This window comes from Achromobacter sp. SLBN-14, assembly GCF_006715415.1.
GTDB classification, from domain to species: domain Bacteria; phylum Pseudomonadota; class Gammaproteobacteria; order Burkholderiales; family Burkholderiaceae_B; genus Achromobacter; species Achromobacter mucicolens.
Map to the genome: position 1 here is coordinate 3,990,638 of NZ_VFNE01000001.1, position 56,794 is coordinate 4,047,431.

The 56,794-nt window shown below is 66.8% G+C and carries 50 protein-coding genes, 1 tRNA gene and 1 other RNA gene (2 of these 52 cut by a window edge); 28 read left to right on the forward strand and 24 right to left on the reverse strand.

Annotated features, from left to right (window positions below):
• A protein-coding gene (locus tag FBY20_RS18150) for a tripartite tricarboxylate transporter substrate binding protein (RefSeq protein WP_142053825.1) crosses the window boundary here: on the reverse strand, positions 1-188 show its 5' end (the start). Its footprint begins 787 nt before the window's first position; 188 of the gene's 975 nt are visible here — the first part of the coding sequence; it begins with the start codon at positions 186-188; the stop codon falls past the left edge of the window.
• 58 nt (positions 189-246) lie between these two features.
• Entirely contained in the window at positions 247-2,082 is a 1,836-nt protein-coding gene (locus FBY20_RS18155) for a gamma-glutamyltransferase family protein (protein ID WP_142053827.1), read from the reverse strand.
• Between the two features lie 111 nt (positions 2,083-2,193).
• Between FBY20_RS18155 and FBY20_RS18160 the strand changes: the two genes are divergently transcribed.
• Both FBY20_RS18160 and FBY20_RS18165 read left to right on the forward strand, forming a co-directional pair.
• On the forward strand, positions 2,194-3,153 hold the full coding sequence (locus FBY20_RS18160; RefSeq protein ID WP_142053829.1) for a LysR family transcriptional regulator: 960 nt from the start codon (positions 2,194-2,196) through the stop codon (positions 3,151-3,153).
• Between the two features lie 175 nt (positions 3,154-3,328).
• Positions 3,329-3,763: a hypothetical protein gene (locus FBY20_RS18165; protein ID WP_056326704.1), complete on the forward strand. Its 435-nt coding sequence runs from the start codon at positions 3,329-3,331 to the stop codon at positions 3,761-3,763.
• A 37-nt stretch (positions 3,764-3,800) separates the two neighbouring features.
• On the opposite strand, the gene FBY20_RS18170 is transcribed toward FBY20_RS18165, so the two are convergent.
• Both FBY20_RS18170 and FBY20_RS18175 read right to left on the reverse strand, forming a co-directional pair.
• Positions 3,801-4,184, reverse strand: coding sequence for a hypothetical protein (locus tag FBY20_RS18170; protein ID WP_056326706.1), 384 nt, complete (start codon positions 4,182-4,184; stop codon positions 3,801-3,803).
• A 133-nt stretch (positions 4,185-4,317) separates the two neighbouring features.
• Positions 4,318-5,646 (reverse strand): dicarboxylate/amino acid:cation symporter, encoded by a 1,329-nt coding sequence (locus tag FBY20_RS18175; protein WP_056326709.1) that lies wholly within the window; start codon positions 5,644-5,646, stop codon positions 4,318-4,320.
• A 273-nt stretch (positions 5,647-5,919) separates the two neighbouring features.
• On the opposite strand from FBY20_RS18175, the gene FBY20_RS18180 reads away from it, so the two are divergent.
• Together FBY20_RS18180 and fba are read left to right on the forward strand one after the other, a co-directional pair.
• The gene (locus FBY20_RS18180) at positions 5,920-6,819 is read left to right on the forward strand and encodes an SMP-30/gluconolactonase/LRE family protein (protein ID WP_142053831.1); all 900 of its coding nucleotides are present in this window, start codon (positions 5,920-5,922) and stop codon (positions 6,817-6,819) included.
• A gap of 230 nt (positions 6,820-7,049) precedes the next feature.
• Entirely contained in the window at positions 7,050-8,114 is a 1,065-nt protein-coding gene (fba, locus tag FBY20_RS18185) for a class II fructose-bisphosphate aldolase (RefSeq protein WP_056326713.1), read from the forward strand.
• Between the two features lie 101 nt (positions 8,115-8,215).
• Here fba and FBY20_RS18190 read toward each other — a convergent pair whose 3' ends face one another.
• The gene (locus FBY20_RS18190) at positions 8,216-8,668 is read right to left on the reverse strand and encodes a GFA family protein (RefSeq protein ID WP_056326715.1); all 453 of its coding nucleotides are present in this window, start codon (positions 8,666-8,668) and stop codon (positions 8,216-8,218) included.
• 243 nt (positions 8,669-8,911) lie between these two features.
• Here FBY20_RS18190 and FBY20_RS18195 point away from each other — a divergent pair, with 243 nt between their 5' ends.
• From FBY20_RS18195 to FBY20_RS18215, 6 genes are all read left to right on the forward strand, one after another.
• On the forward strand, positions 8,912-9,793 hold the full coding sequence (locus FBY20_RS18195; protein WP_056326717.1) for a phosphoribosylaminoimidazolesuccinocarboxamide synthase: 882 nt from the start codon (positions 8,912-8,914) through the stop codon (positions 9,791-9,793).
• 188 nt (positions 9,794-9,981) lie between these two features.
• Entirely contained in the window at positions 9,982-10,140 is a 159-nt protein-coding gene (locus FBY20_RS27775; RefSeq protein WP_174245425.1) for a DUF5993 family protein, read from the forward strand.
• A gap of 10 nt (positions 10,141-10,150) precedes the next feature.
• Positions 10,151-10,723: a disulfide bond formation protein B gene (locus tag FBY20_RS18200; protein ID WP_056326719.1), complete on the forward strand. Its 573-nt coding sequence runs from the start codon at positions 10,151-10,153 to the stop codon at positions 10,721-10,723.
• Between the two features lie 104 nt (positions 10,724-10,827).
• The gene (gene purE, locus FBY20_RS18205; protein WP_062841698.1) at positions 10,828-11,349 is read left to right on the forward strand and encodes a 5-(carboxyamino)imidazole ribonucleotide mutase; all 522 of its coding nucleotides are present in this window, start codon (positions 10,828-10,830) and stop codon (positions 11,347-11,349) included.
• A 5-nt stretch (positions 11,350-11,354) separates the two neighbouring features.
• Positions 11,355-12,545 carry a 5-(carboxyamino)imidazole ribonucleotide synthase gene (locus tag FBY20_RS18210; protein WP_142053833.1) on the forward strand — a complete coding sequence of 397 codons (1,191 nt, stop codon included), beginning with the start codon at positions 11,355-11,357 and terminating at the stop codon, positions 12,543-12,545.
• A 12-nt stretch (positions 12,546-12,557) separates the two neighbouring features.
• Positions 12,558-13,607: an L-threonylcarbamoyladenylate synthase gene (locus tag FBY20_RS18215; protein WP_142053835.1), complete on the forward strand. Its 1,050-nt coding sequence runs from the start codon at positions 12,558-12,560 to the stop codon at positions 13,605-13,607.
• A 9-nt stretch (positions 13,608-13,616) separates the two neighbouring features.
• On the opposite strand, the gene FBY20_RS18220 is transcribed toward FBY20_RS18215, so the two are convergent.
• From FBY20_RS18220 to FBY20_RS18235, 4 genes are read right to left on the reverse strand one after another with little or no spacing between them, the layout of a single operon-like run.
• On the reverse strand, positions 13,617-14,444 hold the full coding sequence (locus FBY20_RS18220) for an IclR family transcriptional regulator C-terminal domain-containing protein (protein ID WP_056326726.1): 828 nt from the start codon (positions 14,442-14,444) through the stop codon (positions 13,617-13,619).
• Positions 14,444-15,085, reverse strand: a complete 642-nt coding sequence (locus tag FBY20_RS18225) for a 3-oxoacid CoA-transferase subunit B (protein ID WP_056326728.1) — start codon at positions 15,083-15,085, stop codon at positions 14,444-14,446. The genes FBY20_RS18220 and FBY20_RS18225 overlap by 1 nt, the downstream gene beginning before the upstream one ends.
• 25 nt (positions 15,086-15,110) lie before the next feature.
• On the reverse strand, positions 15,111-15,791 hold the full coding sequence (locus FBY20_RS18230) for a 3-oxoacid CoA-transferase subunit A (RefSeq protein ID WP_062841702.1): 681 nt from the start codon (positions 15,789-15,791) through the stop codon (positions 15,111-15,113).
• A 41-nt stretch (positions 15,792-15,832) separates the two neighbouring features.
• On the reverse strand, positions 15,833-16,852 hold the full coding sequence (locus FBY20_RS18235; protein WP_056326732.1) for a tripartite tricarboxylate transporter substrate binding protein: 1,020 nt from the start codon (positions 16,850-16,852) through the stop codon (positions 15,833-15,835).
• 355 nt (positions 16,853-17,207) lie between these two features.
• Here FBY20_RS18235 and FBY20_RS18240 point away from each other — a divergent pair, with 355 nt between their 5' ends.
• Together FBY20_RS18240 and FBY20_RS18245 are read left to right on the forward strand one after the other, a co-directional pair.
• Positions 17,208-18,230 (forward strand): amino acid ABC transporter substrate-binding protein, encoded by a 1,023-nt coding sequence (locus tag FBY20_RS18240; RefSeq protein WP_056326734.1) that lies wholly within the window; start codon positions 17,208-17,210, stop codon positions 18,228-18,230.
• 277 nt (positions 18,231-18,507) lie between these two features.
• Complete coding sequence (locus FBY20_RS18245) at positions 18,508-20,067, forward strand: acetolactate synthase large subunit (protein WP_062841703.1); 1,560 nt, start codon at positions 18,508-18,510, stop codon at positions 20,065-20,067.
• 55 nt (positions 20,068-20,122) lie between these two features.
• Here FBY20_RS18245 and FBY20_RS18250 read toward each other — a convergent pair whose 3' ends face one another.
• The 8 genes from FBY20_RS18250 to FBY20_RS18285 form a co-directional block, all read right to left on the reverse strand.
• Complete coding sequence (locus FBY20_RS18250; RefSeq protein ID WP_056326739.1) at positions 20,123-20,833, reverse strand: ABC transporter ATP-binding protein; 711 nt, start codon at positions 20,831-20,833, stop codon at positions 20,123-20,125.
• Positions 20,833-21,594, reverse strand: coding sequence for an ABC transporter ATP-binding protein (locus tag FBY20_RS18255; RefSeq protein WP_142053836.1), 762 nt, complete (start codon positions 21,592-21,594; stop codon positions 20,833-20,835). The genes FBY20_RS18250 and FBY20_RS18255 overlap by 1 nt, the downstream gene beginning before the upstream one ends.
• Positions 21,587-22,657, reverse strand: a complete 1,071-nt coding sequence (locus FBY20_RS18260) for a branched-chain amino acid ABC transporter permease (RefSeq protein ID WP_142053838.1) — start codon at positions 22,655-22,657, stop codon at positions 21,587-21,589. Before FBY20_RS18260 ends, FBY20_RS18255 begins: the two co-directional genes overlap by 8 nt.
• Positions 22,658-22,685: 28 nt before the next feature.
• Entirely contained in the window at positions 22,686-23,567 is an 882-nt protein-coding gene (locus tag FBY20_RS18265; protein ID WP_142053840.1) for a branched-chain amino acid ABC transporter permease, read from the reverse strand.
• A 31-nt stretch (positions 23,568-23,598) separates the two neighbouring features.
• A complete protein-coding gene (locus tag FBY20_RS18270; RefSeq protein WP_128827333.1) occupies positions 23,599-24,759 on the reverse strand; it encodes an ABC transporter substrate-binding protein in 1,161 nt (386 codons plus the stop codon).
• 55 nt (positions 24,760-24,814) lie between these two features.
• On the reverse strand, positions 24,815-25,639 hold the full coding sequence (locus tag FBY20_RS18275) for an alpha/beta fold hydrolase (protein WP_142053842.1): 825 nt from the start codon (positions 25,637-25,639) through the stop codon (positions 24,815-24,817).
• On the reverse strand, positions 25,636-27,195 hold the full coding sequence (locus FBY20_RS18280) for a benzoate-CoA ligase family protein (protein WP_142053844.1): 1,560 nt from the start codon (positions 27,193-27,195) through the stop codon (positions 25,636-25,638). The genes FBY20_RS18275 and FBY20_RS18280 overlap by 4 nt, the downstream gene beginning before the upstream one ends.
• Positions 27,196-27,277: 82 nt before the next feature.
• Complete coding sequence (locus FBY20_RS18285; protein ID WP_142053846.1) at positions 27,278-27,751, reverse strand: DUF4863 family protein; 474 nt, start codon at positions 27,749-27,751, stop codon at positions 27,278-27,280.
• Positions 27,752-27,927: 176 nt separating this feature from the next.
• Between FBY20_RS18285 and FBY20_RS18290 the strand changes: the two genes are divergently transcribed.
• The 5 genes from FBY20_RS18290 (at position 27,928) to FBY20_RS18310 (ending at position 34,134) form a co-directional block, all read left to right on the forward strand.
• Positions 27,928-28,836 (forward strand): helix-turn-helix transcriptional regulator, encoded by a 909-nt coding sequence (locus FBY20_RS18290; protein WP_062841711.1) that lies wholly within the window; start codon positions 27,928-27,930, stop codon positions 28,834-28,836.
• 339 nt (positions 28,837-29,175) lie between these two features.
• The gene (boxC, locus tag FBY20_RS18295; protein ID WP_056326756.1) at positions 29,176-30,846 is read left to right on the forward strand and encodes a 2,3-epoxybenzoyl-CoA dihydrolase; all 1,671 of its coding nucleotides are present in this window, start codon (positions 29,176-29,178) and stop codon (positions 30,844-30,846) included.
• Between the two features lie 46 nt (positions 30,847-30,892).
• A complete protein-coding gene (gene boxB, locus FBY20_RS18300) occupies positions 30,893-32,320 on the forward strand; it encodes a benzoyl-CoA 2,3-epoxidase subunit BoxB (RefSeq protein WP_056326758.1) in 1,428 nt (475 codons plus the stop codon).
• Between the two features lie 41 nt (positions 32,321-32,361).
• Positions 32,362-33,621, forward strand: a complete 1,260-nt coding sequence (gene boxA, locus FBY20_RS18305) for a benzoyl-CoA 2,3-epoxidase subunit BoxA (protein WP_056326760.1) — start codon at positions 32,362-32,364, stop codon at positions 33,619-33,621.
• A 69-nt stretch (positions 33,622-33,690) separates the two neighbouring features.
• Positions 33,691-34,134, forward strand: a complete 444-nt coding sequence (locus tag FBY20_RS18310; protein ID WP_056326762.1) for a MaoC family dehydratase — start codon at positions 33,691-33,693, stop codon at positions 34,132-34,134.
• A gap of 9 nt (positions 34,135-34,143) precedes the next feature.
• On the opposite strand, the gene FBY20_RS18315 is transcribed toward FBY20_RS18310, so the two are convergent.
• From FBY20_RS18315 to FBY20_RS18330, 4 genes are all read right to left on the reverse strand, one after another.
• On the reverse strand, positions 34,144-35,130 hold the full coding sequence (locus FBY20_RS18315) for a TRAP transporter substrate-binding protein (RefSeq protein WP_056326764.1): 987 nt from the start codon (positions 35,128-35,130) through the stop codon (positions 34,144-34,146).
• 465 nt (positions 35,131-35,595) lie between these two features.
• Positions 35,596-36,621 (reverse strand): IS110 family transposase, encoded by a 1,026-nt coding sequence (locus tag FBY20_RS18320; RefSeq protein WP_142052012.1) that lies wholly within the window; start codon positions 36,619-36,621, stop codon positions 35,596-35,598.
• A gap of 116 nt (positions 36,622-36,737) precedes the next feature.
• Positions 36,738-37,931 (reverse strand): acyl-CoA dehydrogenase, encoded by a 1,194-nt coding sequence (locus FBY20_RS18325; RefSeq protein WP_056326766.1) that lies wholly within the window; start codon positions 37,929-37,931, stop codon positions 36,738-36,740.
• A 131-nt stretch (positions 37,932-38,062) separates the two neighbouring features.
• The gene (locus FBY20_RS18330; RefSeq protein WP_142053848.1) at positions 38,063-39,745 is read right to left on the reverse strand and encodes a thiamine pyrophosphate-binding protein; all 1,683 of its coding nucleotides are present in this window, start codon (positions 39,743-39,745) and stop codon (positions 38,063-38,065) included.
• Positions 39,746-39,913: 168 nt separating this feature from the next.
• Here FBY20_RS18330 and FBY20_RS18335 point away from each other — a divergent pair, with 168 nt between their 5' ends.
• From FBY20_RS18335 to FBY20_RS18350, 4 genes are all read left to right on the forward strand, one after another.
• Positions 39,914-40,840, forward strand: coding sequence for a LysR substrate-binding domain-containing protein (locus FBY20_RS18335; RefSeq protein WP_056326770.1), 927 nt, complete (start codon positions 39,914-39,916; stop codon positions 40,838-40,840).
• Between the two features lie 9 nt (positions 40,841-40,849).
• Positions 40,850-41,833, forward strand: a complete 984-nt coding sequence (gene xerD / locus FBY20_RS18340) for a site-specific tyrosine recombinase XerD (RefSeq protein WP_142053850.1) — start codon at positions 40,850-40,852, stop codon at positions 41,831-41,833.
• A gap of 36 nt (positions 41,834-41,869) precedes the next feature.
• Positions 41,870-42,358 carry a Cys-tRNA(Pro) deacylase gene (gene ybaK, locus FBY20_RS18345; protein ID WP_056326773.1) on the forward strand — a complete coding sequence of 163 codons (489 nt, stop codon included), beginning with the start codon at positions 41,870-41,872 and terminating at the stop codon, positions 42,356-42,358.
• Between the two features lie 126 nt (positions 42,359-42,484).
• The gene (locus FBY20_RS18350; protein WP_056326776.1) at positions 42,485-43,063 is read left to right on the forward strand and encodes a DJ-1/PfpI family protein; all 579 of its coding nucleotides are present in this window, start codon (positions 42,485-42,487) and stop codon (positions 43,061-43,063) included.
• Between the two features lie 98 nt (positions 43,064-43,161).
• Here the strand turns inward: FBY20_RS18350 and adhP are convergent, their stop codons facing one another.
• The gene (adhP, locus tag FBY20_RS18355) at positions 43,162-44,187 is read right to left on the reverse strand and encodes an alcohol dehydrogenase AdhP (RefSeq protein WP_063953185.1); all 1,026 of its coding nucleotides are present in this window, start codon (positions 44,185-44,187) and stop codon (positions 43,162-43,164) included.
• A gap of 196 nt (positions 44,188-44,383) precedes the next feature.
• Between adhP and FBY20_RS18360 the strand changes: the two genes are divergently transcribed.
• A complete protein-coding gene (locus tag FBY20_RS18360) occupies positions 44,384-44,770 on the forward strand; it encodes a ribbon-helix-helix domain-containing protein (RefSeq protein ID WP_056326781.1) in 387 nt (128 codons plus the stop codon).
• Positions 44,771-44,848: 78 nt separating this feature from the next.
• On the opposite strand, the gene pbpG is transcribed toward FBY20_RS18360, so the two are convergent.
• Both pbpG and FBY20_RS18375 read right to left on the reverse strand, forming a co-directional pair.
• The gene (gene pbpG / locus FBY20_RS18365; RefSeq protein WP_226846670.1) at positions 44,849-46,042 is read right to left on the reverse strand and encodes a D-alanyl-D-alanine endopeptidase; all 1,194 of its coding nucleotides are present in this window, start codon (positions 46,040-46,042) and stop codon (positions 44,849-44,851) included.
• 308 nt (positions 46,043-46,350) lie between these two features.
• Positions 46,351-46,425: transfer RNA gene (locus tag FBY20_RS18375), tRNA-Arg, on the reverse strand.
• A 352-nt stretch (positions 46,426-46,777) separates the two neighbouring features.
• On the opposite strand from FBY20_RS18375, the gene FBY20_RS18380 reads away from it, so the two are divergent.
• The 6 genes from FBY20_RS18380 to FBY20_RS18400 form a co-directional block, all read left to right on the forward strand.
• Positions 46,778-47,983 carry an MFS transporter gene (locus FBY20_RS18380; protein WP_056326784.1) on the forward strand — a complete coding sequence of 402 codons (1,206 nt, stop codon included), beginning with the start codon at positions 46,778-46,780 and terminating at the stop codon, positions 47,981-47,983.
• Positions 47,984-48,006: 23 nt separating this feature from the next.
• Positions 48,007-48,165: a hypothetical protein gene (locus FBY20_RS27780; protein WP_174245426.1), complete on the forward strand. Its 159-nt coding sequence runs from the start codon at positions 48,007-48,009 to the stop codon at positions 48,163-48,165.
• A 129-nt stretch (positions 48,166-48,294) separates the two neighbouring features.
• Complete coding sequence (locus FBY20_RS18385) at positions 48,295-50,958, forward strand: PD-(D/E)XK nuclease family protein (protein ID WP_142053852.1); 2,664 nt, start codon at positions 48,295-48,297, stop codon at positions 50,956-50,958.
• A gap of 2 nt (positions 50,959-50,960) precedes the next feature.
• Complete coding sequence (locus FBY20_RS18390; protein WP_142053854.1) at positions 50,961-54,416, forward strand: exodeoxyribonuclease V subunit beta; 3,456 nt, start codon at positions 50,961-50,963, stop codon at positions 54,414-54,416.
• 382 nt (positions 54,417-54,798) lie between these two features.
• Positions 54,799-54,896, forward strand: an RNA gene (gene ffs, locus FBY20_RS18395) — signal recognition particle sRNA small type.
• Positions 54,897-55,047: 151 nt separating this feature from the next.
• Positions 55,048-56,794, forward strand: partial view of a DNA polymerase III subunit gamma/tau gene (locus FBY20_RS18400; RefSeq protein WP_142053856.1) — the 5' portion only. It continues 611 nt past the right edge of the window; only the first 1,747 of its 2,358 coding nucleotides appear in the window; its start codon is at positions 55,048-55,050; the stop codon falls past the right edge of the window.

Below are 56,794 nucleotides of genomic sequence, written 5' to 3' on the forward strand. Positions count from 1 at the left end.
GGCTGGCCCAGCGATTGCGTCAGGCCTTCGGACAACACGCGCGCCAGGATATCCGTGGAGCCGCCGGCCGCCCACGGCACGACCAGCGTGATGGGCTTTTCGGGCCACGCGGCCTGCGAAAGCGCGGGCGCGGCCATCGCCAGTCCCAGCGCGAACGTGCGCAGCAGTCGTTTGAGTTGCAGTGTCATGGTGTTTACCCCTTGCGTAGTGTCCGGCTTCTGAGAGCCGGTCGAAAGAAAAAGTGATTTAGCGGCCGACGGCGTATCCCTGCATGCCACGGGGATTGGCGGCGGCGCGCAGCAGCAGGCGTCCGCCCGCGGCGGGTTCGCGCGTGCATGCGCTGATGCGGCCTTCGGACCAGTCCGGTCCTACCTTGACGTCGTGACCGGCCGCGCGCAGCGCATCCAGCGTGGCCGCGGGCATGCGCGACTCCACCGTCAACCGGTTCAGCGTCAGCGCGCGCGGCCAGAACGAACCTGGAAAGTGATCGATATGCCAGGACGGCGCGTCAATCGCCGCCTGCAGGTTCATGCCCATGGCGTGCCGCAGGAAGAACGCGACGGTCCATTGGTCCTGCTGGTCGCCGCCCGGCGTGCCGAACGCCATGTAAGGCTGACCGTCGCGCAGCGCAAGGCCGGGCGACAGCGTGGTGCAGGGGCGCTTGCCCGGTTGCAACTGGCCCGGCACGCCATCGTCCAGCCAGGTCATCTGCAGGCGCGTCGTGAGCGAAAAGCCCAGCGCGGGCACCACGGGACTTGACGACAGCCAGCCGCCCGACGGCGTGGCGGCCACCATGTTGCCGTCGCGGTCGATGACGTCGATCTGGCAGGTGTCGCCCACGAACAATTCGCGCGAGGCCCATTCGTCGACGGGCGGCAACGCCGCGAAGGTCGGTTCGCCCACGCCGTAGCGCGTGTCCGAGGCGGCCAGTGTGCGGATGGCGGCGTCCAGGTCGGGCAGGCGCGGCGGCAGGCCCCCCGGACTGCCGGGTTGCAGGGTGGGGCAGGCGCGGTCGCCGATGGTGGCGGCGCGCGCCCGCGCGTAGTCGTCGCTCAGCAGCGCCGCCAGCGGCACCTGCGCGTGATCGGGATCGCCATACCAGGCGGTGCGGTCGGCAAACGCCAGCTTGGCGGCTTCGGCCACACGGTGCACGAACTGCGGCGACAGCGGGTCCAGCTTGTCCACGTCAAGGTGGCGCAGCAGCGCCAGCTGTTGCAGATGCACCGGGCCTTGCGACCAGACGCCGCATTTGGCGACCGTGTAGCGGCCATATTGCGTGGTCAGCGGTTCGTCGTAGGTGGCGCGCCAATCGGCCAGGTCGGCCTTGCGCAGCAGCCCGCGGTTGCGCTGGCCGGTGGTGTCCAGCGCGGCCTCGTTGGTGTAGAAGCTGTCAATCGCATCGGCGACGAATCCCCGGTACCACACGTCCAGCGCCGCATCGATGCGGCCGCGCCGGTCGGTGCTGGCGGCATGGGCTTCGTCCAGGATGCGGGTGTAGGTGGCCGCGATGGCCGGCGTGCGGAAAAGCGCGTCGGGGGCGGGCACGCGGCCGCCGGGCAGCCAGACCTCGCCCGAGCTTTTCCATTCGTCGCGAAACAGCGCCTGCACGGCCAGGATCGCCTGCGAAATCCGCGGGACCAGCGGAAAGCCGTCGCGCGCATAGTCGATGGCTGGCCGCAGCACGTCCGCCAGCTCCCACGTGCCGTAATCGCGCAGCAGCGTCAGCCAGGCGCCGAACGCGCCCGGCACCGTGGCGGGCAGCAGGCCGATTCCGGGCACGAGGTCCACGCCCAGCTCGCGGAAGTAGGCGGGGGTCGCCAGCGCGGGCGCCGGGCCTTGGCCGCACAGCGCGCGCATGCGCTGCTCGCGTTCGCTCCAGATCAGGATGGGGACTTCGCCGCCGGGTCCGTTCAGGTGCGGCTCGACGATCTGCAGGACGAATCCGCCCGCCACGGCCGCGTCGTACGCGTTGCCCCCGCGCTCCAGCACGCTCATGGCCACTTGCGAGGCCAGCCAGTGCGTGGACGAGACCACGCCGTACGTGCCGCGTATTTCAGGTCGGGTGGTGAAGGACGGATTCATCGCGGGATACCGGGAGGGCAGGAAATGATGCGTGCAGTATAGGACCCAGAAATAACTGGTTTTATCTTTATGGGCATAATTGCATAACCAAATGGTTATCTGGAAAACGCCATGAGCCGCGATGCCGTCCGACTTGCCAACCGCCTGAAGCACCGGCACCTGATGCTGCTGGTCAATATCGACCGCCATAAATCGCTGACGCGGGTCGCCGCGCAGACGGGCATCAGCCAGCCCGCGGTCACCAAGTCCCTGGCCGAGCTGGAGGACATCTTCGGCGCGCCCCTGTTCCTGCGCACGGGCAGCGGCCTGCAGCCTACCCAGCTGGGCAATCTGGCGCTGGTGCGGGCGCGTCACATGCTCAGCGATCTGGACCTGTGGGAGCGCGAAGTCGAGGCCTTGCAGGCCGGGCGCTCCGCGCACCTGCACGTGGGCGTGGTCCCGTACGTGTCCAGCGCCTTGCTTACCGCCGCCATCAGCCAATTGCACCAGCGCCACGGCGTGACGCTGAGCCTGCACCGCGCCACGACCGATCATCTGGTGCCGATGCTGCGCCAGCACGAGCTGGACTGCATCATCAGCCGGGCCACGTCCACGGTGATGCACGAAGACCTGATTCATCGCGTGCTGTACCGCCAACGGCCCCGCCTGGTCGCGCACGGCCGGCTGGCCCAGCGGCTGGCGCGGCGCAAGCCCGACTGGGCTGCGGTGGCGGCGCTGGACTGGGTCCTGCCGGCGGCCAATACACCCACGCGGCAATTGATCGTCGAACACTTCATCCGTGCCGGGCTGCAGCCGCCGTCGCCCGTGCTGGAGGCCTATTCGACGGATGTGATCGAGGGCATCCTGTCGCAGAACGAATCGTCGATTTCGGTGGTGCCCGAAGACATCGCGCGCGAACTTTGCCAGCGGGGCAGGCTGGGCATGGTGCCGTGGGATTTTGGCTGGGAGCTGCCGCCGATCAACCTGATCCGGAGGAAGCGCGAACAGGCGTTGACGGCCGAGTCGCAGTTTTCCGACATCCTGCTGGACCTCTGCGCAAACGCGGCAGCACCCGCGCCTGCGCAGGCCTGACCTGCACGGGCGGCGCAAGCCTGTCTGGCAAGACATGCACATGTCCTAGGCGCAAAAACGTCGCTTCCCGCCACAGACGAAGTAGCCGGCATCTGGTTAAATGGCTGAAAGGCCACACGGCCCCGGGCAAGCCGCTGCCTTTTCCGGCTTGCCCTTCCAATTCACGGAGCCCCAGATGGCACGATTCAATTTCACCCAGGACCTCGAAGAACCCGATCTGTGGGCGGCGGAAAACGTCCCCGCCGGCGAGGGCCGGCCCCCCATCCACGTCATGATCCAGACCGACGGCGAAGAGCCCGATGCGGGCGCATCCAAGGTGGTCAAGGGCATCCTGGACAACCTGGACGACCAGATTCTGGCCGCGGCCGACTTCCTGCTCGACAACTATTCGTACGAGCACTGCAAAAAGCTGGGCATCGAAGACGACCAGCTCCTGGCCGAAGAAACGGCCGAAGCCATGGCGGAAAAAGCCGTGCTGCGCGCGCTGTGGCTGTTCGACGAAGACGGCGACGGCTACGAGCTCTGGTTCACGCTGCCCTGGGACCCGGTGCACACCTACGACGTCGAGTTCGAGGACGGCGCGCCCGTGTCCTGCTCGGTAAACGACTGACGAAACGACTGACGCCACCCGGCCAGCCGGGGCAAGGTCAGCGCGGCAGTTCGTACCGCGTCGCCAGGCTTTGCCCCAGCGATTCGTCGTACTTGTAGCGCACCTTCAACGGCTTGCCCCGCAAGATGGTGCGCGCTGGCACGTTCTCCAGCGCCACCTCCACCTCCTTGTCCACGAACTCGCCGCAGTCCGTGTCAGCCCTTTCGCCGTCGGGAATGTCGGCGGCTTTGACTTTCAGTTTGAACAGCACCTGCGTCAGCGCCGTGCCGTCGGTCCGGAACTGCCGGTAGGTGGTGGGAAAGGTGGAGACCGTGCCCGTCAGGTCGCAGGAAATGCGGGTCCAGGCATGCGCAGGGGGAATGCAGGCGAACAGGCCGGCGGCAAGCGCCGCCGCCGCGCGGGGCGAAAACAGAAGATTCATGGTGTGCGGGGCCGGGCGCGGCGCCCATGCGCGCCTCGCCGGTGCGTGACGAAAAGGGCTTTTATGTTGCGCCCGGCACTCGCGCCGGTCAAGCGGGCGCACCATTGAAAACGGGCCGTTACGGCCCGTTTTTTCATGCGTTCTGGCTGGCGGTCCGCGCCGGTTGCGGGGTCGCGTCCACGGTTCCGGAAACCGTCTCGCCGGCAATCTCGGCGTCCGTATCCGCGGGCAGATCCTCTTCATTGCCTTCGAGCTTGGCGATCACGGCCGTGGCCAGGCTGTTGCCGACCACGTTCGTGGCGGTGCGGCCCATGTCGAAGAACTGGTCGATGCCCATGATGAGCAGCAGGCCGGCTTCGGGCAGGTGGAACATCGGCAGCGTCGCGGCCACCACCACCAGCGAGGCGCGCGCCACGCCGGCCATGCCCTTGCTCGTCACCATCAGCACCAGCAGCAGGGTGAGCTGCTGCGTGAAACTCATCTCGATGTTGTAGGCCTGGGCGATGAACAGCACCGCGAACGACTGGTACATCATCGAGCCGTCAAGGTTGAACGAGTAACCCAGCGGCAGCACGAATCCGGAAATGCGCTTGGACACGCCGAACCGCGCCAGCGCCTCGATCGTCTTGGGGTAGGCCGATTCGCTGCTCGCGGTCGAGAACGCCAGCAGGGTCGGTTCCTTGATGAGGCCGCCCAGGCGGCGCGTGGACTTGCCCAGGAACAGGTAACCGACGCCGAACAGAATCGCCCACAAAAGGGCCAGGCCCAGATAGAACTCACCGATCAGCTTGCCGTAGCTGATCAGCACGCCCAGGCCCTCGGTCGTGATGGCGGCCGCCATCGCGGCGAACACGCCCAGCGGCGCAAAACGCATCACGTAGTCGGTGACGCGGAACATGATCTTGGCCAGTTCGTCGATCATGTTGTAGATCGTGTTGTGGCCCTTGCCGCGGATGAACGACAGTGCGGCGCCGAAGAACAGCGAGAACACCAGGATCTGCAGGATCTCGTTGTTGGCCATTGCTTCGGCGATGCTCTTGGGAAAGACGTGCGCAATGAACGCCTTGAGCGTGAAGTCGCCCGTCTTCAGGCCCGATGTCAGCCCCGCGTCCGGAATCGCCAGGTTCATGTGCGCGCCGGGCTGGAAGATGTTGACCAGCGCCAGGCCCAGCAGCAGCGAGATCGCCGAGGCCGCGATGAACCAGATCATGGCGCGCATGCCGATGCGGCCCACCGCGCTGGCGTCGCTCATGCTGGCCAGGCCGGTCACCAGGGTGGCGAACACGAGCGGCGCGATGATCATCTTGATCATGCGCAGGAAGATGTCGGTGACAAGGCTGAAGTACGACGCGATGTGCGCCGCCTCCTGCTGGTTCTGCGCGAACTTGTTGCAGAAGTAGCCCACCACGATGCCCAGCACCATGGCGATGCCGATATAACGCGTCAGCTTCTTAGTGTTCATTTGAATACGGGAAAACGGGAGCCGCCGCTTGGCCCGAGGGGCAGGTCCGCCGGCATGAAGGCGGGGGCGGGCGGTCCAGTGACGGACATGCCAGGGGTCCAGGTACTGCTCGGGTTAACCCTTGGGGCGCGATGTTAACGCCGCAAACCTGACAGCCAGTTGTCAGTTTAGGGACGGATCAGCCATGCCAGAATGCCCCTTCCGGTCTTATCAAGTCAGGCCGGGCGCCACCTGGGAACCGGCCCCGAGCGGGGCGACATGGGAGACAAAGCAATGCCGAATCGCGAATTGTCCGTACTGGCTTCCGGCTACACCTATCTGGAGGGGCTGCGCTGGCACGAAAACCGCCTGTGGGCCTCGGACTTCTATACCGGGCAGGTCATCACGGTGACGCTGCAGGGCGCAGTGGACCGTGTCTGCCTGGTGCCCCAGCAGCCCTCCGGCCTGGGCTGGCTGCCCGACGGCCGCCTGCTGATCGCCTCCATGAAAGACCGCAAGCTGCTGCGCCGCGAGGCGGACGGCACGCTATCGGTTCACGCTGACCTCTCCGCGTTGACCGGCGGCCCCATCAACGACATGGTGGTGGACGCGCAGGGCAGGGCGTATGTGGGCAACTTCGGGTTCGACATCATGGCGGGCGAACCGGTCCGCACGACCACGCTGGTGCGCGTGGACCCGGACGGCGTGGCGCAGGTGGTGGCGGACGGGCTGTGCTTTCCCAACGGGTCGTTCATTACGCCCGACGGCAAGACGCTGATCGTCAACGAGACCTTCGCGAACCGCATTTCTGAATTCGACATCGAGCCCAATGGCGTGCTGGGCCCGCGCCGCGACTGGGCCAACTTCGGCGAGCTGCCGCCGAGCGACGACCTGGCCACGCTGATCGCCGCGTCAAAGATCGCCCCGGACGGCGGCGCACTGGATGAAGAAGGCGCGCTGTGGGTGGGCGATGCCATCGGCAAGCGCATCGTGCGGGTCGAACGGGGCGGCAGGATCCTGGAACAGATCGACACGGGCGAGTTCGGCATCTTCGCGGCCGCGCTGGGCGGCGCCGACGGCAGGACGCTCTTCATGGCGGCGGCGCCGGATTTCGTCGAAGCCAATCGCCGGGCCAAACCCCAGGCCCGCATCCTGATGACCCAGGTGGACGTGCCGCACGCGGGCAGGCCGTAGGCCACAGCCCTAGGTCACAAGCGGGGCGGCAAAGGCCTGGCGTGCCGGACTTCTGGTCCGCATGGACGAGATCGCAAGGCGGGATATCAGCCGTCCCGCCCCTTGCGGTATCACCTGAATGGATAGGATACCGGCCGTTGCAAGACCTTTCTTCGATTCCCCCGTAAAATCACGCCATTCAGCAAGGCTTCAACCATCTCTCAATAGACAGTACCTAAGGAGGACCACTCATGGCCCTAGTCTCCATGCGCCAGTTGCTCGACCACGCCGCCGAGCACGGCTACGGCATTCCGGCTTTCAACGTCAACAACCTGGAACAGGTCCAGGCCATCATGGAAGCCGCGGCGGAGACCGACAGCCCGGTGATCATGCAGGCCTCGGCCGGCGCGCGCAAATATGCGGGCGAAGGCTTCCTCAAGTACCTGATCCAGGCCGCCGTTGAGTCCTACCCGCACATTCCCGTGGTCATGCACCAGGATCACGGCCAGTCGCCCAAGATCTGCCAGGGCGCGATCGACCTGGGCTTCTCCAGCGTCATGATGGACGGCTCGCTGAAGGAAGACGGCAAGACCATCGCCGACTACGACTACAACGTCGAAGTCACCAAGAAGGTTGTCGACATCGCGCACAAGCTGGGCGTGACCGTCGAAGGCGAACTGGGCTGCCTGGGCTCGCTGGAAACCATGGAAGGCGACAAGGAAGACGGCCACGGCGCCGACGGCAAGCTGACCATGGATCAGCTGCTGACCGACCCGGAACAAGCCGCCGACTTCGTGCGCCGCACGCAACTGGACGCCCTGGCGATTGCCATCGGCACCAGCCACGGCGCCTACAAGTTCACGCGCAAGCCCACCGGCGACATCCTGTCGATCTCCCGCATCAAGGAAATCCACGCCCGCCTGCCCAACACCCACCTGGTGATGCACGGCAGCTCCAGCGTGCCGCAGGAACTGCTGGCCGAGATCCGTGAATTCGGCGGCAACATGAAGGAAACCTACGGCGTGCCCGTCGAGGAAATCCAGGAAGCCATCAAGTACGGCGTGCGCAAGATCAATATCGACACCGATATCCGTCTGGCCATGACCGGCGCGATCCGCCGCTTCTTTGCCGAGAACCCCGAAAAGTTCGACCCGCGCGAATACCTCAAGCCCGCGCGCGCCGCCGCCAAGGCAATCTGTGTCGCTCGCTACACGGAATTCGGCACCGCCGGCAACGCCAGCAAGATCAAGCCGCTGCCGCTGACCGAGATCGCCGCGCAATACGCGTCGGGCAAGCTGTCGCAAGTGGTGCAGTAAGGTCCCCGCCGGCGCCGCCTTCCCTGTGAAGGCGGCTCAGGCAAAAAAGGGCTGGTCCGCGAGGGCCAGCCCTTTTGTTTTGTGGACGTGATGCGCGCTGCCTACGCCGGCGAATTGCGCCCAAAGCTCGGCACCGTCCGGTCCACGTGGTGCCACGAGGGCGCCGAGTCCGTCCACAGGCTCACCTTGGAATGAAACGCCTCGGGATCGTCCAGCGACCCCGCGCGCACCACCTCATAGCCCATGCCTTCCGAGCTGCCGAACAGCGGCGTCCCACAGGACGGGCAGAAGCTGCGCATGACGGTGTGGCCGGAGTCGCCCTGGTAGCGGTGTTCCTTGGGCTGGCCGCGCAGCAGCGTGACGGCGCCGGCGGGAAAGATCAGGGCGTGGGCTGGGGCGCCGCCGCTGGAGTACTGGCAGTCCCGGCAATGGCAGGTCGCCGCGGTGATGGGCTCGTCCGTGAGGGCGTAGCGGATGGCGCCGCACTGGCAGCCGCCTGTCATGTGCACCTGCGCGTCGGCGTGGGGCATGCGCTTGGGGGAAGCATCCTGCATACGACTCTGTCTCCGGACGGGTTGCGCCGTGACGCCCGGGGGCGGCCGGCGCGAATTATGGATGGGGATCAAAGCCTAACCCGGGGTCTGGCCTGCGGCAAGGTGAACTTATTTGCAGTAATCTATGCGCTTTGCAGGAGCCGCCGCGCGGCGCCGCCCCTGCCTGGTATCCGATTTCGTTCCACTTCCCGCCCTGGCGCCCGCCCGTGGCGGGAATGTTCATTTTTGCCATAGGCCATTCCCGTGACTTCTGCTTTGCATGAATCCAGCATCAAGTCCCTGCCGCTGCTGGGACGCGGCAAGGTGCGCGATATGTACGCCGTCGGCGACGACAAGTTGCTGATCGTCGCGTCGGATCGCATTTCCGCCTTCGATGTGATCCTTGACGACCCCATTCCCGGCAAGGGACAGGTGCTGACCGAACTGACCGAATTCTGGTTGCAGAAGCTGGCGCACATCCTGCCCAACCACTCCACCGGCGTGAAGCCCGAGGACGTGGTGGCGCCCGATGAGGTCGACCAGGTGCGTGGCCGGGCCGTGGTGGTCAAGCGTCTGAAGCCGATCCTGGTCGAAGCGGTGGCCCGTGGCTACCTGATCGGTTCCGGCTGGAAGGACTACCAGGCGACCGGCGCCGTGTGCGGCATCAAGCTGCCGGCGGGCTTGCAACAAGCGAGCAAGCTGCCCGAGCCCATCTTCACGCCCGCAGCCAAGGCCGAATTCGGCATGCACGACGAGAACGTGGACTTCGCGCACGTGGTCAAGGAAGTCGGCCAGGAAATGGCCGAGCGCATCCGCGACGTCACGCTCAAGCTGTACGCCGAGGCCGCCGCCTTTGCCGCGACCAAGGGCATCATCATCGCCGACACCAAGTTCGAATTCGGCCTGGACGACGATGGCACGCTGCACTTGATGGACGAAGTGCTGACGCCCGATTCGTCGCGCTTCTGGCCCGCCGACGGCTACCGCGTGGGCATCAGCCCGCCGTCCTTCGACAAGCAGTTCGTGCGCGACTGGCTTGAAACGCAAACGTGGGACAAGACCCCGCCCGCGCCGCGCCTGCCGCAGGACGTGCTGGAAAAGACCGCCGCGAAGTACCGCGAAGCGCTTGACCGCCTGATCGCCTGATCGGCCTGCTTTCCAAAAAACCGCTCCTTGCCGAGCGGTTTTTTTTTGCCCGCAGCGGTGCAACCGGCGCCTTGATACCCATGCCCGGCACCCGGGCAAACCCGCAGCCTTCGCATGAAATTATTTCGGATTGTTACGCTATACTCGTGCGCTGCTTGGTTCGGGAATTCCGATAAAAGGAGCGCCGCATGGTGATGATGCTGCCCTTTGTGACGGGGACGCTGGCAGTATGGTTTGGTCTCGTGGGCCGGCGCCGCCCCTGCGGGACGTTCTGGCTGCTGACCCTGGTCATCTTTGCTGCCTGGTGCAATTACCACATGACCAGTCCGCTGGCGTTGTCCCTGTGAAGCGCCGGCAATGATCTTTTCACGCAACCCGGCGCGCGGTTCACGCATCCTCAACGGTCTGGCCCTGCTCGGGGTCACCGTCATCCTCTGCATGGCCTTCGTCTGGCAATTCGCCTACGACGAACTGCCGTGTCCGCTATGCCTGCTGCAGCGTGTTGCGCTGATGCTTGCCGGCGTGGGATTCCTCTTGAACTTGCGGCTCGGTCCGTCGCCAATGCACTACGCCATGAGCATCGCGGGCGCGCTGGCCGGGATGCTTGCGTCGGGGCGTCAGGTGCTGCTGCATATTGCGCCGGGCGATGCGGGCTACGGCACGCCCTTTCTTGGCCTGCATTTCTATACGTGGGCCTTCGTCGCCTTCACGGCGATCATCGTGTTCTGCGTCGTGATGCTGTGCGTGGACCGCAAATGGGGCGACAGCATGCTCAAGAAGCCCGTGTCGGCGCTGGGCATGGTGGTCATGGCCCTGTTTTTCATTGTCGCGCTGGCCAACGCCGGCAGCACCACGCTGCAGTGCGGCTTTGGGCCGTGCCCCGACGATCCGGTCAGCTACCTTTGGCTGCAAACTGCGGCCACGCCGTAGGGTCCGCCGCGCCGGGTAAAATAGCGGGTTTTCGCGGGCCGGTCCCGCGGTTTCCTGACATTTCGCGGCGCGTGCGCCGTGGTCTCAACTACTAGACACCGGTTATGACAGACCAGACTTCCGCAGCGGCGCAAGCCTCCCCCGTGGTGGGCGTGATTATGGGATCTTCCAGCGATTGGGAGGTCATGAAGCACGCGGTGACGATGCTGGAGGATTTTGGCGTCGCCTATGAGGCGCGCGTGATCTCCGCGCACCGCATGCCGCAGGACATGGCCGAATACGGCGCCGCCGCGCACCAGCGCGGTCTGCGCGGCATCATCGCCGGCGCCGGCGGCGCGGCGCACCTGCCGGGCATGATGGCCGCCCTGACCGAGGTGCCGGTGTTCGGCGTGCCGGTCCCGTCCAAGTACCTGCGCGGCGAAGACTCGCTGCTGTCCATCGTGCAGATGCCCAAGGGCGTGCCGGTCGCCACCTTCGCCATCGGCGAAGCCGGCGCCGCCAACGCCGCGTTGCACGTGATCGCCACGCTGGCGGGCACCGACGCCGGCCTGCACGCAAAGCTGCTGGCGTTCCGCGCCCGGCAGACGCAGGCCGCGCGCGACATGAAAGTTCCGCCCGAGGCCTGACGCGTATGACTCAATCGACTTCTTTCATGATTGCGCCCGGCGGTTGGCTGGGCATGCTGGGCGGCGGGCAGTTGGGCCGCATGTTCTGTCACGCCGCGCAAAGCCTCGGCTACAAGGTGGCGGTGCTGGATCCGGCCGCCGAGTGCCCGGCCGGCATGGTCGCCGACCTGCACATCCAGGCCGCCTATGACGACGAGGCCGGCCTGGCCCGCCTGGCGCAAACCTGCCAGGCTGTCACCACCGAATTCGAGAACGTGCCCGCCGACAGCCTGCGCGCGCTGGCGACCCGTTGCCGCGTCAGCCCGGCGGGCGACGCCGTGGCGATCGTGCAGGACCGCATCGCGGAAAAGACCTTCATCGCCGCGCAAGGCATCCCGGTTGCGCCGCACGCCGCCATCCGCAGCGAGGCGGACCTGCACGCCGCGTCCGAAGCCCTGTTCCCCGGCATTCTCAAGGTTGCCCGCCTGGGTTACGACGGCAAGGGCCAGGCCCGCATCGACACCCGCGAAGAAGCCATCGCGGCCTTCGCCGAGTTCGGGGGCGTGGCCTGCGTGCTGGAAGCGCTGATGCCGCTGGATTACGAAATCTCGGTGGTGCTGGCGCGCGGCTTTGACGGCGCCAGCGTGGTGTTTCCCGTGGCGCGCAACGTGCACCGCGACGGCATCCTGGCGGTGTCCACCGCCGCGCCCGTGCAGCAGGACGCCGCCCACGCTGAACGCCAGGCGCGCGCCACCGAGGCCGCGCAGGCCATCGCGCAGGGCCTGGGTTACCACGGCGTGCTGTGCGTGGAATTCTTCGTCCTCAAGGACGGCAGCCTCATCGTCAACGAGATCGCGCCGCGCCCGCACAACAGCGGCCACTACACGATCGACGCCTGCGTCACCAGCCAGTTCGAGCAGCAGGCGCGCGCCATGGCCGGCCTGCCGCTGGGCGGCACCGACCTCCTGGCGCCGGCCGTCATGCTGAACATCCTGGGCGACATCTGGTACGCCAACGACACCGACACCGCGCAACGCGAGCCCGACTGGGCGGCTGCGCTGGCCGTGCCGTCCGCCAAGCTGCATCTGTACGGCAAGCACGAGGCGCGGCGCGGCCGCAAGATGGGGCACGTCACCATCGTGGCGGCCACGCTGCAGCAGGCCCGCGACGATGCCGCCCGCGTGGCGGCCGCGCTGGGCATGCAGGCGCCTGACTAAAGCGGCGAACCGATGTCCTCATCCACGCCCGCCACCGCCAGCGCCGCGGAAATCGCCCACGCCGCCCAGCGCATGCTGGACGGCGAACTGGCCGCCTTTCCGACCGAGACCGTCTACGGGCTGGGCGCGGATGCCGAAAACCCGCAGGCGGTTGCCAAGATCTATGCGGCCAAGGGCCGGCCGTCGAACCATCCCGTCATCGTTCACATCGCGCCCGACGGCGACGTGTCGTATTGGGCGGCGCACGTGCCGCCCGAGGCGCGGCTGCTGATCAACGCGTTCTGGCCGGGTCCACTGACCCTGATCCTCAAGCGCGCGCCGCATATCGTCGACACGGTGAGCGGCGGCCAGGACAGCATCGGCATTCGCTGTCCCTCGCACCCGGTGGCGCAGGCGCTGCTGGCTGCCTTTGCCGCCGGCAAGCCGAACGGACAGGGCGGCGTGGCCGCGCCGTCCGCCAACAAGTTCGGGCAAGTGTCGCCCACCCGCGCCGAGCACGTGCGCAGCGAGTTCCCGGACGAAGTCGCGGCCGGCATGCCCGTGCTGGAAGGCGGCGCGTCGGAGGTGGGCATCGAGTCCACGATCCTCGATCTGTCGCGCCTGGACACGGGCGCGGGGCCCGTGCTGCTGCGGCCCGGCCACATCAGCGCCGCGCAAATCGAAGCCGTGCTGGGCGTGCAGGTGTTTGCGCCCGACGCCGCGGCGCCGCGCGCCTCGGGCACGCTGAAGGCGCATTACGCGCCGCGCACGCCGCTGGAACTGGCAAGCGACGCACGCATGCAGGAAGTGCTGCTGGGACGCAACCTGCCAGAAGGGCGCGTCGTGCTGGTGGCCTACGGCCCGCAGCCTGCCGCCGTCGATGCGCGCGTGCAATGGCAAGCGGTGCCGGCGGACCCGGCCCGTTACGCGCAGGCGCTGTATGGCCTGCTGCGCGATCTGGACGGGCAGGACTATGCGCGCATCATCGTGCAGGCGCCGCCCGCCACCGACGACTGGCACGCGGTCAACGACCGCATCGGCCGTGCCGCCGCCGCCTTCACGCTGGACACCACCGGCCTGTAGCCTGGCCGCTCAGGCGGCCAGGAATTCCCCGATCCGTTCAACGGCCTGCCGCAAGGGCGGCAGGAATTCTTCCTGCAAGCGCTCGAGCGGCACGCGCGCGGCCTTCACGCTGACGTTCACGGCGCCGCACGCCTTGCCGCTGGCCGAGCGCACGACCACCGAGATCGCGCGCACATTCAATTCCAGTTCCTGGTCGACCACCGCATATCCCTGCTCGCGGATGCGCGCCAGTTCCGCGCGCAGTTTTGCCTCGGTGGTCAACGTGAACTCGGTGTAGGGCTGCAGGTCGGTTGCCGCGAAATACCTGGCCAGCGCGGGCTCGGGCAACTCTGCCAGCAGCACGCGCCCGATGGACGTGCAGTACGCCGGCAAGCGGCTTCCCAGGCCCATCGACGTGGCCAGCAGGCGATTCACCTCCGATCGCGCCAGGTACAGCATCTCGTGGCCTTCCATGATGGCGAGCGCACAGGTCTCGTTCACGGTGGCGCTCAGTTCCTCCAGCACGGGCTGCGCCAGCGAGACGAACGGCGTGGACGAAAAATACGCGTAGCCCAGCCCCAGGATGCGCGGCGTCAGCACGTACAGCCGGCCATGCTGTTCGGCCATGCCCAGCAGGATCAGCGTGTGCAGGCAGCGCTGCACCACCGCGCGCGGCAGGTTGGCGCGCCGGCTCAGTTCGGCGGCGGTCTGGGGATGGCGGCGGGTGCCGAACGCGCGTATGACGTGCAGGCCGCGCGCCAGCGTCAGCATGTAGTCCGGATCGCCGCGTAGCTGGTCGGGATGGTCTTCGGCCGCGGGCGGCGCGGCGTAGCCCGGAGGAGGCAGGTTCGGCAGCATCAGCCGGCACGCAGCGGCGCGCCGGTGCGCGCCTGCAATTCGGTCAGGGTCATGCCGTCGATCATATCCCGGACGACAAGCCCGTCCGGCGTCACGTCGATGACCGCGAGGTCGGTGTAGATGCGGTCCACCACGCCGGCGCCGGTAAGCGGATAGGTGCAGCGCTCGACGATCTTGGGATCGCCGTTCTTGCTGTTGTGCTCCATCATGATGAACACGCTGCGCGCGCCCACGGCCAGGTCCATCGCGCCGCCCACGGCCGGCGCCTCGCCCGGCTTATTGAGCGACCAGTTGGCCAGATCGCCGTTGGCCGCGACCTGCATGCCGCCCATGACGCAGATGTCCAGGTGGCCGCCGCGCATCATCGCGAACGAGTCCGCGTGATGGAAATACGACCCGCCCGTCAAGAGCGTCACGGGCTGCTTGCCCGCGTTGATGAGGTCCAGGTTGATGTCGGCCTCGGCCGGGGGCGGGCCCATGCCAAGAATGCCGTTCTCGCTGTGCAGCACGATCTCGCGGCCTTCGGGCAGGTGGGCGGCCACCAGCACGGGCATGCCGATGCCCAGGTTGACGTAGCTGCCGTCGGGGATGTCCAGGGCCAGGCGGCGCGCCATGGCTTCGCGGGTCAGGGGACGAAACATGCGGACTCCTCCTTGAAGGATTGCTTCAGCTGGAAAAGGCGGCGTTGGGCACTTCGGTGACGCGCTTGACGAAGATGCCCGGCGTCACCACCGCCTCGGGCGGCAGTTCGCCCAGTTCGGCCTTGGCGCGCACCTGCACGATGGTCGTCCGGGCGGCCATGCACATGATGGGACCGAAGTTGCGCGCGCTCATGTTGTAAGTGAGGTTGCCCCAGCGGTCGCCACGGTCGGCCTTGACCAGCGCGAAGTCGCCATGCAACGGTTCTTCGAACACATGGCCGCGGCCGTTGATGATGCGCGTCTCCTTGCCGCGCGCAAGCTCGGTGCCGTACGCGGTGGGCGTGAAAAAGCCGCCCAGGCCGGCGCCGGCCGCACGCAGGCGTTCGGCGATGGTGCCTTGCGGCACGCATTCCAGTTCGATGCGGCCTTCGCGGTAGAGCGCGTCGAAGACCCAGGAGTGAGACGCCTTCGGAAACGAGCAGATGACCTTGCGCACGCGCCCGGCCTTGACCAGCGCGGCCAGGCCCGTTTCGTGGTTGCCCGCATTGTTGCTGACCACGGTCAGGTCGCGCGCGCCCTGGTCGATGAGCGCATGGATCAGTTCGGTGGGCATGCCGGCGCCGCCGAACCCGCTGATCAGCACGGTGGCGCCATCGTGGATGTCCGCCACGGCGGCCGCGGGGGTGTCGATGAACTTGTCGATCATGGAGGGCTCCAATGGGGCGGGCGCGGCGGCGCCCGGCCCGCTCAGTTCACGGTGATGTTGGCCTGCTTGATGATCTCGGCGTAGCGTGCCGAGTCCTTCTTCATCAATTCGGCAAACTGCGCCGGCGTGCCGCCCACCGGCAAGAAGCCCGCATCCACGAACTTCTGCCGCACGTCGGGTTCCTTGACGATTTCGCTGATCTCACGCGCCATGCGTTCGATGATCGGCTTGGGCGTATTGGCGGGCGCCATCAGTCCGGCCCACGAGCCGGTGACAAAACCCGGCATGCCGGCTTCTTCCATCGTGGGAATGTCAGGTTCCGTGGGCCAGCGTTCCTTGCCCGTGAACGCCAGCGCCTTCAGGCGGTTCTGCTTGACGTACTGCATCGGCACCAGCACGGGATCGAACACCATGGACACGCGGTTGCCCAGCAGGTCCGTGAGGATCGGCGCGCTGCCCTTGTAGGCCACGTGCGTCATCGTGATCTTGTTCTGCAGCGCAAAGTCGGCGCCGGTCAGATGCGCGCTGGAACCGTTGCCGCTGGACGCGTAGGTGAGCTTGTCGGGATTCTTGCGCGCATAGGCGACCAGTTCGGCCACGTTCTTGACCGGCAGCTCGTTCGCCACGAACAGAAACAGCGGCAGGTCCGCCATCTGCACGACCGGCGTCAGGTCCGCGGGCGTGTAGCCCAGCTTGTAGAGATGAAAGTTGATGATGTAGGCCGGCAGCATCGACAGGAACGTGTAGCCGTCGGGCTCGGCCTTGGCGGCAATCGCCGATCCCAGGCTGCTGTTGGCGCCGGGGCGGTTCTCGACGACGATGGTCTGGTTCAGCCTGGGTCCCAGCTTTTCCATCACGATGCGCGTCACGATGTCGGTCGATCCGCCCGGCGTGTACGGCACGATGATCTTGATGGGCTTGCTGGGCCAGTTGTCGGCCGCGTGGGCAGGGCCGGCGGCCACACCGGTTGCCGCCAGCGCGGCGAACAGCAGGTTCCTGAGGGCCTGGCGGCGGTCAGTGGCCGCCGGGCGAGGGGGCTGCGACTTGCATGCTTGTGCCATGGACTTGTCTCCTCCATGAATTGGCCGATCAGCGGTGCGCGTCCGGGTTTTTGTGTGACGCGACCGGCTTTTTTAAAGGGCTGCGGCTTTGCTGACTATCGGACAAAGACGCAAAAAAAGTATGGCACGCGGGGATGCGCGGGGCGGCGGGGCGCCGCGGCAATAAAGTTCGATCACCGGACACGGCGGCGACGTTCGAGGACGACGCGTCTTACGGGTTTTCACTAGGGATTCGTGCGTTGTTCACGCTGTGGACATGCCTTAATCTGGCGGCCGGTCCAGTAAGGCGGGACCCGGTTTCAGCCGCTCCCGGTTACGAGCCCAGAGCGGTCATCTATCTCAGGAGAAGCAGAACATGAAGCGGAAATTGATGGTTGCGGCCGGCGCGATTGCCCTGGCCTGCGCGTCCCAGGCGGCGATGGCCGGTCCCACGCTGGACGCGGTGAAAAAGAAGGGATTCGTGCAGTGCGGCCTGACGGACGGCGTCTCCGGATTCTCCGCGACGAACAGCAAGGGCGAATGGGAAGGCATGGATGTGGACATCTGCCGTGCCGTGGCGGCGGCGGTGTTTGGCGATGCCTCCAAGTTCAAGGGCACCGCGCTGTCCACCCAGCAGCGCTTCACGGCGCTGCAGTCGGGCGAAGTCGACGTGCTGCTGCGCACCGTGACGCTGACGCAGACGCGCGACACGTCGCTCGGCCTGTCCGCCGTGGCCGCCAGCTTCTATGACGGCCAGGGCATCCTGGTCAGCAAGAAGCTGGGCGTCAAGAGCGCCAAGGAACTGAACGGCGCCACCGTCTGCGTGCAGCCCGGCACCACCACCGAATTGAACCTGGCCGACTGGTTCCGCGCCAACAACATCGAGTTCAAGCCGGTCGTGATCGACAAGGTGACCGAAGTCGTGCGCGCCTTTGAATCCGGCCGCTGCGACGCCTTCACGGACGACGCCTCGCAACTGGCCGCCGTGCGCGCCACGCAGGTCGCCAACCCCAACGACTACGAAATCCTGCCCGAGCGCTTCTCCAAGGAGCCGCTGGGTCCCATGGTCCGCCAGGGCGACGAGAACTGGCTGGGCATCGTGCGCTGGACGCTGTTCGCGCTGCTGGAAGCCGAGGAATACGGCATCACGCAAAAGAACGTGGATGAAATGCTCAAGAGCAAGAATCCCAACGTCCTGCGCATCCTGGGCGTGACGCCGGGCGCCGGCAAGAACATGGGCCTGGATGAAAAGTGGGCCTACAACGCCATCAAGGCGGTGGGCAACTACAGCGAAATCTTCGAGCGCAACGTGGGCAAGGACAGCAAGCTGGGCCTGCAGCGCGGCACGAACGCGCTGTGGAACCAGGGCGGCGCGATGTATCCGTGGCCGATCCGTTGATGTGCCGGCAGCCGTAGCGGCCGGATAAGGCATCCTTCCGACCCATGCAAGGCCTCCCTCGGGAGGCCTTGCCGTTTTTGCAGACGCCTTGAGCTGGCCCCACGATCCGCCCGGGCGCACGCCGCCGCCTTGTTTCGGCTGACGGAACCTTGCAGGAATGGTTCCATGCGCCCGATCGTAAATGGCTCTATCGCGAATCCGCCAGGCTCCCTATGATGTCCGTTGCGCGGGTGGCCATGCCACCCGCCTGCCATTGATAACTACCAGGGAAACAACGATGAACGGCGCCGACAGCCTCTGCGACACCTTGCTTGCCAATGATGTGGACGTTTGCTTTGCAAATCCGGGCACATCCGAGATGCATTTTGTGGCGGCCCTGGATCGCAAGCCCAAGATGCGCTGCGTGCTGGGCCTGTTCGAAGGCGTGGTGACCGGCGCCGCCGACGGCTACGCCCGCATGGCCGACAAGCCGGCCGCGACGCTGCTGCATCTGGGCCCGGGCCTGGGCAATGGCCTTGCCAACCTGCATAACGCCAAACGCGCCCGCACCCCCATGGTCAACATCGTGGGCGACCACGCCACGTATCACGTCCAGTACGACGCGCCGCTGACCAGCGACGTGGAAGGCGTGGCGCGCCCGATGTCGCATTGGGTCAAGCGCACGATGACGGCCTCGGCCCTGTCCGCGGACGCCGCCGAGGCGGTCGCCGTGGCGCGCCGCGCGCCGGGCAACATCGCCACCTTGATCCTGCCGGCCGACACGGCCTGGACCGAATTGCCCGATAACGCGCCCGCGCCCATCGTGGCCAAGGACGACGCGCTGGCGCAGACCACCGCCGATGCCGTGCGCGCCGCCGCCGCGGCCATCCGCTCGGGCGAAGTCACCGTGCTGATGCTGGGCGGCGCCGCGCTGCGCGAGCGCGCATTGAACGCGGCGGGGCGCATTGCGCGCGCCACCGGCGTGCGCCTGGTATCGGAAACGTCGAACCGCCGCATCGAGCGCGGCGGCTCGCGCACCCCGGTGGATCGTCTGCCGTATCCGATCGACCTGGCCGTCGCCAAGCTCAAGGACGTCAAGCACCTGGTGCTGGCGGGCGCGAAGTCGCCGGTCGGTTTCTTTGCCTATCCGGGCAAGCCCAGCCTGCTGGCGCCGCAGGACAGCAACCAGGTGGTGCTGGCCACGGCCGACCAGGACCTGCCGCACGCGCTGGAGTGGCTGGCCGATGAACTGGGCATCGCCGCCGATGCGCCGCGCCTGACGGCGCCCGCCGCCAGTTATGAAGTGCCCGCGTCCGGCAAGCTGACCGGCGCCGCCGTCAACATCCTGGTCGCCCATCATCTGCCCGAACAGGCCATCGTTTGCGACGAGTCCATCACGCAGGGCCGCGAGTTTCCGCTGTACAGCGTCAGCAGCGCGCCGCACGACTGGCTGATGCTGACGGGCGGCGCGATCGGCATCGGCCTGCCGCTGGCGACGGGCGCGGCAGTGGCGTGCCCCGACCGCAAGGTGGTGACCTTGCAGGCGGACGGCAGCGGCATGTACACGCTGCAGGCCTTGTGGACGCAGGCGCGCGAAAACCTGGATTGCCTCACCATCATCCTGGCCAACCGTTCGTACGCCACGCTGCATGGCGAGATGAAGAACGTGGGCGTGCAGGAACCGGGCCGCAATGCGCGCCGCATGCTGGACCTGCAGGACCCGCATCTTGAATGGACCCATCTTGCGCGCGGCATGGGCGTGGAAGCAGTCAGCGTGGATACGGTCGAAGGCTTTGCGCGCGCGCTGGCCGAAGGCCTGAAGCGGCGCGGTCCCTTCCTGATCGAAGCGGTGATCTGACGGTTGCCGCCGTGGCGCGGACGCTTCGTGGATCTTCTTCCCAAGCGCCGCGCCGCTACACCCCCAGATAGCGCGTCAATTGCTCGGGCTGCCGGGCCAGCGACGCGCTGTCGCCATCCTGCACGATCAATCCCTTTTCCATCACGAGGCACCGGTCGGTGTGTTCCAGCACCGCGCGGTAGTTGCGGTCCACGATCAGCGTGGACATGCCGGTGGCGCGGATCTCGCGGATGATGCGCCAGATCTCCGCCACGATCAGCGGCGCCAGGCCCTCGGTGGCCTCGTCCAGGATCAGGAGGTCGGGGTTGGTCATCAGCGCGCGGCCGATGGCCAGCATCTGCTGTTCGCCGCCCGACAACTGCTGGCCGCCGTGGCCCAGGCGTTCGCGCAGCCGCGGAAACGTGTCCAGCACACGCGCATAGGTCCAGTCCTGGCCTGCGCGCTTGCCCGGGCGCGCCGCCACCTGCAGGTTCTCGCGCACGTTCAGGTTGGGAAAGATGCCGCGGCCCTCGGGCACATAGGCCACCCCCATCCGGGCGATTGCATGGGGCTGCGCGTGGGTGCAGTCGCTGCCGCGCACGCGCACGTTGCCCTGCGCGCTTTTCACGTGGCCCATCAGGCTGCGGATGAGCGTGGTCTTGCCCATCCCGTTGCGGCCCACCAGTCCCACCGATTCGCCCGGCGCGATGTGCATGTCCACGCCCCGCAGGACATGGCTGGCGCCGTAGTACACGTGCAGTCCGCCTGCTTCGATCAGCGCGTGCATCAATGCGCTCCTTGTCCGTCTTCGCCCAGGTAGGCGGTGCGCACTTCCGGATTGGCGCGGATCTGTGCGGGAGCGCCGCTGGCGATAGCGCTGCCGTTGACCATGACGGTGATGGTTTCGGCGATGCGGAACACGGCATCCATGTCATGCTCGACCAGCAGGATGGCGTGGCCGGCCTTCAGTGTATGCAGCAGAGCCAGGATGCGGTCAGTTTCCTCGGGGCCCATGCCCGCCAGCGGTTCGTCCAGCAGCAGCACCTGCGGCTCGCCCGCCAGGCACATGGCGATCTCAAGTTGGCGCTTGCGGCCGTGCGGCAGCAGGCCGGCCGGTTGCCGCGCATCGCCGGTCAGGCCCGTGCGGTCCAGCGCCGCGCCCGCCAATTCGGCGCTGCGCCGGCAGCTGGCGGCATCGCGCCACCAGTGCCAGAAGCGCTGCCGGCTGGCCTGCGCGGCCAGCCTGCAGTTTTCAAACACAGTCAGTTCCGGAAAGATCGTGGATCGCTGGTAGCTGCGGCCCAGCCCGGCGCGCGCCCGTTCGGGCTGAGGCCAGGTGGTGATGTCGCGGCTGCCCAGCGTGACCTGGCCGCTGCTGGCCGCCAGTTCACCCGACAGGATGTTGATGAGCGTGGACTTGCCCGCGCCGTTGGTGCCGATCACGGCATGCACCTGGCCGCGCAGCAGATCGAGCGACACGCCGTTGACCGCGGTAAGACCGCCGAAGCGGCGCGTGACCGCGGCGGCCGAGAGCAGGACATCAGACATGGCGTTCTCCCTGGAGCGGCAGGCGCGCGGCCGCCGGTTTGCTTTCCGCGCGGGCCGGGGGCGCCGCGTCTTTGCGAACGTCCGCGGCGCGAGCGTGGCGGCGTTCGCGCCATTGGGCCGGCAGACCTGCCAGCCCGTTCGGCAACAGGGCCACCAGCGCGATGATCGCCAGGCCCAGCGGCAGGTGCCAATGGCGCGCGTAATCGCCAAACAGGTCCTGCGACTGGAACAGCTCTTGCAGCAGCACCATCGTCACCGTGCCCAGCACTGCGCCGCCCAGGCTGCCCATGCCGCCCAGGATGACCATCAGCAGCACCAGCCCGGACTGTTCCCAGGCCAACAGCTCCGGTGTGACGAAGCCATCTTTCAGCGCGAACAGAAAGCCCGCCAGGCCGGCCAGCGTGGCGCCGACGACATAGGCGGCGAGCTTGTAGGGATAAGTCGAATAGCCTGCCGCGCGCATGCGCTGTTCGTTGATGCGGATGCCGGCAAGCGCCGCGCCGAATGGCGAGCGGCGCAGCAACGCCAGAAAGCCCCACGTCAGCGCCAGGCAGGCCAGGACAAAGAAATAGAACGTGCCGGCGTTGCCCAGATCGAACGGCATCCAGCCGCCCAGCGAGAGTTCCGGCCGGAAATACAGGTAGATGCCGTCGCTGCCGCCGCCGATCTTGGTGTCGTGGAACACGTAGTACGCCATCTGCGAAAACGCCAGCGTGACCATGATGAAGTACACGCCGCGCGTGCGCAGGGCCAGTGCCCCGGTCACCAGGGCATACGCGGCGGCTGCCAGAAGGGCGGCCGGCAGCAGCCACCACAGGCTGGCCGCTTCCGACTCGGGCGACAACAGCGCCGCCACGTAGGCGCCGATGCCGAAGAACGCCGCGTGTCCCAGGCTCACCAACCCCGCGCCGCCCACCAGCAGTTGCAGGCTGAGCGCGAAGATCGCGTAGATCATGATCTTCACCGCCAGGCCGGTGTAGTAATCGCTGCCGCTGAAGGAAAAGGCCGCCAGCGCCAGCAGCGTGGCGATGGGCAGAAGTCGGTTAAGCAGAGGCGCGCGCATGCGTGGGTCCTTTTGAGGTCGACAGGACCTAGCCCTGTTTGAACAGCCCTTCGGGCTTGCAGAGAAGAATGAGGGCCATCAGCAGATAGACCAGCACGCCCGCCGCGGAAGGGAACAGCACCTGGCCGAAGGTCTCGGCAAAGCCCACCAGCATCGCGGCCAGGAAGGCGCCGCGAATCGACCCGATGCCGCCGATCACCACCACCACGAAACAGATGATGAGCACGCCGTTGCCCATGCCGGGATACACGGACGACACGGGCGCGGCGATGCTGCCGGCCAGCGCCGCCAGCGCCACGCCCGCGGCGAACACGACGCGGTAGAGCTTGTTGATGTCGATGCCCAGCGAGCTGATCATCTCGCGGTTGCTGGCGCCGGCGCGCAGCATCATGCCCAGCCGCGTGCGCGAGATCATCCAGTACAGCAGCAGCGCGACGACGATGCCCACGGCGGAAATGAAAAGGCGGTAGACGGGATAGGTCATCACGTCGCCCAGCGCAATGCTCCCGCGCAGCCAATCGGGCAGCGGCACGCCATGCACGTCGTTGCCCACCAGGATGCTGCGCAGTTCCTCGAACACCAGGATCAGGCCGTACGTCATCAGCACCTGCTGCAGGTGATTGCGCTTGTACAGGTAGCTGAAGAACGCGGCTTCCAGCAGGTATCCCATCACGCCGGCCGCCAGCACGCAGACGGCCAGCGTGGTGAGAAACCCGCCGCCCAGCCAGCGGTCGACCAGCGGGCCCAGCGCAAACGCCATGTACGCGCCGATCATGTAGAAGCTGCCGTGCGCCAGGTTGATGATGCCCATGATCCCGAAGATCAGCGTCAAGCCGCTGGCCACCAGGAACAGCAGCAAGCCGTACTGGAATGCGTTCAGGCTCTGGATGAGCAGGATGCTGATGTCCATGGGGCCTCCCGTGGCGGACGCGTTCGGCGGGCTACAGCTTGCAGCCGCGGGCGGGGTCGGCCAGCTTCTGCACCGCGACCTCGACGACCTTGTTTTCCAGGCCGTCGACGCGGCGCAGGTAGATGTCCTGAACGGGATTGCCGGCCTTGGACAGCGTGAACGAGCCGCGCGGGCTGTCCACGGTGGCCGTGCGCATGGCGCTGCGGAAGGCGTCTTTCTTCGTGAAGTCGCCCTTCACGGCGGTCAGCCCCGACTGCATGAGCTGCGCGGCGTCATAGCCTTGCACCGCGTAGACGTCCGGCTGCATCTTGTACGCCTTGGAATAATCGGCGCGGAAGGCGTTGTCGCGCGGCGTGTTCAGGCCGTCGGCGTAATGCAGCGTGGTCAAGAGCCCCTGCGCCGATGCGCCTTGCGCTTGCAGCGTGCCGTCCGTCAAAAAGCCCGAGCCGTACAGCGGAATCGTCTTGTCCAGGCCTGCCGCGTGGTAGTCCTGCACGAACTTCACGGCGCCGCCGCCCGCAAAGAAGGTGAACACCATGTCGGGCTTGAGCGCGGCAATCTCGGTCAGGAGCGACTGGAATTCCACGTTGGGAAACGGCAGGCTCAGTTCGCGCACGACCTTGCCGCCGGCCTTCTCGAAACCTTCCTTGAAGCCGCCGATGGCCTCGTCGCCCGCCGCGTACTTCCAGGTGATGGTCACGGCGGTCTTGTGGCCCTTGGCGTACGCCACCGGGCCCATGGCGTAGGCCGGCTGCCAGTTGGTGAACGAGGTGCGGAAGATGCCCGGGCCGCACAGCGGACCGGTGATCGCGTTGGCGCCCGCGTTGGTGACGATCAGCGTGGTGTCGGCGTCCTTGGCCGCCTTGGCCAGCGCCATCGCCACGCCCGAATGCACGGTGCCGATCAGCACATCGACCTGATCGCGCTTGATGAGGCGATTGGCGTTCTCGGCGGCCTTGGCCGGATTGGATTCGTCATCCACCTTGAAGTATTCGATCTCGCGTCCGCCGAGCTTGCCGCCTTGCTCGGCAACGTAGAGCTTGAAGCCGTTCTCGATGGCGTTGCCCAGCGCGGCAAAGGTGCCGCTGTAGGGCAGCATGAAGCCGACCTTGAGCTTGTCGTCGGCATGCGCGCCGCTTGCGGCGATCGTCAGGGCGGCGGCCAGCGCGGCCCGGGTCAGGACGTGGTTCATGGTTTGTCTCCGTGCTTGTTATGGGCGGACGCGGGGCCTTGATGCGCGGCCCGTGTCAACCGGGTTTTTCCAGCGCGCCGACAAAGCGTGCGACGGCCTGGACAACGGTGGCGGGCTGATCCCGGTGCGGCGAATGCCCGCAATCCGGAATCTCCAGCAGTTCGGTCTGCGGCGCGCGCCGGCGGATGCCGTGCACCTGCGCCAGCGTGCCGTATTCGTCGCCGGTGCCCTGAATGGCCAGCACGGGACAGGTGATGCGGCTCAGATCGTCCTCGATGTTCCAGGCGCGAAATTCCGGGTTCAGCCAGATGTCGTTCCAGCCCCAGAACGCGGAGTCGACATCCTGGTGATGGCGGCCCAGCCGCGCGCGCAGATCTGATTCCAGATAGGCGCGGCGCGCGGCCGCGATGCTGGTGAGGGACACGTCTTCGACAAGGATGTGCGGGGCCGCCGCGATCACACCGGCGACCGCGTCCGGATACCGGGCGGCGTAAAGCAAGGCGATCGAGCCGCCGTCGCTGTGGCCGAACAGCACCGGCTTGTCGCGGCGCGCGTTCACGCCCAGGACCTCCAGCAAGGCCGGCAGGACGTCGTGCGCCTCGCGGTGCATGAAGTCCACGGGCCACGCATCATCCTGCGGGCGCGCGGTGGACCGGCCGTATCCGTAGCGCGAATACACCAGCCCGCGGCAGCCGGCGGCCTCGCACACCTGCACGGGCCAGTCCTTCCACATCGACACCGACCCCAACCCTTCATGCAGAAAGACGATGAGCGGGGCGTCCGTGCGCTCCGGCGCGATCCATCGGCATTCCAGCCGCAGGTCGCGGCCGCGCGCGTGGACGCCGGCAAAGACCGTATCCGAGTTGGCGGCCGCCGTCATAGCGATGCCTCTTCCAGCGCCCGCAGGCGAAAGCGCTGGATCTTGCCGGTGGCGGTCTTGGGCAGTTCCTCCAGGAAATCGATCTGGCGCGGATACTTGAAGGGCGCCAGGTGTTGCTTGACGTAATGCTGCAAGGCGGCGCCCGTCTGCGCGTCCGGTTCGAAGCCGTCGCGCAGCACCACATAGGCCTTGGTCTTGACCAGCCCGTCGTGGTCCGGCACCCCGATCACGGCCGCTTCCAGCACCGCCTCGTGCTGGATCAGGATGTTCTCGACCTCGACCGGCGACACATACTGGCCGCTGACCTTGATCATGTCGTCGCTGCGTCCGGCGTAGGTGTAATAGCCATCCGGATCGCAAACGTATTTGTCGCCGCTCTTTAACCAGTCGCCCAGAAAGCACTGGCGCGTCTTGTCGCGGTTGTTCCAGTACATCAGCGCGGCGCTGGGACCCTTGATGTACAGGTCGCCGATGGCGCCGGGCGCGACGGGCGCGCCGTTGTCGTCGCGCAGCTGCACCTCATAGCCCGGCACGGGCTTGCCCGTGGTGCCGTAGCGCAATTGCCCCGAGCGGTTGGAAATGAAGATGTGCAGCATCTCGGTCGAGCCGATGCCGTCCAGGATTTCACAGCCGAAATGCCGCGTGAAACGCTCGCCGATATCACGCGGCAAGGCTTCGCCGGCAGATGTGCAGACGCGCATCGTCACCTGCTCTCGGGGCGGCAGGTTGGGCGAGGCCAGCATGCTGGCATACAACGTCGGCACGCCGTAGAACACGGTGGGGCGATGCCGCACCAGCCGCTGGAACACGGCCTGCGGCGTGGGGCGCTCGGCCATCAGCACGACCGTGGCGCCCACCGACAGCGGAAAGGTCAGGCCGTTGCCCAGGCCGTAAGCGAAGAACAGCTTCGCGGCCGAGAACACCACGTCGCTTTCGCGGATGCCGAGTACGGGCTTGGCGTACAGTTCCGCCGTGTGCCAGAGGTTGCCGTGGGTGTGCACCACGCCCTTGGGCTTGCCGGTCGAACCGGACGAATACAGCCAGAATGCGATTTCGTCGGATAGCGTGCGGGCCGCGGGCGCCAGCGGGGCGGCGGCCAGCAGCGTGTCGAACGCGTGGGCGCCATCGGGCAAGGCCGCGCCGGGCTGCGACACCACCAGATGTTCGACATCCGCCGGCGCCTGAGCCAGCGCCGCCTGCAGCACCGGCAGCAGGGCGCCGGACACGAACACGGCGCGCACGCGGCTGTGCGCAATGATGTAGGCGTAATCGTCCGCGGTGAGCAGGGTATTGACGGCAACCGGCACGACGCCGGCGTGCAGGGCGCCCAAAAACGCCACCGGCCAGTCGGCCGTGTCCTGCATCAGCACCAGGATGCGTTCCTCGCGGCGCAGGCCCAGGTTGCGCAGCGCGCCCGCCATGCGGGCCACCCGCTCGGCCAGCTCGCCATACGTGAGCTGGCGCGTGTCGTCGATGTAGGCCGGCTTGGCGGCGCGCGGCGCGTTCAGCGCGGCAAGATGGCTGGCGAAATTCAGTTCGGCGGGGCAGGTGTTCACTGTTGTCTCCTGGTGTCCTGGTGGGTGGACGCCGTGCCTGTGGTTGTTGTTGGCGGCACGGTTGCGGCGTCCGGGCCGGTTTTCAGCCGGGGCGCGTGAATTCGATGGCCCCGCCGGGCAGCAGATACAGCACGAGGGCCCTGCCGCGCGTGACGGTGGGGCTATGGGCCGAGCCCGGTCCGTAGACGAGCCAGCCCGCGCCGTGGCCGTCAAAGCGCGCGTCGCCGGTAAGCGGCATGATCATGTCGATCTCGCCGTTGGGATGGGCGTGGTGCGGGCCGGCCAGGTCATTCATGTCGACGACGTCCACCGAGAAGCCGCCCAGGTCGTCGGCGGGCTTGATGACCCGGCCGTACTTGATGCCGCCGCCTTCGCGGTTGCACATCCAGCCGTCGGCCACGCCTTGCCTACAGGTGGCAAAGATGTCCTGGAACAGGGCGCTTTCCGGGCCGGCAGCCTGGTTGAGCCGGGTCTGCAGCGCCGCGTCCAGCGGCTGGCCGGCCGTCAGGCGCGTCACATCGCGCATCAGGGCGTGGAATTGGTCGGGCGTACTCACCAAGCGGCTCCTTTACACTGTCGGCGCTCAGGCAGTCCGCATTTGGACTGCTGTTTTTTTGCACCGGATCGGCTGTGGACTCGTTGGATGGAAAAATAGTGCTTCCGTTGGCGTGGGTCAAGCACTATAGTGCATAAAAGAGCGGTAATCAGGGTTTTTGCGGAGTCAGTCGAACCATGAATCAAGCGCTAGACACGGCGCCCATCGAACCCCGGCGCGAGCCCTTCCTGATCGCCTTGGGCGAGCGCGTGCGCCGCCTGCGCGCCATCCGCGGCATGACGCGCAAGGGCTTGTCGCAGGCGACCGGCGTATCCGAACGGCACCTCGCCAACCTGGAGCACGGGGTCGGCAATGCGTCGATCCTGGTGCTGCTGCAGATTGCCCGGGCGTTCAACTGCGCGCTGGCTGAGCTGGTCGGCGACGTCACCACGGAATCGCCAGACTGGCTGCTGATCCGGGAGTTGCTGAGCGGACGCACCGAATCCGATCTGCAGCGCGCGCGCGAGGCGCTGACGCAGCTGTTCGGCGTGGGTGCCGGCGCGCAGCGGCCCAACCGCACCCAGCGCGTGGCGCTCATCGGCCTGCGCGGCGCGGGCAAGTCGACGCTGGGCCAGATGCTGGCCGACGACTTGGGTTATCCGTTCGTGGAACTGAACCGCGAGATCGAGCGGGTGGCCGGCTGCGGCATCCTGGAAATCCATAACCTGTATGGTCCAAACGCCTATCGCCGCTACGAACGGCGCGCGCTCGAAGAGGCGGTGCAGATCTACCCGGAAATGGTGCTGGCCACGCCGGGCGGGCTGGTGTCCGAACCCGCCACGCTCAACCTTCTGCTGACCCATTGCTATACGGTCTGGCTGCGCGCCACGCCCGAAGAGCACATGGAACGCGTCATGGCGCAGGGTGACTTCCGCCCCATGTCGGGCAACAACGAAGCCATGTCCGACTTGAAGCGCATCCTGGCCGGGCGCGAAGCGTTCTACGCCAAAGCCGACCTGACCTGGGTGACCAGCAACCTGGAAGTGGCGGAAAGCTTCGCTGGCCTGCGCACGCAGGTCCGCAAGGCCTGCGGGCTGCCGCTGTAGCGGTGCGATTGAGCAGGTGTCGATGGCCAGGTGTCAGACACCCTCGTGGCGCCTTATCAGTGCGACGAACCCTTCTGCCGGGTGTCAGACACCTTTTAAGTGGCAGCATGCCTAGATTGCCCAGGTGTCTGACACCCGCTTAACCGCCGTCACAAGCTGACGATCCTCTCAACGGGGTGTCTGACACCGCCCCAAGCAAGCGCCCCCCCCGAACCCAAGCACCTGCACTTTCCTGCATATTCCGCTTGACGCTCCAAAACGCCTGCACTAATCTGCATAATAATTCATGTAGTGCAGTATTTTTCCTGTCAGTGAACAGGGCGTACGAGGAGACACACGATGAGCAGTCCCATCAACCGGGTCGATTTCCGGACCGATCCCGCCCAGTACCGGCACTGGCGCCTGACTTTCGACGGTGCCGTCGCGACCCTGGCCATGGACGTGGCCGAAGACGGCGGCCTGCGCCCCGGCTACAAGCTCAAGCTCAATTCGTACGACCTGGGCGTCGACATCGAACTGCACGACGCCCTGCAACGCATCCGCTTCGAACACCCCGAAGTGCGCAGCGTGGTCGTCACCAGCATGAAAGACCGCATCTTCTGTTCCGGCGCCAACATTTTCATGCTGGGGTTGTCCACCCACGCCTGGAAGGTCAACTTCTGCAAGTTCACCAATGAAACCCGTAACGGCATCGAAGACTCCAGCCGTCATGGCGGCCTGAAGTTCATTGCGGCGCTGAACGGCGCGTGTGCGGGCGGCGGCTATGAATTGGCCCTGGCCTGCGATGAGATCCTCTTGATCGACGACCGCTCGTCTTCCGTTGCGCTGCCCGAGGTGCCCTTGCTGGGCGTGCTGCCGGGCACAGGCGGGCTGACCCGCGTGACCGACAAGCGCCGCGTGCGCCATGACCACGCGGACATCTTCTGCACGCTGGTCGAGGGAGTGCGGGGGCAGCGCGCCAAGGATTGGCGGCTGGTGGACGACGTGGTCAAGCCCGCCCGCTTCGAGGAGGAAGTCCGGGCCCGCGCGCTTGCCTTGGCGCAGGACAGCGACCGTCCGGCAGGCGAGCAGGGCGTGGCGCTGACGCCGCTGCAACGCACCGAGACGGAGAGCAGTCTTTCCTATCGCTATGTCGACGTGCAGCTCGACCGCGAAAAGCGCCAGGCCACCTGGACCGTGCGCGCGCCGCAAGGGGAAGTGGAAACCGATCTTGCGGACATCGTTGCCGCGGGGGCGGCCTGGTGGCCGCTGCAGATGGCGCGTGAGCTGGACGACGCCATCCTGACGATGCGCACCAATGAACTGGATATCGGCACCTGGATCCTCAAGACCGAGGGCGACGCGCAGCAAGTGCTGGCGGCGGACGCCGCGTTGGAACAGCACGCGGGCCACTGGTTCGTGCGCGAGACCGCAGGCATGCTGCGCCGCACGCTTGCGCGGCTGGATGTCACGTCCCGCAGCCTGTTCGCGCTGATCGAGCCGGGCTCCTGCTTTGCCGGCACGCTGCTGGAACTGGCGCTGGCGGCCGACCGCAGCTACATGCTGGACGTCGAGGACGAGGAAGACATCGACGCTGCGCCGCCGCGCCTTGTGGTGGGCGAGCGCAACTTCGGCGCGTACCCGATGGTGAATGGACAAAGCCGACTGCAGCGCCGTTTCTACGGCGAAACCGGGTCGCTGGAAGCGGTGCGAGCCCAGGCCGGACGCAGCCTGCCGGCCGCCGACGCGCTGGCGCTGGGCCTCATCACCTATGCGCCCGACAGCATCGACTGGGACGACGAGGTGCGGCTGGCGCTGGAAGAGCGCCGCGCGCTGTCGCCCGATGCGCTGACGGGCCTGGAGGCAAACCTGCGCTTTGGCGGGCAGGAAACCATGGAAACCCGCATCTTCGGTCGGCTGACTGCCTGGCAGAACTGGATCTTCAACCGCCCCAATGCGGCGGGCGACAAGGGCGCGCTCAAGCTGTACGGCAAGGGCGAGCAGGCGGCATTCGACTGGAACCGCGTCTGAGCGCCGCGCGGCTGGCGGCCCATCTTAAAAAAATCAGGAGAGAGACATGTCCGGCATCAACTACAGCGACAAGATTCCCAATAACGTCAACCTGTCCGGCGACCGCGCGTTGCAGCGCGCGCTGGAACACTGGCAGCCCAACTACCTGCAATGGTGGCAGGACATGGGCCCCGACGGTTCGCACGGCTTTGACGTTTACCTGCGCACGGCGGTCAGCGTCGAGCCCGACGGGTGGGCCCATTTCAATCACGTGCGCATGCCCGACTACCGCTGGGGCATCTTCCTGGCGCCGCAGGACGGCCAGCGCAAGATCCATTTTGGCGAGAACATCGGCCGCGACGTGTGGCAGGACGTGCCGGGCGAGCACCGCGCCAACCTGCGCCGCATCATCGTCACGCAGGGCGACACGGAACCTGCGTCGATCGAGCAGCAGCGGCACCTGGGCCTGACGGCGCCATCGCAGTACGACTTGCGCAACCTGTTCCAGATCAACGTCGAAGAAGGGCGGCACCTGTGGGCAATGGTGTACCTGCTGCACCGCTATTTCGGCCGTGACGGGCGCGAGGAAGCCGATGCGCTGCTGCAACGCAGCTCGGGCGATTCGGACAATCCGCGCATCCTGGGCGCCTTCAACGAAAAGACGCCGGACTGGCTGGCGTTCTACATGTTCACCTACTTCACCGATCGCGACGGCAAGTTCCAGCTGTGCGCGCTGGCCGAATCCAGCTTCGACCCGCTGGCACGCACCACCAAGTTCATGCTGACCGAGGAAGCGCACCACATGTTCGTGGGCGAGTCCGGCATTTCGCGCGTCATCCAGCGCACCTGCGAAGTGATGAAGGAACTGAAAACCGACGACCCGCAAGCCGTGCGCGCGGCGGGCGTGATCGACCTGCCCACCATCCAGCGCTACCTGAACTTCCACTACAGCGTGACCATTGATCTGTTCGGCGCGGACCAGTCGTCCAACGCCGCCATCTTCTATGGATCGGGCTTGAAGGGCCGGTACGAAGAGAGCAAGCGCACCGACGACCATCAACTGAAGAACGACACCTACCGGGTGCTCAACGTCAGCAACGGCAAGCTGTCCGAGACCGAAGTGCCGATGCTCAATGCGCTAAACGAAGTGCTGCGCGACGACTTCATCCGCGATTCGGTGGCCGGCATCGGCCGCTGGAACAAGGTGATCGAAAAGAGCGGCCTGGCGTTCCGCCTGCAGGTGCCGCACAAGGCGTTCAACCGCCAGATCGGCACCCTGGCCGGCATCCGCATGTCGCCGGAAGGCGAGATCCTGTCCGAGTCGCAGTGGCAGGCCAACCAGCACAAGTGGCTGCCCACGCCGGAAGATCGGGCGTTCGTCGCGTCGCTGATGGGCCGCGTCACCGAGCCGGGCAAGTTCGCCAACTGGATCGCGCCGCCCGTCATGGGCATCAACCGCCAGCCGGTGAACTTCGAGTACGTGCGTTTCAACTAAAGGCCGCGCGGGCCGCGTGCCCGCGCGTAGGGAGGACGGCGATGAACGCCCCATTACCGGTGGAAGTCCTGAAGCAGCATCTGATCGATCCCGAGATCTGCATCCGCTGCAACACCTGCGAAGAGACCTGTCCGGTCGATGCGATCACCCACGATGCGAACAACTACGTGGTGGATCCCGAAATCTGCAATGGCTGCATGGCCTGCGTGCCGCCGTGCCCGACGGGCTCGATCGACAACTGGCGGCTGGTCGTGCGGGCCGAGGCCTATTCGGTGCAGGACCAGTTAGGCTGGGAAGAGCTGCCGCAGGAAAAGCCGCTGCCGGTAGATGCGGCGGCGGAAGGCGAGGGCGGTCAGCCCATGCCGGCGCCGCAGGCCGAAGCGGGCCTCGCGCAGACGGCGGCGGCCGTGACGGCCGCCACGCCCGGCGCCGCGGTGCCGCCGTGGTCGGCCGCGCACCCTTACGTGAATCTCTACACGCACAAGACGCCGATCACCGCGACCGTGGTGGGCAACTATCGCGTCACCGGCGCCGACACGGAAAGCGACATTCACCACATCGTGCTGGACTTCGGCGAGCAGCCGTTCCCGGTGCTGGAGGGCCAGTCCATCGGCATCCTGCCGCCGGGCGTGGATGCGCAGGGCCGGCCGCATCACGCGCGCCAGTATTCGCTGGCCAGTCCGCGCGACGGTGAACGGGCGGGATACAACAACCTGTCGCTGACGGTCAAACGCGTCACCCAGGACCACGGCGGCGCGGCCGCGCATGGCGTGTGTTCCAACTATCTGTGTGACCTGGCCAAGAACGACACCGTGCAGGTGATCGGCCCCTTCGGCCACACCTTCCTGATGCCGAACCACCCGCAGGCCAATCTCATCATGATCTGCACGGGCACGGGTTCTGCCCCGATGCGCGCGATGACCGAACGCAGCCGCCGCCTGATCGGCACGGCGGACATCGGCAAGCTCATGCTTTTCTTCGGCGCGCGCACCGAACGCGAGCTGCCGTACTTTGGCCCGTTGATGAAGCTGCCGCGGGATTTCATCGACATCAACCTGGCGCTGTCGCGCGAACCCGGCCAGCCCAAGCGCTACGTGCAGGACCTGATCCGCGAACGGGCCGCGCTCGTGCGCGGGCTGCTGGCCGACCGCAATACCTGCATCTATGTCTGCGGGCTGAAGGGCATGGAAGTCGGCGTGCTGGACGCCCTGCGCGACGTGGTGGTGCAGTCGGGCGAGGATTGGTCTATCCTGCATGATGCGCTGCGCCGTGAAGGCCGGCTGCACTTCGAGACGTACTGATTCCAACAACAGTTGCGTGACGAACGGCGCGCCTGGGCGCGCCGTTTTCGTTGGCAGGGGAAAAACAACATGAAGTTCGCCGAATTCAAGGACGGCATGGTGATCAAGGCGGGGCCGGTCACCGTGACGGAAGCGGAGATCCTGGAGTTCGCCCGCAAGTACGATCCCCAGTGGTTCCATACCGATCCGCAGCGCGCCGCGGAAGGCCGCTGGGGCGGGCTGATCGCCAGCGGCTGGCACACCTGCGCGATGGCCATGCGCATGGCGGTCGACGCCGCCCTGCATGATTCCGAATCCTTCGGTTCGCCCGGCCTGGGCGAAGTCCGCTGGCGCACGCCGGTACGCCCCGGCGACACCCTGCGCCTGCACGCGCGCGTGCAGGGCGCGCGGCACTCGTCCTCGCGCCCCGATTTGGGCATCATCAACTGGGCATGGACGGTCGTGAACCAGCACGACGAAAGCGTGCTGGAAATGGACGCGACCAGCCTGTTCGACCTGTCCGGCAACAACTAGGCGCAGCGGCTACCGCTTGCTCGCCTGCTTGAGAATGGCGGCCGCCTCCGGGCCGGCCGCCGCCTTCCACGCATTGATCGATTCGGCGGAAGCGTCCTTCAACGCCTTCTTCACCGCCGGGGGCACGGCGGTGTTGATCGCGACGCCGTTCTTGCGCATGTTCGCGTAGTTCTGCTGCAGGCGGCCCTCGATGCGTTTCCACTGCTCGGCCTCGGTCTGCGCGGCTGCCTGGTCGATGGCCTTGCGCGAGCGCGCATCCAGCGCCTCGTAGGCCTTCAGGTTCATCGTCGCCACCGAGACCGGCATGGCGTAGTTGATCTCGGCAAAATTCGGCAGGTATTCCCACAGCTTGCGGCCCGCGCCGCCATCGCCGGAAGACAGCACCGCGTTCACCTCGCCGGATGCGATGCGCGGCATGGCGTCCGCGAACGAAATGTTCTGCGCCTTTGCGCCGGCCCGCTGCATGACGTCCTGCGAGGTCGCATCGTAGGTGCGGATGGAGAGGCGCTTGAGCGCCGCCACGCTGTCCAGCTTTTGCTTGGACCAGATGCCCGACGCGGGCCACGGCGTGGTGTAGAGCAGCTTCTGGCCATGCGCGGCCAGCAGCTTCTCGTACGCCGGGCGCGCCGCCTTGTTCAGATTGCGCGCCTTGGACAACGAGTCGGCCAGGAAGGGCAAGGACGAGACGCCAAAGATCGGATACTTCGTGGCCAGCGCGCCGGCAAAGGCGTCGCCCGCATCCACCTTGCGCGTCTGCACGGCCTCGATCATGTCGCCCGACTTGATGCCCTTGGCGGCGTCGAAGCTCGCGTCGATGACGACATTGCCGGCCGACTTGGCCCGAACCAGTTCGGCGAACGTGGACACGCCTTGACCCGGCATGGAGGTGGCCGGGTACTCGGTGGTCATGGTGAGCGTCGTGGCGGCCTGAGCGCCTTGGGCGATGAACGCCATGGCGACGACTGCCGCCAGGCGCAGGGGGGTGATGCCGTGCATGCGCGACTCCTCGTGAAGGGACCCGTGAAGCGTAAGAGGTATACAGGCGTACGCCTAGTCGGGCTTTCGGCAATGCGCAGGCGGGGAGGGATCGGACGTATGGCGTATTCCAATACGGTCCGTGTCTGACACCCTGGGGAGATGACCATCAGCTTGTAGCGGCGGCGCAGAGGGTGTCAGACACCTGGCGCTGCCGCAACGCGCCAAAAAAATCTATGGTCAGCCCGATTTTTGCAAGCGGGTTTGTGTTGGCGTAAATTGGGCTTTGCTCAAATCTATTCGGAGTCGTTTGGGGACAGGTCCCCCGCTCCATGATGAGAGTCGCGCCCGGCAAACCTCAAAAGGGCCTCAGCATCCAGGTGCTGAATTTTTTACCAGGTTTCTTGCCAGGCCGTTGAGCCGTTTATGTCTTCACGTACTCGCGTCGCAAAACCAGGAAGTGACTGCGTAAAACGGTGATGAATGTCAGGTTGCGCTAACAGCCTGCTCACTTCGGTAGTTCGTTCCATTGGCGAGGATGGCCCAGGCTATCCTCGCCAATTTATTGGCCAGCGCGCAGGCCACCACGTTCGAGTGGCGTCGTGCCAGCAGCTCGCGCACCCAGACGCCCAGCCGATCCGTGCGCCGCTCTACGCGTTGCATGATCGCTCGTGCGCCCTGCACCAACAGCCGCCTGAGATTCTTGTCGCCACGCTTGCTGATTCCCAGCAGCTTAGGCGTACCGCCAGTGCTGTATTGGCGTGGCACCAGACCCACAGAGGCGGCGAACTGGCGGGCCGAACCGAATTGCTGCGCATCGCCCAATTCTGTCATCAGCGCGCTCGCGGTGATCGGCCCGATGCCGGGGATCTCCAGAAGCCGCTGGCTGCGTTCATCCTCGCGCAGTTGCTGGCACAAATCGCGTTCGATTTCGCCGATCTGCTCGTCCAAATACTTGAAGTGCGCCTGCAGCCGTTCAAGCAATGCCGCCAGTCGGGGCGGCAGCTCATGCTCGGCCAACACCGCTGGCAGGCGCCGCAGGATCGCCTGGCCGCGCGGCAGGCTGATGCCGAACTCCAGCAAAAAGGCGTGGACTTGGTTGATCACGCCGGTGCGCTCGCGCACCAGCGACTCTCGGACGCGGTGCAGCGCCGAGACGGTCTGCTGAGCCTCGTTGCGCACGCACACGAACCGCATGCTCGGGCGCGAGGCTGCTTCGCAGATCGCCTGCGCATCGGCAAAGTCGTTCTTGTTGCCCTGCACGAAAGGGCGCACGAACTGTGGGGAGATCAGCTTGGGTTGGTGGCCTAGCGCCTGGATGCGGCGCGCCATCCAATGGGCTCCTGCGCAGGCCTCCATCACCACCGTGCTGCACGGGCTATTACCCAGCAACGTGAACACTTGCTGGCGAGAGCACTTCTTGCGAAACACCATCCTGCCGGCAGAATCCTGCCCGTGCAGATGGAAGCTATGCTTACCCAGATCGATGCCAATCAGCGTGACGGTGCTCATGAGAGGTCTCCCAGAAAGAACAATCCCCACTCAGCGTACCGCTTCGTGGGGATCGGGCTGACCATCTCATTAAGGCCGCCCCATGGGCGGCCTCCTTTGCTACACCAGGCAGGCGATCAATAGAACGCCTGGATGCCGGTCTGGGCGCGGCCCAGGATCAGGGCGTGCACGTCGTGGGTACCTTCGTAGGTGTTGACCACTTCCAGGTTCACCAGGTGACGGGCCACGCCGAATTCGTCGGAGATGCCGTTGCCGCCCAGCATGTCGCGGGCCAGGCGGGCGATGTCCAGCGCCTTGCCGCACGAGTTGCGCTTCATGATCGAGGTGATTTCCACGGCGGCGGTGCCTTCGTCCTTCATGCGGCCCAGGCGCAGGCAGCCTTGCAGCGCCAGCGTGATTTCGGTCTGCATGTCGGCCAGCTTCTTCTGGATCAGCTGGTTGGCGGCGAGCGGGCGGCCAAACTGCTTGCGGTCCAGGGTGTATTGGCGGGCGGTGTGCCAGCAGGCTTCGGCGGCGCCGACAGCGCCCCAGGCGATGCCGTAACGGGCAGAGTTCAGGCAGGTGAACGGACCCTTCAGGCCGGACACGCCGGGCATCATCTGGTCGGCGGACACTTCCACCTCGTCCATGACGATTTCACCGGTGATCGACGCGCGCAGGCCGACCTTGCCGTGGATGGCGGGGGCGGACAGGCCCTTCATGCCCTTTTCCAGGATGAAGCCGCGGATCTTGCCGTCGAAGTCGCCGCCGACGCACTTGGCCCACACCACGAACACGTCCGCGATCGGCGAGTTGGTGATCCACATCTTGTTGCCGCTCAGCTTGTAGCCGTCGGCGGTCTTGACGGCGCGGGTTTCCATGCCGTTGGGGTCGGAGCCGTGATTGGGTTCGGTCAGGCCGAAGCAGCCGATCCATTCGCCGCGCGCCAGCTTGGGCAGGTACTTCTTCTTTTGTTCTTCGCTGCCGAATTCGTTGATCGGCACCATGACCAGCGAGGACTGCACGCTCATCATCGAGCGGTAGCCGGAGTCGACGCGTTCGACCTCACGGGCGATCAGGCCGTAGCTGACGTAGTTCAGGCCAGCGCCGCCGTATTCGACGGGGATGGTGGCGCCCAGCAGGCCGAGCTCGCCCATTTCGGAGAAGATCTCGGGATCGGTCTTCTCGTTGCGGAAAGCGTTGAGCACGCGCGGCGCCAGCTTGTCCTGCGAGTAGGCGTAGGCGGCGTCGCGCACCATACGCTCTTCTTCGGTCAGCTGCTGATCCAGCAACAGGGGGTCTTGCCAGTGGAAGGAGGGGTTCGAGGACATGCTGGGTCTCCGCTATGGATTTCCGTGATCGGAATCTAGAAAGTTTAAACTTAAAATAATTCGGGCGGCAAGTTGGGGTTTGCACGGCAGTGCGCCTGGGCGCGCCGCCGGTCCTGACGCCCGTGCAGGGTTCAGTGCTGGGCCTTCAGCGCCGCCTCGCGGATCTTTTCGAGGGTCGTGGACGGGCTGATGGTTTCCGGATCGATGAAGCAGTGCAGGATCGCCGGCTTGCCGCTGGCCAATGCACGTTCAAATGCCGGACCGAACTGTTCGGTGGTATCCACGCGTTCGCCGTGGCCGCCAAAGGCGCGCGCGTAGTCGGCGAAATCGGGGTTCTTCAACTGGGTCGCGGAAATGCGGCCCGGATAGTGCTTTTCCTGGTGCATGCGGATCGTGCCGTACATGCCGTTGTCCACCAGCACCACGATGATGGGCAGGTCGTATTGCACGGCCGTCGCAAATTCCTGGCCGTGCATCAGGAAGCAGCCGTCGCCCGCGAAGCACACGACGGTCTTGTCCGGCCACACGCGCTTGGCGCCCACCGCTGCCGGCAGGCCGTAGCCCATGGACCCGGAAGTCGGCGCAAGCTGCGTGCCGAAGCGGGTGAAGCGGTGAAAGCGGTGCAGCCAGGTGGCGTAGTTGCCCGCGCCGTTGGTCATGATCGCGTCGGCGGGCAGGGTCTTTTCCAGATACGCCATGACCTGGCCCAGCTGCAGCGCGCCCGGTGTGGTGATGGCGTCGGGATCGCTCCATTTCAGGTACGACTCGCGCATCGCCTTCGTGCCGTCGGCCCAAGCGGGGGCGGCAGGCGCCTTCAGGCCGGCCAGCGTCGCGGCGAAGGCGGACGGCGAGGTATTGATGGCGAGGGTGGGGCGGTACACTCGGCCCAGTTCCGCGGCGTCGGGATGCACGTGCACCAGCTTTTGCTTGGGCACGGGAATGTCCAGCAGCGTGTAGGCCTGGCTGGGGTTTTCCGACATGCGTCCGCCCACCAGCAGGATCAGGTCGGCATCGGCCACGCGCTTGAGCAGCGCCGGGTTGATGCCCAGGCCCACGTCGCCGATGAAGCAAGGATGGTCCGCGGGAAACAGCATCTGGCGGCGGAACGACACGGCGGTCGGCAGCGAATGCAACTGCGCGAAATCGGCGAACTGCTGCACGGCGCGGGCGTCCCAACGCGTGCCGCCCAGAATGGCGACGGGGTTCTTCGCGCCGGCCAGCAGCTTTTCCAGATCGGCCAGCTGGCCAGCCGTGGGGGCCGCATCGATGACTTCGTAACGCGGGGCGTCGGCCACTTTGGCGGCCTCGACCAGCATGTCTTCCGGCAGCGCGATCACCACCGGACCGGGGCGGCCCGAGGTCGCGATGTGAAACGCGCGCGAGATCAGTTCGGGAATGCGTTCGACCTGATCGATCTCGGTCACCCACTTGGCCTGCGTGCCGAACACGGCGCGGTAGTCCATTTCCTGGAAGGCCTCGCGCTCGCGCATGCCGCGCTCGATCTGGCCGACAAACAGGATCATCGGCGTGGAGTCCTGTTTGGAGATGTGCACGCCGGCCAGCGCGTTGGCGGCGCCGGGGCCGCGCGTCACCATGCAGATGCCGGGTTCGCCCGTCAGCTTGCCGTGCGCGTCGGCCATCATGGCCGCGCCGCCTTCCTGGCGGCACACCGTGACCTTGATGTCGGCATCGTGCAGGCCGTCCAGCACCGCCAGATAGCTTTCGCCGGGGACACAAAATACATGTTTGACGCCCTGGGCGACCAATTGGTCGACCAGAATGTGACCGCCAAGGCGGGAATCTTGCTGAGGCATGGTGGTGTCGTGGTTAGCCTAGGGTAGAACTGCCGAGCATATGTTCCCTGAGCGCACAACGCAATTGATAAAATTGCACATTCTGTTGATCCCCCGGCACGTCCCGCCTGGTGCGCTGCAACATGCGCGCGCGCCGCGACGGGCCGCATTTCAGGCGGCATTCCCTCCATGAGAAACGGCATTCCCAATCTGAGCGCCCTGCAGGCATTCGAGGCCTCGGCCCGGCTGGGCAGTTTTTCGCGCGCCGCCGAGGAGCTGTCGCTGACCCACAGCGCGGTCTACCGGCAGGTGGCCAGCCTGGAGGCGCGGCTGGGCGTGCAGCTTTTCACCCGGGTGCGCCGCCGCATCGTGCTGACCGACCACGGCGCCGAATACGCCGGCCGCATCCGTCACCATCTGGACCAGATCGAAAAAGACACCTTCGGGCTTGTCAGCCGGACCGGCATGGGGCGCAGCATCCACATTGCCGTCGTGCCCACCCTGGCCACCACCTGGCTGATCCCGCGCCTCGCGGATTTCCAGCGCGAGCACGGCGACATCACCGTCAGCCTCTCCGTGCGCACGCTGCCGTTCCAGTTCAAGGACCAGCCGTTCGATGGCGCGCTGTATCACGGGGACGGGCTTTGGCCCGGCACGCAGGGCGGGCTGCTGTTCCCCGAGCGCGAGCTGGTGCCGGTCTGCGCGCCCGAATTGGCCGAACGCGTGGCGCAAGCGGGGGGCGCCGCGCTGACCGGCATGACGCACCTGCATCTGGCCTCGCGGCCGGACGCCTGGCGCCAGTGGTACGCAGCCAATGGCCATCTGTACGGGCCGCAGGCGGCCGGCGGCCCCCGATATGAGCTTTTCACCATGGTGATGGCGGCGGTGCAGGCTGGGCTGGGCGTCGGGCTGATGCCGCGCTTTCTGGCGCAACCGGCGTTGGACCAGGGCGCCCTCGTCATGCCCGTGCCGCAGTCGCTGGCGGTCAGCCAGGGGTATTACTTCGGCTATCCGCAGCGCAGCGAGCGCTCCGAGGCGCTGAAGGTGTTCGAGTCCTGGCTCAAGTCCGCCGCCGCCGGTGTGGGCGAGCGCCTGCCCAACCGCGCCGCGCCGTAGAATCCCGCCATGTCCACCGCCCGCCAGCCGCTGGCCTCCCAGGCCGATATCGACGCCTTCATCGACGCCGTCTGGCTCGAGGACGGCCTTTCCGCCAATACCCTGGCCGCCTACCGCCGCGACCTGACCGGTTTTGCCCGCTGGCTCGAAGACCCCGTGGCCTACGCCCGGGAGCTGGCCGACCGGCACGGTGAACCCGAGCGTGCGCAGACCATGCCCGTCGGGCCGGCCAAGCCGATCCGCGATGCGCAGAAGGCGGACATCGAGGCCTGGTTCGCGTTCCGCCACGAAGAAACCCGCGCCACCACCGCCAACCGCCGGCTGGCGGCGCTGCGCCGCTTCTACGCCTGGGCGCTGCGCGAACACCGCGCTGAACGCGATCCGTGCCTGACGCTGGTGGCGGCCAAGCAACCGCCGCGCATGCCCAAGACGCTGTCCGAGCAGCAGGTGGACGCCCTGTTGCGGGCGCCTGACCTCGGCCAGCCGCGCGGCCTGCGCGACCGCGCCATGCTCGAGACTTTGTATGCCACCGGCCTGCGCGTGTCCGAGCTGGTGGGCGTGCGCTCGCTGGACGTCAGCCTGAACGAAGGCGTGGTGCGGGTGGTGCTGGGCAAGGGCGGCAAGGATCGTCTGGTGCCGCTGGGCGCCGAAGCCGCGCACTGGATTGCGCAGTATCTGAATACTGCCCGCCCGGAGCTGGCGGCGGGCCGCGTCAGCGATGCGCTTTTCATCACCAGCCGCGCCGAGGCGATGTCGCGGCAGGCGTTCTGGCAACTGGTCAAGAAATACGCCGTGATCGCGGGCGTGCATGCGCCCCTGTCGCCGCACGTGCTGCGCCACGCCTTTGCCACGCACCTTCTGAATCACGGCGCGGACCTGCGCGTGGTGCAGATGCTGCTGGGCCACGCAGACATCTCCACCACGCAGATCTACACCCACGTGGCGCGCGAACGCCTGAAGGCACTGCACGCGGCCCATCACCCGCGCGGCTAGCCGCCGCCCACCATTCCCTTTTCAACCGGCACACCCATGAGCAAAGCCCGCCACGTTTCCGAAACACCCGCCACCCAGTTCCTCAAGCAGCACAAGGTGGCCTACACCGAACACACCTACGACTACGTCGACCACGGCGGCGCAGGCGAAGCCGCGCGCCAGCTTGGCCTGGACCCGCACGCGGTGGTCAAGACGCTGGTGATGGAGGACGAATCAGCCAAGCCGCTGATCGTGGTCATGCATGGGGACCGCGAAGTCTCCACCAAGAACCTGGCGCGGCAGGCCGGCCTGAAGAAGGTCGAACCCTGCAAGCCCGAGGTCGCGCAGCGCCACTCCGGCTACCAGGTGGGCGGCACGTCGCCCTTCGGCACCCGCAAGAAGATGCCGGTGTGGGTGGAGGCCGAGGTGCTGACATATCCGGCGGTCTACATCAACGGCGGGCGGCGCGGGTATCTGGTAGGCATCGATCCCAAGGTGCTCGTGGACCTGCTGGGCGCGCGGCCGGTGACGGTGGCGTTGGAGTAGGGCGGCGTTTCGCGGTCGTATCCCGCGCCGGTGGTATCCCATTACCACCCGCCCCGCCGGCGCGGCGCGCACAATGGGACGAGAAGACCAGGAACTGGCCCGCACCCTCATCCCAAGGAGACAATCATGAGCAAACGACTGCTGATGCTGGTCGGCGACTACGCCGAAGACTACGAAACCATGGTGCCGTTCCAGACGCTGCTGACCGTGGGGCACACGGTGCACGCGGTCTGCCCGGACAAGAAGGCTGGCGACACGGTGGCCACGTCCATCCATGACTTCGAGGGCGCGCAGACCTACACGGAAAAGCGCGGCCACAACTTCACGCTGAACTACGACTTCGACCGCGTCGAGCCCTCGTCCTACGACGGGCTGGTGATCCCCGGCGGACGCGCGCCCGAATACCTGCGCCTGAATGAAAAGGTGCTGGATATCGTGCGTGAATTCGACAAGGCCAACAAGCCCATCGCCGCGGTGTGCCACGGCGCGCAGATCCTGGCCGCAGCCGGCGTGCTGAAGGGCCGCACCTGCTCGGCGTATCCTGCCTGCGCGCCCGAGGTCCGGCTGGCCGGCGGCACCTATGCCGAGATCGCCGTCGACCAGGCCTACACCGACGGCAACCTGGTGTCGGCGCCGGCCTGGCCCGCCCATCCGGCGTGGATGGCGCAGTTTCTGGCGGTGTTGGGCACGAAGATCACGCCCTGACCGCTCGCGCGGGGCGGGCGTGAGAGCGCCAATTCTTTGCGATCAGCCACGGGGTGCGGCAAGTGCCGCACCCCGTGGCGAGTATGGGCGCAAAGCGATCAGGCGAAGTCGAGCACGATGCGGCCTTCGATCTGGCCCTTCTTCATGCGGTCGAACACGCTGTTGATGTTGTCCAGGCTTTCGGTGGCGACCGTGGCGTGGACCTTGCCTTCTTCGGCAAACTGCAGCGACTCCTGCAGATCCAGCCGGGAGCCCACGATGGAACCGCGCACCGTCACGCCATTGAGCACCATGTCGAAGATCGACAGCGGGAAGTCTCCTGGCGGCAGGCCGTTCAGCGAAATCGTGCCGCCCCGGCGCACCATCCCCAGCGCCTGCTCGAAGGCCTTGGGCGACACCGCAGTGATCAGCGCGCCATGCGCGCCGCCGATTTCCCGCTTCAGGTAGGCGGCCGGATCGGTGTTCATCGCGTTGACGGTGACTTCCGCGCCCAACCGGCGCGCGAAGTCGAGCTTGGCGTCATCGATGTCCACGGCCGCCACGTTCAGGCCCATCGCCTTGGCGTACTGCACCGCCATATGACCCAGGCCGCCAATGCCCGAAATGACCACCCAGTTGCCGGGGCGGGTGTCCGTCATCTTCAGGCCCTTATAAACCGTGACGCCGGCGCACAGTACCGGCGCCACGTCGACAAAGCCGACGTTCTTGGGCAGCAGGCCCACGTAGTCGGCTGCCGCCAGCGCGTATTCGGCAAAGCCGCCGTTGACGGAGTAACCCGTGTTCTGCTGCTGCTCGCAAAGGGTTTCCCAGCCGCCCAGGCAGTGTTCGCAATGTCCGCAGGCGGAATACAGCCAGGGGATCCCGACCCGGTCGCCTTCCTTGACGTGGGTGACGCCGGCGCCCACGGCCACGACGTGGCCAACGCCCTCGTGGCCGGGAATGAAGGGGGGATTGGGTTTGACGGGCCAGTCGCCTTCCACGGCGTGCAGGTCCGTGTGGCAGACGCCGCAGGCTTCGATCTTCACCAGGAGCTCGCCCGGGCCCGGGCGCGGCACGGCGACTTCCTCGATCACCAGGGGTTTGCCAAATGCGCGTGCAACTGCGGCCTTCATGGTTTTTTCCATCGCTACCTCCGAAGTCTGATCAGTTTCACTATGCTCGAACGCTTGCGCGCTCAAATCCATGATGTACATCAATCGGCGCGGGAAGGTCGAGATCGTTACAGGTTCGGGGCCTTATTGCCGGGGGAGAGGCAATCGTCGTACAGTCGATCGCAGGCGCGCCGGTCCGGCTGCGTGTCGCCGATGCCCAGGAGCTCCCATGTGTGAAATCTTCATCCGCGCCACCGAGCATTCGTATGCCTGCGAAACCCGGTCCCTGCGCCTGCACGGCGTGGCGACCAGCCTGCGGCTCGAGCACCTGTTCTGGCAGGTCCTCGAAGAAATCGCCGGCCGAGACGGCCTGCGGGTCACCCAACTGATCGAACGCCTGTACGACGAACTGGTCGAGTACCGCGGCGAGGCCGCCAACTTCACCTCGTTCCTGCGCGTGTGCTGCCTGCGGTATCAGCTGTTGCAGGCCGAGGGCAGGATCCCGCGCGATGCCAGCGTGCCGATCCGATCGCTCAATGCGAAAGCCGTCCTGGAAGGGCTGCCGCCTTCGCTCTGCGACGCCCAGCCCGTCCCCGCTAAGCGCCGCGCGGCGTGAACCGCTTTGCCGCACCATGCAAAAGGGCCCGATAAGATCGGGCCCTTCGTTTTGCCGTGTGGAGCGGTCAGGCTGGCATCAGCCGCCCGAGGCAATCGACGCCATGGCCACTTCGCTTTGCACGATGCGGCGGATGCGCACGGCATCGCCGATGCGCGAAAGCTTGCCCTGCGAATCCAGCAGCACGATGGCCAGATCGCGGCCGTTGATGCGCGCCAGCATCACCAGGCATTCGCCCGCTTCATTGATGTAACCCGTCTTGGACACCTTGATGTCCCAGTCGGGCTTGCGCACCAGCAGGTTGGTGTTGCGGAAGGTCTGCGTGCGGTTGTTGATCTCGACCTCGTACTCGGTATCGGTGGAGTAGCGATGGATCAGCGGGCGCTGCGACGCGGCGCGCAAGAGGCGGGCCAGGTCATGCGGCGACGACACGTTGTTGCTGGACAGGCCCGTCGGCTCGATGAACCGCGTGCTGGTCATGCCCAGCGACTGCGCCTTGGCGTTCATGGCGGCCACGAAGGCGCGCAGCCCGCCCGGATAGTGGCGGCCCAGCGCGTTGGCGGCGCGGTTCTCGGAAGACATCAGCGCCAGGTGCAGCATGTCGCCGCGCGACAGCTTGGTGCCCACCCGCAGCCGCGACGTCGTGTGCTTGAGCTCGTCGACGTCCTCGTCGGTGATCTCCAGCATTTCGTCCATCGGCAGGTTGGCGTCCACCACGACGACGGCCGTCATCAGCTTCGAGATGGAAGCGATGGGGCGCACGACGTTTTCGTTCTTGGCGAAGATGACCGTGGAGGTTTCAAGGTCTTGCACGTAAGCGGTGCTGGACCGCAGCGCGGCCGCTTCGGCGCGCGCCGAGGCGGCGGGCGGCGGCATGGCCGCGCTGGCTGCGCCGGCGGCGGCTACGCGCCGGCCGCGCGCGGCCTTGTCCGTCTTGCCGCCCTTGCCGGCAGCGCCCGATTTCTTGGGCGGCGTGCCTTTCGCGGCCACCTGCTTGCCGCTCTTGGGGGGTGCCTTCTTGGCCGACGAGGATTTGGGCGGCGCCTTCTTGGCGGACGGCGCCGCCTGCTTGGCGGCGGCGCTCTTGCCGGAGCCCGCCTTGGGCGCCGGCGCTTTCTTGGCTTGTTGCGCCTTGCAGGCCGCCGACTTGGCGTTGGTCTTGCAAGGGTCGGAATTTTTGGCTGCTTGCGCCGCAGGGGGCAGGAGCGCGCACACCGCCAGCGCGGCAGGCGCTATGGCGTTCGCAATTGCACGTTTCCAGGAAAAGGCCATGGTTGGGCAGGCTTGTGGTCTGTGAGCAAATATTTCTTACGCCGGCGTTTCGTCGGATCAGAAAAAGTCCAGATGAATTATGGGCTTACGCGTCGAATTTAAACAGCAATTTCAAGTAGTGCGCAAGGCGATTTGCGAGTTTTTCAGAAAAAACACCGTGACGGGTTGTGGCCGCATCAATTAGTCACAAGTCGGAAGCCGCAAAGCTAACCGCGCGGCGCGCAAGAGCGTAGCCCGGATTAACCCTCATCTGGCTGAATAGGTGGACTTTTTTGAGAAGAATCTGCGCGCGGAGCCGAGGCCGAAGCTGGCCTCGCCGGGTGGAATCGAACCACCAATTGACCCTTAGGAGGGGCCGGTTATATCCATTTAACTACGGCGAGCGAGGAGGGGGGGCGCAAGGCAGTGCCGTCGCCATCGACGGAAAAGGGCCGCCAAAACGGGGGGCGCTTCGCACTAAGGCCTTGAAATTGCTGCGGAACTTGCGAGCCGAAGTTTAGCACTGCAGACGCGGGCTTCGAAGCAGGACGCAAGTCTATCAGCAGGCGCGGCAACGCCCAAATCACCGCGCGCCGGGCGCTCGCCCGGGATGGCCTCGCGGGTGAAGCTTGTTGCGGCAACGCGGGTATTCACGGACCCGCATGCCGACTTGTATATGATGTTCGCGTCCCACCGCTGCGTGGGGCCGCCCCGAGGAGGGGGCGCAAACCCAAAAAACAACCAGACACGGGTTTCATGTCTAGCCAAACCGATACGATTTCCGCACGCACCATTGTCTTGGGCACCCTGGTCGTGCTGCTTGCCATGGGGGTGCGCGCCACCTTCGGCCTGTTCATGCAGCCGATGGGCCTGACGCACGGCTGGAGCCGTGAAGTATTTTCGATGGCGTTTGCCCTGCAGAACCTCGTCTGGGGCGTGGCCTGTATCTTCATGGGCATGCTGGCCGACCGTTATGGGTCTGGCCGCACCATTGCGCTGGGCGCCGTGCTGTACATGCTGGGCCTGATCGGCACGCGCTTTGCCACCGACGAGGCTACGCTTTACCTGACCGCGGGCGTGCTGGTCGGACTGGGACAGGCGGGCACCACGTTCCCCGTCATCCTGCCCGTCGTCGCGCGCGCCGTGCCGCCCGCCTACCGCAGCACGGCGATGGGCATCGCCAGCGCGGGCGGCTCGCTGGGCCAGTTTGCCGTGGTGCCGACCGGGCAGTTGCTCATCAGCGGGCTGGACTGGACGGGCGCGCTCTGGGTGCTGTCGCTGTTCGTGGCTTGCGGCGCGCCTTTGGCGTATTTCCTGCGCGGCCGCCCCCAAGCGCACGCCGGTCCGCATCAGTCGCTGGGCACCGCCATCAAGCAGGCCGTGCGCCATCCGTCGTTCCACTTCCTGTTCTGGAGCTACTTCGTCTGCGGCTTTCACACCGCGTTCATCACGCTGCACTTGCCGGCTTATGTGACCGACGGCGGGCTGACGGCCGGGCAGGGCGCCACCGCGATCGCGCTCATCGGCCTGTTCAACGTCCTGGGTTCGTTCTACGCCGGCAAGCTGGGCGGCAAATACAGCAAGAAGCGGCTGCTGGCGGTGGTGTACTTCATGCGCGCGTTCGGCATCCTGTTGCTGCTGTCGGTGCCGCTGACGCCGTGGGTGCTCTATGCCTTCGCGGCTTGGATGGGGTTGTTCTGGCTCGGCACCGTGCCGCTGACGCAAGGACTCATTGGCCAGATCTACGGCTTGCGTTATGCGGCCACGCTCTCGGGCATCGTGTTTCTCGGCCATCAGTTGGGCAGCTTCATTGGCGTGTGGCTGGGCGGTTACGCGTATGCCAAGACCGGCAGCTACGATCTGGTCTGGTGGCTGGGCGTGGCGCTGGCCGTCATCGCGGCGCTGCTCTGCCTGCCCGTGCGCGAGCAGCCGGTCGCGCCGGCGCAGCCCGCCACGGCCTGACCGCGACCTGCCGGAGCCCCGCCATGACCCTCGGACCGCAACCCGAAACCCCTCGCCGCAAAGGCTGGCGAGCGGTGGGCGTGCTGGCGCTGGCCGCGGTGCTGGGGCTGGCGTTCTGGGGCTACACCACGCCCGAGATGCAGATTCACTGGGAAAACCTGGCCGCACTCTGCGGGTTTTGACAGGGCTCGGCTTACCGCAACCGCCGCGTCGCGGCGGCCGCCTCGCGGTATCCTACGGCGGAGATTTTCTCCGCCTTTTTCATTGCTCTTCGTCGCGCGGCGGCCCGCCGCCCGTGCCCTTGGATGACCATGCAGGACGCAGCGCCTTCCTACTCCGATTTCTCGTTGCCGGACATCGCCAGTCTGCCCGCGGCAGACACGCTCGTGCTCACGGTGAACAACCGCCTGTCGCGCCGCCTCACGCTAGAGCTCGCCGGATTGCTGCGCCAGGAACGCCAGGTCAGCGAGCTGCCGCGCATCCTGCCGCTGTCCGCCTGGCTCGCTGAATCCGCCAACGAACTCGCGTTCGAATCCGACGAAGACGTGCCCGCCTACCGGCTGGACAGTTTTGCAACGCAGCTCGTCTGGACCGAAGCCATCCGCCTCGAAGAAGCCGAGCGCGTCCTGCTGGATGCCAGTCAGGCGGCGCGGCTTTCCATGGATGCGGACCTGCTCATGGACGAATGGGCGCTGCAGGTGCCGTCCGGCGCGGACACCGACGAATACCGCGGCTTTGCGCGCTGGCGCGAGCGCTATCGCCACACGCTGGCCGGCATCGATGCCGAAGACGCCAACCAGGGTTACGCGCGCGTGCTGCGCGCCCTCGAAGCCGGACGCCTTGCCACGCCGCGGCAACTGGTGCTTGCCGGGTTCACCGACATCTCGCCCCGCTTTCAGCGCCTGCTGCACGCATTCGAGGCCCAGGGCACACGCGTGGCGCAATGGCGCGATACCCAGCGTGTGGCGGCTGTGGCGCAGCGCTTCGAGGCCGCGGATCAGGGCGCCGAATGGCGCGCCGCCGCCGACTGGGCGGCCAGCCGTTTGAAGGCCGACCCCGCCGGGCGTTATGCCATCGTGTCGCCGCAACTGGAAGCCGAATCCCCCTTCGCGCGCCGCGTCCTCAGCCAGGCGCTGGCCGGGCGCGACGGCGCGCCGGCGTTTGCGTTCAACGTTGCCGTGGGCCGGCCGCTCGATGAATGGCCCATGGCCCGCGCCGCGCTGGCCTGGCTGCGGGCGCTGGCCGAATGCGCGCAGGGCAAGGGCTGCGGCGTGGGTGTCCTGGGCGCCGCGTTGCTTGCAGGCCATTGCGCCGGCGACGTGCGCGACCGCGCGCGGCTTGCCGCCATCGACGCGCGCTGGCGGCGCCAGGGGCAATTGCATATCGCCCCGCAAGCATGGCGCAAGTTGCTTGCCGATCTGCCGGCGTTGGCGCAGGCCTGGAACCACGCCACCGAAATCTGGACGCAAGGCGGCCGCCAGGCCACGTGCGACGTCTGGATGCTGCGCATGAAGGCCGCCTTGACGGCGCTGGGCTTTCCCGGCGAAGCCCCGCTCGACAGCGTGGGTTATCAGGTCATGGGCGCGCTGGGCGATGCGCTCGGCAGCTTTTCGGCGCTGGCGCCGGCCGCGGGCCGCCTGGGCGGCGTGGCCGCCGTGAACCTGCTGGAAAGCGTGGCGCGGTCCTCCTCGTTCCAGCCGCAGCGCGATCCGCTCGCGCGGCTGGACGTCCTTGGGTTGCTGGAAGCCGAAGGCGGTTACTGGGATGGCGTCTGGCTGCTGGGCCTGACAGACGACGTGTTGCCCGCTTCGCCCAAACCAAACCCGCTGCTGCCGCTTGCCGTGCTGCGCCAGGCCCGGGCGCCGCGCGCCACGCCCGAGCGCGAACGCGAATGGGCCGAAGGCATGTTTGCCGCGCTGTGCCGCTGCGCGCCCGACATCATCGTCAGCCACGCCCACATGGATGGCGAGCGCGAGCTGCGTCCTTCGCCACTGATCGCGGCGCTCTCTCTTACTGACTGGACGCCCGCGCTTACGGCGGCGCAGGCCGCCTTGCCGCAGGAATCGCTCGACGATTCGCAGGGGCCTCCATTGGCGGCCGGCAATCGCGGCGGGGGCGGGCTGGATGTGCTGGACACGCAGGCGCGCAATCCGCTTTGGGCGTTCGTGCGCCATCGCCTCGGCGGCCGGGAGCTCGCGCCCTATGCCGATGCCGCCACCGTCAACGTGCGTGGCCAGTTCCTGCACAAGGCGCTTGAAGTGGTGTGGGGCATGATGCCCGACCAGGACGCGCTGCACGAGCAGCTTGCGGCTGGCCGTCTGCCGGCGTTGCTGGAGCAGGCCGTGGCGCAGGCCGCCGACGAAGAACTCAAGGAATACGCGCCAGCCTTGCGCGCGCTGGAATGCCAGCGCGCCCAGGCCGTGCTGGCCTCATGGCTGGACCTCGAAGCGCAGCGCCTGCCGTTCGCGGTGGCTCAGGTCGAAAAAAATCATCAATGGCAGCGTGGCGCGTTGAACCTGAAGTTGCGGTTGGACCGCATCGACCGTCTGCCCGACGGCCGCAACGTCATCGTCGACTACAAGACCGGCGTGGCGGCGGCCAAGCCCGAGCCCGACTGGTCCCGCAGCCGTCCCGTGAACGTGCAGTTGCCGTTCTATGCATCGGTCCTGGCCGACGCGGCCGGCGGCGAAGCCGCGGGGCTGGTGCTGGCGCAGATCCACGCGCGGCAGGTCGCCGCGCAAGGATTGGCCGACGAAGACCTGGGCATGCCCGGCGTCACACTCGCCAGCGAAAGCAAATACTTCGACGGCCTGTCCTGGCCCGAGATCCGCCAACGTTGGCGCGTGGCGATCGAATCCCTGGCCGACGAATACGTGGCGGGGTACGCGGCCAACGTCGCCTACCGGCGCGACGATCTGAAATACTGCGATGCCTTGCCGTTCCTGCGCTTGCATCTTGACGACGAGGACGCATGAACATGGCCGAACCCGATCGCCTTCCGCATGACCACGCCGCTCGCGCGGATGCGCTCGACCCCGCGCGGTCCTTCCTCGTCCAGGCGCCCGCAGGCTCAGGCAAGACCGAACTCCTCACCGACCGCATCCTGGCCTTGCTGGCCACGGTGAACCGGCCCGAAGAAATCGTCGCCATCACGTTCACGCGCAAGGCCGCGTCCGAGATGCACGCCCGCGTGCTGAGCAAGCTGCGGCGCGGGCTGGATGCGCCTCCCGAGGCTGCGCACGAACGCCGCAGCTGGGACCTCGCCCGCGCGGCGCTGGCGCGCAATGCCGAACAGGGCTGGCATCTGCTCGAGCATCCCGCGCGTCTCGCCATCCGCACCATCGACTCGTTCTGCGCGGGGCTGGTGCGCAGCATGCCGTGGCTGTCGGAGCTGGGCGGCATGCCGGACATCACGGACGATGCGCGCTCGCACTACGAAGCCGCCGCGCGCGCCACGCTGGATCTGGCGGACGACTACGAGGCCGTCCGCATTTTGCTGCGCCACCTGGACGTCGACGTGCAGGCCGCCAAGGACGCCATCGCCGACATGCTGGGCCAGCGCGATCAATGGCTGCCGCTGCTGCGCCACGGTTCCGACCGCGAGGCCATGGAGGCCATGCTGGCCGAGGCCATCGGCGAAGACCTCGATGCCTTGTGCGCCGCCATGCCCTACGGCTGGTCCGAATCGCTTTGCGGCCCGGCGCGCCTGGCCGCCGCCCACCTGCAGGACGCCGAAGACGACAACAAGCTGGCTGCGTTGCTGGACTGGACCGAAGCACTGCAACCCGACGCCGAACTGCTGGACGCCTGGCGCGCCGTCGCGCACCTGCTGCTGACCAGCACCGGCTCCCTGCGCAAGACCGTCAACAAGAACCTGGGGTTCCCGGCCAAGTGCGCGCACAAGGAACCCTTCGTCGCCTGGCTGGAAGCCGCCGACGCGCAAGCCGCCTGGGTGCGCCGCTTGCACGCCGTGCGCGATATTCCGGCGCCGCATTTCACCGATGCCCAATGGGAAGTGCTGGGCGCGCAGCTCATGACGCTTGCCCTGGCCGTGGCGCAGTTGCGGCTGCGCTTTGCCGAAAAAGGCGAGGTCGACTTCATCGAGATCGCCCAGCGGGCCGCGGCCGCGCTGGGTAGCGCTGACGACCCGGGCGAACTGCTGCTCAAACTCGACGCCTCGATCCGGCATCTGCTCATCGACGAATTCCAGGACACCAGCCAGACACAGCTCGACTTGCTGCGTACCCTCACGGCAGGCTGGCAGTCCGGCGATGGCCGCAGCCTGTTCCTCGTGGGCGATCCCATGCAGTCGATCTACCGCTTCCGCAAGGCAGAGGTCGGCCTGTTTCTCGAAGTCGCCGACATCGGCGTGGGCGAGGTCAAGCCCGACTTCCTGAACCTCACGGACAACTTCCGTTCGCAGGCAGGCATCGTCGACTGGGTGAACCAGTCGTTCGTCGACCTGCTGCCCCGGCGTAGCGACGCCGCCGCCGGCGCCATCGCGTACAGTCCGTCCACGGCCTTCCACCCGGCGCTGCCCGACCCCGCGGTGCGCTTTCATCCGGCATGGTCGCGCGAGGGCGCGCCGCCCGCCGAAGAACAGGCCGAAGACATCGCCGTGGGACTGGTGCGCCAGGCGCTGATCGATCACAAGGGCGCCAAGCACCCCGTCGCGATTCTCGTGCGCGCCCGCAGTCACCTGGGCAACCTCACGCGCCGGCTCGCACAGGAAGGCATACGCTCGCGCGCCGTCGACCTGGTGCCGCTGGCGCTGCGGCCGGTGGTGGCCGACCTGGTGCAACTCGTGCGCGCCGTGTCGCATCCGGCCGACCGCCTCGCTTGGCTGTCCGTGCTGCGCGCGCCCTATTGCGGCTTGACGCTCACCTCGTTGCAGCGGCTCTTCGGCGACGACCACATCACGCCGGTGCCCGTGCTGCTGGAACGCGCCTTGCGCATCGCCCCGCAGCCCATTGCAACGGCAGCGCCCGAGGCATCCGGCCCGCAAGGCTCGCTCTTTGACGCACCCGCCCCAGAACCGCAAGCCCCGTCCGCGCAAGCAATACTCAGCCCCGACGAATTCGCGCGCCTGCGCCAAGTCGCGTCGGTCCTCCTGGACAAACGCAACGCATCGGGCGCCATCCCCTTCGCCGCGTGGGTGGAATCGCTGTGGCGCCGCCTGGGCGGACCGGGCCTGTACGCTGGCCTGTCGGTCGCCAACGACGCGGAAAGCCTGTTCCAACTGGTCGAACGCCTTGCCCCGCACGGCAACATCGACGTGGCCGCCTTGGACGCCGGCATCTCCCGCCTCTTCGCCGCGCCCGACGCTGCCGATGAAGACGAAGGCGCGGTCGAGATCATGACCATGCACAAGTCCAAGGGCCTGCAGTTCGAAACCGTGATCCTGTACGGCCTGCACCGCGCGCCGCGCGGCGATCAGGCTCCCCTGGTGCGCTTCGAACAAAGCGGCAGCCGCGTCCTCTTCGGCCCGGTCAAGCCTCGCGCCGAAACAGAAGCAGACCCGGTCTCACGCTACCTGGGCGCCCGCGAAGCGCGCCGCGCCTCCTACGAAATAGACCGTCTCCTCTATGTCGCCGCCACCCGCGCCCGCAAACGTCTGCATCTGGTCGGACACGTCTCGATCGACGAAGCCTCTGGCCAAATCAAGACCCCGCCCGCAGCCAGCCTGCTGGGCCGCCTGTGGCCGTGCCTGACCCCACCCATTCCACCTTCCTTGAATGGCGAAACGGTGCAAGAAGAAGCCGACGCCCCCGAGTGGCAAGGCGAACCCCTGCGACGCATCGACAACGCCGGCCTCGCGCAACTGCAACGCCAATCCAGCATCACCATGAGCGCCGGCTTCGCCACGGCCACCCGAGGCGCCTGGGGCGAAGCCGCCGAACATCCCGCCTGGCAACTCGAAGCCGGCTACGACGCCGCCATCGGCACCCTGGCCCACGCCTGGCTGGCCCGCATCGGCCAGGACGGCATACAAGCCTGGCCCCCCGAAGCCCTCACGCCCCGCCTGCCCGCCATGCGCCGCCAACTCACCCGAGCCGGCATCCCCGCCAGCCAGGCAGACGCCGCCGCCGAGGCCGTCCTGGAAACGCTGCAAGCCACCCTGGCAGACGAACGCGGCCTCTGGCTCCTATCCCAGTCCGGTGCCCGCCGCGAATGGCCCCTCATCGACGCGGCCGGAAAAGTCTCGGTCATCGACCTGGCGCTCAGCACCGAAGACGGCTGGCTGATCGTCGACTACAAAACCGGCCGCCCCCACCCCGGAGAATCCCCCGCCGCCTTCGCAATCCGCATGCGCCAACGCCACGGCGAACAATTGCAGCGCTACTGCACCCAAGTCACCGCCCTGGACGGCCGCAGCGCCCGAGCCGCGTTGTACTTCCCGCGCGCAAAGGCATGGATAGATCTGCTGGAGTAACGCGCAACAGGGCAAGCACAACGGCCAGCGAAGCAACGCCCCAAGCAAAAGCAACTGCGGCATTCGAGGCAACCACGCGAAGCGAGTAAAAGGGGGCGAGCGAAGCAACGCCCCGCGCGCTAAGCAGCGCCGGATAGGAGCAAGGCAAAGCGAAGCGAGCCAAAAGGGCAAGCGAAGCAACGCCCCCGCGCCAAGAAATTGCCCCATGCAAAGCAGCCAAGCAAGGCAAAGCGAAGCGAGCCGAAGGGGCAAGCGAAGCAAAGCCCCCACCCCCTCCCCCTCGGGGGGAGGGCCGGGGAGGGGGCCCACATATTGCCCCTCGGGGCCCGCCTGCCGAGATTCGAGCGAGCGCGCGAAGCGCAGCTCTGCTAGAATCTCGGCTGGCGGGCCCCTTCGCATGGTTCGACGGTGAACCTGGTCAGGTCGGGAACGAAGCAGCCATAGTCGTTTAGGGTCAGTGCCGGAGTAAGGCTCGCCAACCGGATTCTTCAAGGCAGTAGCGTTTGCTACATCGCTTTCACAGGGGACGGGGTTATTTTCCAAGGATTCGTTCCACGGGAATAAGCCCGTCCCCTTTGCATTCCAGCCCGCTCGATCAACGGGTTCAACAATCAGGCTCTACAATCCAGCCATGACTTATCTGGTATTGGCCCGCAAGTGGCGGCCGCGATCGTTCGATACCCTGGTGGGACAGGATCACGTGGTGCGCGCGCTCACCCATGCGCTCGACACGCAACGCCTGCATCACGCCTGGCTGTTCACCGGAACCCGGGGCGTTGGCAAGACCACGCTCTCGCGCATCCTGGCCAAATCGCTCAACTGCGAGACCGGCATCACCTCCAAGCCTTGTGGCGTCTGCCGCGCCTGCACCGAGATCGATGCCGGCCGCTTCGTCGACTACCTTGAGCTGGACGCCGCGTCCAACCGCGGCGTAGAGGAAATGACGCAGCTCCTGGAGCAGGCGGTCTATGCGCCCGGCGCGGGACGCTTCAAGGTCTACATGATCGACGAAGTCCACATGCTGACCGGGCACGCGTTCAACGCCATGCTCAAGACGCTGGAAGAGCCGCCCCCGCACGTCAAGTTCATCCTGGCCACCACCGATCCGCAGAAGATTCCGGTGACGGTTTTGTCGCGTTGCCTGCAATTCAATCTGAAGCAGATGCCGGCCGACTCCATCGTCGGACACTTGCAGGCCGTGCTCGGCCAGGAAGACGTGGGCTTTGAGATCCCGGCCCTGCGGCTGATCGGGCAGGCCGCGTCGGGTTCGATGCGCGACGCCTTGTCGCTCACCGACCAGGCCATTGCCTACAGCGCGGGCAACCTGACCGAGGACGCCGTGCGCGGCATGCTCGGCACCATCGACCAGCGCCATCTCGTCCGCCTGCTCGACGCCTTGTCCTCGGGCGACGCCAAGGGCGTGCTGGCCGTGGCCGATGAGCTCGCGATCCGCGGGCTGTCGTATGCCGGCGCGCTGGCCGACCTGGCCGTGCTGCTGTCGCGCGTCGCGATCGAGCAGCGCGTGACTGGCGTCACCGCCGCCGAAGATCCGCTGGCCGCCGACATCGCCCGTCTGGCGCTGGCGCTCCATCCGGACGCCGTGCAACTCTTCTATTCCGTCGCGGTGCACAGCCGCGGCGAATTGACGCTGGCGCCTGACGAATACGCAGGCTTCATCATGGCGTGCCTGCGCATGCTGGCGCTCAATGGCGACGCTGGCCCGCAGACGGCGCTGGAAGCGCCCGCCGCACCCGCCCGCCAGACGGCAGCGCCCGCCGCAGCTGCGGCCATCGCCGCGCCCACGGGCGCCGAGGCAGGCGCTTCTAAGCCAGGTGCTGCGTCAACGGCCGCTTCGTCGACGTCGGCTGCGTCGACCGCCGCGGTATCGACCGCCGCGGTATCGACCGCCGCTGTATCGACCGCCGCTGTGCCGGCATCCGCGCAGGCGGCAGACGCTCCTTCGGCAGCGGCTCAGTCGCCAGAGGCTCAGTCGGCAGCCGCCGGTCAGCCCATCGCAGCGACATCCGACGCCGGCACTGCCGACGCCCCGGCAGCCAACGCCAGCGCGCCATTCGATGGCGCAGCCGCAGCCGCCGCCACGCCGGCAGACGGCTCCGCGTCCTCGCCCGACGCCGCCCATAGCCCCTCGATATCGTCGGCAAACGATGCGGCAGCCCCCGCGCAACCGGCCCCGCCGGCCGCAGCGGCGCCGGCGCAATCGTCCGCCGCGTCCGCCCCGCAATCCGGGGATCCCAACAATGTCCCGCCTTGGGAAGACCTCCCCGCCGACGCCGCTTCGCCGAACCCGGTCTCCGCCAAAGCGCAAAATTCCGCCGCCCTGGCCGTGACGCCCGCCGCGGCGGCGATCGCCCCGGCCG

Coding starts and splice junctions, on each gene's coding strand:
- boxC (WP_056326756.1), top strand. CDS start 29,176: ATGAGCAGTCCCATCAACCGGGTCGATTTCCGGACCGATCCCGCCCAG.
- FBY20_RS18220 (WP_056326726.1), bottom strand. CDS start 14,444: ATGCTGCCGAACCTGCCTCCTCCGGGCTACGCCGCGCCGCCCGCGGCC.
- FBY20_RS18230 (WP_062841702.1), bottom strand. CDS start 15,791: ATGATCGACAAGTTCATCGACACCCCCGCGGCCGCCGTGGCGGACATC.
- FBY20_RS18320 (WP_142052012.1), bottom strand. CDS start 36,621: ATGAGCACCGTCACGCTGATTGGCATCGATCTGGGTAAGCATAGCTTC.
- FBY20_RS18190 (WP_056326715.1), bottom strand. CDS start 8,668: ATGCAGGATGCTTCCCCCAAGCGCATGCCCCACGCCGACGCGCAGGTG.
- fba (WP_056326713.1), top strand. CDS start 7,050: ATGGCCCTAGTCTCCATGCGCCAGTTGCTCGACCACGCCGCCGAGCAC.
- FBY20_RS18160 (WP_142053829.1), top strand. CDS start 2,194: ATGAGCCGCGATGCCGTCCGACTTGCCAACCGCCTGAAGCACCGGCAC.
- xerD (WP_142053850.1), top strand. CDS start 40,850: ATGTCCACCGCCCGCCAGCCGCTGGCCTCCCAGGCCGATATCGACGCC.
- FBY20_RS18260 (WP_142053838.1), bottom strand. CDS start 22,657: ATGCGCGCGCCTCTGCTTAACCGACTTCTGCCCATCGCCACGCTGCTG.
- FBY20_RS18170 (WP_056326706.1), bottom strand. CDS start 4,184: ATGAATCTTCTGTTTTCGCCCCGCGCGGCGGCGGCGCTTGCCGCCGGC.
- ybaK (WP_056326773.1), top strand. CDS start 41,870: ATGAGCAAAGCCCGCCACGTTTCCGAAACACCCGCCACCCAGTTCCTC.
- FBY20_RS18335 (WP_056326770.1), top strand. CDS start 39,914: ATGAGAAACGGCATTCCCAATCTGAGCGCCCTGCAGGCATTCGAGGCC.
- FBY20_RS18265 (WP_142053840.1), bottom strand. CDS start 23,567: ATGGACATCAGCATCCTGCTCATCCAGAGCCTGAACGCATTCCAGTAC.
- adhP (WP_063953185.1), bottom strand. CDS start 44,187: ATGGAAAAAACCATGAAGGCCGCAGTTGCACGCGCATTTGGCAAACCC.
- FBY20_RS18240 (WP_056326734.1), top strand. CDS start 17,208: ATGAAGCGGAAATTGATGGTTGCGGCCGGCGCGATTGCCCTGGCCTGC.
- FBY20_RS18275 (WP_142053842.1), bottom strand. CDS start 25,639: ATGACGGCGGCCGCCAACTCGGATACGGTCTTTGCCGGCGTCCACGCG.
- FBY20_RS18325 (WP_056326766.1), bottom strand. CDS start 37,931: ATGTCCTCGAACCCCTCCTTCCACTGGCAAGACCCCCTGTTGCTGGAT.
- FBY20_RS18330 (WP_142053848.1), bottom strand. CDS start 39,745: ATGCCTCAGCAAGATTCCCGCCTTGGCGGTCACATTCTGGTCGACCAA.
- FBY20_RS18225 (WP_056326728.1), bottom strand. CDS start 15,085: ATGTTTCGTCCCCTGACCCGCGAAGCCATGGCGCGCCGCCTGGCCCTG.
- FBY20_RS18245 (WP_062841703.1), top strand. CDS start 18,508: ATGAACGGCGCCGACAGCCTCTGCGACACCTTGCTTGCCAATGATGTG.
- FBY20_RS18290 (WP_062841711.1), top strand. CDS start 27,928: ATGAATCAAGCGCTAGACACGGCGCCCATCGAACCCCGGCGCGAGCCC.
- pbpG (WP_226846670.1), bottom strand. CDS start 46,042: ATGGCCTTTTCCTGGAAACGTGCAATTGCGAACGCCATAGCGCCTGCC.
- FBY20_RS18250 (WP_056326739.1), bottom strand. CDS start 20,833: ATGCACGCGCTGATCGAAGCAGGCGGACTGCACGTGTACTACGGCGCC.
- FBY20_RS18310 (WP_056326762.1), top strand. CDS start 33,691: ATGAAGTTCGCCGAATTCAAGGACGGCATGGTGATCAAGGCGGGGCCG.
- FBY20_RS18270 (WP_128827333.1), bottom strand. CDS start 24,759: ATGAACCACGTCCTGACCCGGGCCGCGCTGGCCGCCGCCCTGACGATC.
- FBY20_RS18215 (WP_142053835.1), top strand. CDS start 12,558: ATGTCCTCATCCACGCCCGCCACCGCCAGCGCCGCGGAAATCGCCCAC.
- FBY20_RS18390 (WP_142053854.1), top strand. CDS start 50,961: ATGGCCGAACCCGATCGCCTTCCGCATGACCACGCCGCTCGCGCGGAT.
- purE (WP_062841698.1), top strand. CDS start 10,828: ATGACAGACCAGACTTCCGCAGCGGCGCAAGCCTCCCCCGTGGTGGGC.
- FBY20_RS27775 (WP_174245425.1), top strand. CDS start 9,982: ATGGTGATGATGCTGCCCTTTGTGACGGGGACGCTGGCAGTATGGTTT.
- FBY20_RS18180 (WP_142053831.1), top strand. CDS start 5,920: ATGCCGAATCGCGAATTGTCCGTACTGGCTTCCGGCTACACCTATCTG.
- FBY20_RS18315 (WP_056326764.1), bottom strand. CDS start 35,130: ATGCACGGCATCACCCCCCTGCGCCTGGCGGCAGTCGTCGCCATGGCG.
- boxB (WP_056326758.1), top strand. CDS start 30,893: ATGTCCGGCATCAACTACAGCGACAAGATTCCCAATAACGTCAACCTG.
- FBY20_RS18235 (WP_056326732.1), bottom strand. CDS start 16,852: ATGGCACAAGCATGCAAGTCGCAGCCCCCTCGCCCGGCGGCCACTGAC.
- FBY20_RS18360 (WP_056326781.1), top strand. CDS start 44,384: ATGTGTGAAATCTTCATCCGCGCCACCGAGCATTCGTATGCCTGCGAA.
- FBY20_RS27780 (WP_174245426.1), top strand. CDS start 48,007: ATGACCCTCGGACCGCAACCCGAAACCCCTCGCCGCAAAGGCTGGCGA.
- boxA (WP_056326760.1), top strand. CDS start 32,362: ATGAACGCCCCATTACCGGTGGAAGTCCTGAAGCAGCATCTGATCGAT.
- FBY20_RS18385 (WP_142053852.1), top strand. CDS start 48,295: ATGCAGGACGCAGCGCCTTCCTACTCCGATTTCTCGTTGCCGGACATC.
- FBY20_RS18200 (WP_056326719.1), top strand. CDS start 10,151: ATGATCTTTTCACGCAACCCGGCGCGCGGTTCACGCATCCTCAACGGT.
- FBY20_RS18165 (WP_056326704.1), top strand. CDS start 3,329: ATGGCACGATTCAATTTCACCCAGGACCTCGAAGAACCCGATCTGTGG.
- FBY20_RS18255 (WP_142053836.1), bottom strand. CDS start 21,594: ATGTCTGATGTCCTGCTCTCGGCCGCCGCGGTCACGCGCCGCTTCGGC.
- FBY20_RS18155 (WP_142053827.1), bottom strand. CDS start 2,082: ATGAATCCGTCCTTCACCACCCGACCTGAAATACGCGGCACGTACGGC.
- FBY20_RS18175 (WP_056326709.1), bottom strand. CDS start 5,646: ATGAACACTAAGAAGCTGACGCGTTATATCGGCATCGCCATGGTGCTG.
- FBY20_RS18350 (WP_056326776.1), top strand. CDS start 42,485: ATGAGCAAACGACTGCTGATGCTGGTCGGCGACTACGCCGAAGACTAC.
- FBY20_RS18380 (WP_056326784.1), top strand. CDS start 46,778: ATGTCTAGCCAAACCGATACGATTTCCGCACGCACCATTGTCTTGGGC.
- FBY20_RS18210 (WP_142053833.1), top strand. CDS start 11,355: ATGACTCAATCGACTTCTTTCATGATTGCGCCCGGCGGTTGGCTGGGC.